Consider the following 49550-nt stretch of genomic DNA (forward strand, 5'->3'; position numbering starts at 1 on the left):
CGCCGTGCATCACCCGGATGTGGAATTCATCCGCCCCTGCAATCTCTGTCCGCATATGAAGCGCATCACGCTTGGCAATATCCGCAAGGCGCTGGAAGAGGGACGGCATGAGGTGACGATAGATCCCGCGATTGCCGCCGATGCCCGCCGCGCGGTGGAAAGGATGCTGGCGATATGAGCGAGATCATCGAAGAACTGAGCGGCCGCATCGTCATCGTCGGCAGCGGTCTTGCCGGACTGATGACGGCTCTGACGCTGGCGCCCGAGCCTGTGGTGATCGTCACCCGCTCCCTGATCGGCGAGGAAACGTCGAGCGCCTGGGCGCAGGGCGGCATCGCCGCGAGTGTGGGTGCGGACGATAGTGCGGCCTTGCATCTTGCCGATACGCTTGCCGCGGGCGACGGACTTTGCGACGCGAAGGTGGCGGCAAGGATCATTGCGGAAGCGCCCGCCGCGATTGCCGCGCTGGAGCGGGCGGGTATCGAGTTCGATCGCGATGGCGCCGGAGAATTATCCTTGGGACTTGAAGCTGCGCATTCGCTCCGGCGTATCGTCCATTCCAAGGGGGATGGTTCGGGTGCGGCTATCGTCCGTGCGCTTGCCGAGGCAGTGGCCCGCACGCCATCGATTACGGTGCTCGAGGGCTGTCAGGCGCAGCGGCTATTGCTGGATGGCGATCGCATTGCCGGTCTTCTGTGCCTGACCGACATGGGCAGTGTCGTGCTTCCGTCTTCCCGCATCGTGCTTGCCACCGGCGGTATCGGCGGCCTGTTCGATGCCACGACCAATCCGGTCGGCAATTTCGGACAGGGCATTGCCCTTGCGGCAAGGGCAGGCGCGCTTCTGGCCGATATGGAGTTCGTGCAATTCCACCCGACGGCGCTCGATAGCCGCAGACGGCCCCTGGCGCTCGTCAGCGAAGCGGTTCGCGGCGAAGGCGCGCTTCTCGTCAATGAATGCGGCGAACGCTTCATGGCTGGCGTCGAGGGTGCCGAGCTTGCGCCGCGCGATGTCGTCGCGCGGGCCATCAGCGCAGAGATTGCGCGTGGTGGCCGGGTTTTTCTCGATGCGCGAGACGCGCTCGGCAATCGCTTTGCCGCACGCTTTCCGGTGATAGATGCCCTTTGCCGCGAGGCGGACGTCGATCCGGCAAGCGATCTCATTCCCGTGCGGCCGGCCGTTCACTACCACATGGGCGGTGTGGCGACGGACGAGAACGGCCGCAGCTCGGTTCCCGGCCTCTGGGTCGCGGGCGAAGCTGCATCCACCGGCCTGCACGGCGCCAATCGCCTTGCCAGCAATTCGTTGCTGGAGGCGGCGGTCATGGGCATGCGGGCGGCGCGCGATATAGCCGGCATGGACGCGAGCTTCGCCAGGTTGCCGCATTATCTTCCACAGACGGTAGCGCCAGATCCGGCGCTAGTCCGGCCGATCGTGTCGCGGCATCTCGGCGTGCTGCGCAACGCCGGCGCCATCCATGGAGCGATTGCTGCGCTCCTACCGCTTTGTGAGCGGGAGGGACCGGCGACCGACCCTGCGCTGGTGGCATTGACGATTGCTGTCTTTGCAAGTTTGAGGACGGAGTCGCGCGGCGCCCATGCCCGCACGGATTTTCCGTTGAAGCTGCGGCATGCGCAGCGCCGCATGATGCATCTTGCCGACGCCCTGGATATTGCCAGGTCCGTCATCCCCTATTCGATGGCTAGGAGTGCCTGACATGACGCTTGCTCCCCTCCCGCGCCTGATCGTCGAACCGTTGGTGCGCAATGCGCTTATGGAAGATCTCGGCCTTGCCGGCGACATCACGTCCGCGGCCGTCATCCCTGCGGAGCACCGCTCCCGGGTTGCGATGGTGACCCGCCAGCCAGGTGTGGTCGCTGGCCTCGATGCGTCCGACCTTGCCTTCCAGCTTGTCGATCCGGCCATCGTCATGACCCGCCATGTCGCAGACGGTGCGAAGGTCGGGACAGGGCAGGTGATCGCAACAATCGAGGGGCCGTCGCGTGGTTTGTTGACGGCAGAGCGAACTGCGCTCAATTTCCTCGGCCATCTCTCCGGCATCGCCTCTGTCACCGGCGGCATCGTCGAGGCGATTGCCGGCACGAAGGCGTCAATCGTCTGCACGCGCAAGACGACGCCGGGTCTCAGAGCTCTCGAAAAATACGCTGTGCGTGCCGGCGGCGGCGTGAACCATCGTTTTGCGCTTTATGATGCGGTGCTGATCAAGGACAATCACGTCGCCATTGCCGGTGGTATCACTGAAGCCATTCGACGTTCCAAGGCCGGCGTCGGCCATATGGTCAAGATCGAAGTCGAAGTGGATACGCTGGCGCAGCTTCGCGAAGCGATGGAGGAGGGCGTTGATGCCGTTCTGCTCGACAACATGACGCCGGATCAACTGCGAGAGGCGGTCGATATCGTCGGCGGCCGTGCGATCATCGAAGCGTCGGGCCGCATCACACCGGCAACGGCTGCGGCAATCGCCGCATCCGGCATCGATCTCATCTCCGCCGGTTGGTTGACGCACAGCGCACCGACTCTCGATATCGGGCTGGACTGGACGGCGGTGGCCTGAAGCGAGGTCCTTGCGCCCTTCGATTGGCAATTCACCTCATCAATGCGGATTGCACGTCGGTCAATGCGAAGTCATCTCCGACATACAGTAGGGGGGCTGAGTGCCGTTTAGCGAGGGCATAGGCAAAGCAATCGCCGAAATTCAGACCGCCCCGCATACCGAAGCCCTTGCCGTATTGCAGGCGAGCCTTCATCGCAGCATGCGCGAGGTTTTCATCTATCGAGGCAATTCCGATTCGGAACTCGGCTAAAAACTCGTCGAGATCGGCAATCGCTTCGCGCCGGTCTCCGTTTCTGATCCTGCCCGCCAAGACCGTACCGGCTTCGACATAGTTGACCGCCGATATGAGACGTTGAGTGTCTATCTGAAGAGCCATCATGCAGTCGGAAGCTTCCGTCTCTTCGAACATGATCGCGATGATGGCGGACGCATCAACAACTATCATTGGGGAACGTCAAGCTCTGCATCTGTGTCGCCGACCGCTTCGTCCCACTCCTGTTTCGTGACAGGGCGGCGGTCGTAGCGGCCGGCACGCCCACGCACGAAAGCCTGCATGCGTGCAACATAATCCCTTTGTGCGTCCTGCTCGGCGCGCAGCCGTTCCAGCCGCTCGCGCATGGCGCGGGTGATGGCGTCGGTCATGGTCTCGCCGGTCAGGCGCGACAGCTCCCGCGCCAGCCGGTCCGCTTCCTCGGTCTTGATGCTCAATGCCATGGCTTCTTCTTTCTAGATGTGCAATCTAGATAACATGCATACATTGTTTCTTCAATGGAAAAGGGCACTGTCAAGCTTCAACCGATTAGAACCGGATGGTGTTAAGTTTCTTGCGTCAAAAAGTCTGAATCCGCTGTAGAATCAAAGAAATAGAGTATGATGTCGTCCGAAAGCCGATCACACTTTCGGCATCGCGCTCCAGCGAGCGGCTAAATTTCATCTCCCTGACGTGATGTGCGATGGAATAGCCGACTGCAGATCTAAACGACGACCGGCGCCTGCGCGCCAAGGTCCATGGAATCTCTCCGGTCATGATTTGCGAGGGCCGTCAAGCTACGTCCCGACGTCACCATCGTACAGAGCTTTCGTTGTCACAGCTTGATTACCGGGTACCGGCCCTCATGAAAGACGCTTGGCCTTCAAGACGGACACGGCGGTTTCGCTGTTATGGACATAGTCATTGGCGTCGGGCTGGCGCTGCACCAGGAGAATGAACAGAAGATCGGTCAGCATCAACTGCGCGTCACGGGCGGTAATCGCCGACGAACGGACGCGATCCTCGTCGCCGACGGTGTGAAGGCAAATATCGGCGACGCGGGAAAGCGGATTATCCTGCAAGCCGGTGACGGCGATGACGGTTGCCTGGCGCTGGCTTGCCAGTTCCGCGATCCTCAAGGTTTCGATACTGGCGCCGGAATAGGAAAGCGCAAAGAGCAGGTCGTCCGGCCCCAGCGTCGACGCATTCGCCATCTGCACATGGCTGTCGCTGTCATGGAGCACGTTGCGCCCGAGCTTCATCAGCTTGTAGGAAAAGTCGCGCGCGACCAGCGACGAGGCGCCAACCCCTGCCAGGTGGATGCGCCGGGCATCGTGAAGCGCCTCGAGCGCTTTTTCGATATCGGCTTCATTGTTGACCGAGATGGTCTGCTGCATCGCCTGCATCTTGCTGCCGAGCAGCTTTTGCAGGATCGTGAGGTAGCCATCGCCGACCTCGATCGTGCCGTGGATCATTCCGGCAGGCGCCTGCCATTCCTGCGCCTTGGCCTCGCTGACGGCAAGCTTCAATTCCTGATAGCCGGCATAGCCGAGCTTCTGGCTGAACTTGACCACGCTCGACTGGCTGCGGCCGGTTTCCACCGCAAGGGCTGCCGAGGAGAGACGCAACATCTGATCTGGATTATCGATGATGAACTGCCCGATCTGGCGATCGGCGGGTGCCATGGTTTCAAGCTGTGCGCTGATTTTCCTTAAGATCGACATTTGTCCCTTCAAGCCATCGAGGCCGCTTCACCCGTCGGCACGAGCACACCGAAAATAACATCCGGCGCACGCTCGGCAATCTCGCTTCGTGTCGTCGGACATTATCACAGCAAATTGGAATAAAAAATTCCAAATTCCGTTGACAGTATGGAATGGCCGATTAGTCTCTGTGACAAGCGGCAATGGACTCTCAGGTCCGCGCCTTTTCCTCGGCGGATTTCATCATGGACAGACTTCGCATCTCCGGCGGCAGAAGGTTGCAGGGCGCGGTGACCATCGCCGGCGCCAAGAACGCCGCGTTGCCGCAGATCGCCGCGGCACTCTTGAGCCCGCATCCTCTCGAGCTGACGAATCTGCCCGTGGTCAGCGATGTCGAGAACATGCTCGGGGTCGTTGCTCTCCACGGCGCTAGGATTGCCCGCAGGCCGCACGGCACGACGATCGACGCGAGCGACATCGTTTCGAAGGAAACGTCCTACGATACCGTGAGGCGCATGCGGGCAACCGTGCTGGTGCTGGCGCCGCTGCTTGCCCGCTTCGGCCATGCCCGTGTTTCACTTCCCGGCGGCTGCGCGATCGGTGCACGGCCCGTCGACATGCACATCAAAGCGCTCTCGGCGCTGGGTGCCGATATCGCGATCGAAAGCGGCGTGATCGTTGCGTCGGCTTCGAATGGCCTGAAAGGTGCGCGGATCGTGCTGAGTTCGCCGTCCGTCGGCGCGACGGAAACGGCGATGATGGCCGCCTGCGCGGCCAAGGGCGAGACCGAGATCCTGAATGCCGCCCGCGAGCCGGAAGTGGCAGATCTGGCGGCGTGCTTGAGCGCCATGGGAGCGCGGATCGAAGGGGCGGGGACGCATCGTATCCTCATCGATGGCGACACCGGCTGGCGCCCTGCTAGGCATCACGGTATTCCCGACCGCATCGAGGCAGGCACCTATGCCGTGGCGGCCGCAATCACCGGCGGCCAGCTCGAGCTCATCCATGCCCGGCTGGAAAATCTGGCCTCGGTCGTGCAGGCGCTCGAAGCCATGGGCGTCAGCGTCTGGCCCAGCGACCGCGGCCTGGTCGTCTCCAGGGATGGTCCGCTCAAGGGAGCCGATATCACCACGGAACCCTATCCCGGCTTTCCAACGGATCTGCAGGCGCAGTTCATGGCGCTCGCCTGCTGTGCCGAGGGTGCGTCGCTGATCCGCGAGACGGTGTTCGAAAATCGCTTCATGCATGTGCCGGAATTGATGCGCCTCGGCGCCAACATCACCCTGCAGGGCACGACGGCATTGGTGCGAGGCGGCGCGCCGCTCAAAGGCGCGCAGGTGATGGCGACGGATCTGCGCGCCTCCGTTTCGCTCGTCCTGGCCGCCCTCGCGTCGGAGGGCGAAACCATCGTCAACCGCGTCTATCATCTCGACCGTGGCTACGAGCAGCTCGATCGCAAACTGCGTCTCTGCGGCGCCGATATCGAACGGCTGACGTCATGACCGCCGTATCGAAAAGCGCTCTCTATTTCCTCGGCATCGATGGCGGCGGCACCGGTTGCCGGGCGCGTATCGAGGATATCGAAGGCACGGTGTTAGGGCAGGGATTGTCCGGGCCGGCAACGACCAGGCTCGGGATTGCCGAAGCATGGGCGTCGATTTCGCGCGCCTTCGAGGCGGCGATCGATGAGGCGGGATTGAGTGCCGCTGACGTTGGGCGCATCCATGCCGGTGTCGGGCTGGCCGGGATAGGCCGTAAGGGTGCGCTTGATGCGTTGAAGGCGATCGGGCACTCCTTTGCCAGCATCGATTTCGTCAGCGACGGCGAAGGAGCTTGCCTCGGTGCTCATTCCGGCCGCGATGGTGCCATCGTGATTGCCGGGACGGGTTCCATCGGTCTCGGTCTCGTCGAAGGACGGCTGTTGCGGGTCGGCGGCTATGGTTTTCCGATTTCTGATGAGGGCAGCGGCGCCTATCTCGGGCTAAAGGCCGTTCAGCTTGCGCTGCGCGCCCATGACGGCCGTGAACAGAAGACCGCATTGCTCGCTGAAATCATGCAACGCTTTCAGAGCGATCCGATGGAAGCTGTCGCCTGGATGGACCGGGCGTCTGCAACGGATTACGCGTCGCTTGCGCCTATGGTCCTGCGCCATGCTGATCAGGGCGATGCGGTCGCGCGGCGGATCGTCCAAAATGCCGCCGGCCATATCGATACGCTGGTTCGCACCCTGTTCGAAAAAGGTGCGCCGCGCGTCTGCCTGCTTGGCGGTCTTGCAAGCCCGCTTGAGCCTTGGCTTTCGCCGGATGTGCGCCGCCGCCTGAAGCCGACCGACGGCGATGCGGTGTCAGGTGCGATCATTCTGGCCAGGAGAGCCATTCGCAAAAGCTGAAGAGGGATCTGGGAGGCTGAATTTCGCACGATCGAAATGGAATATTTTATTCCTTCATAGGTTGACGAAAGGAATAAACGGACATAGTGTTAACCAAGGTAAACAGGGAATGGACGGGGAGCGAAGCCGAAAAGGCCATCCTGCGTCTTGGCTGACTGAAAACCGATTTTACTGCGGTGAACTCGATCTTGACGTGATCGAGCCTGCCACCCTGACCCATTGATATCGAAGCGTATTCCGCGAGCAGGCCCATGACAGAGCAGACGTTGATATCCGAACTGGAGCAGTTGGTTTCCGAAGGGCGCAATCCGAACACGATGCATATCGATCTGTTGCCGACCTTCGATATTCTGCGCGAGATCAACTATGAGGATCAGACGGTGCCTCTCGCGGTCGAGAAGGTGATCCCGGCAATCGCCGCCGCCGTCAATCAGATCGTGGCTGCTTTTCAGAAGGGTGGCCGGCTGATCTATATGGGCGCCGGCACCAGCGGTCGTCTCGGCGTTCTCGACGCGTCCGAATGCCCGCCGACCTTCAGCGTGCCACCGGACATGGTCCTCGGCCTGATCGCAGGCGGGCCGGATGCGCTGCGGCGCTCGATTGAAGGCGCGGAGGACGATCCCGAGCAGGGGCGCCAGGCTTTGAAGGAGATCAAGTTGACCAGGAACGATGTCGTCGTCGGCATCGCCGTCAGCGGCCGAACCCCTTATGTCATTGGCGGCCTGAACTACGCCAAGGATATCGGCGCCTTCACGGTGGCGCTCTCGTGCAATCCCAACTCCATCATCGCCGGCATTGCCGATCTCGCCATTTCGCCTGTCGTCGGCCCGGAAATCCTGACCGGCTCTACCCGCCTCAAATCCGGTACGGCGCAAAAACTCATTCTCAACATGCTGACGACGGCGAGCATGATCCGCATCGGCAAGAGCTATCAAAATCTGATGGTCGATGTCAGCGCCAGCAACAAGAAGCTGGTGGCGCGCGCCTCGCGCATCGTCATGCAGGCGACCGGCTGCACGCAGCAGGAAGCGCGCCGCGTGCTCGATCTGACGGCAAACGACGTCAAGCTGGCCATTCTCATGGAAATTACCGGGATGGGCATTGAAGATGCCCGCACGGCATTGCAAAACGCTGACGGATTCCTGCGCAAGGCCATCAACGCCAGGACTGCTTGAGACAACCATCGCGCTGTGCCGCGGCGGCAATCAATGGGCCAAAATTGGCTGGGGACATTAAAAAATTCGGAGGACTGAAAGTGAAAGGGAATTTTGGAAAGAAGCTGATTTCGGGAGTGTCGCTCGCCGTGGGGCTTGGTCTTGCGACGGTCGCGGTGCCAGCGGAGGCGGCGACGCTGCGCATGGCATGGTCGCAGGACGCAACCGGGCTGGATCCGCACAAGCAGACGGCCTTCTCCTCCATCCGCCTGCTGGAACTGATCTACGAGCCGCTCGTTCGCCTCGACGGCAATTTGCAGATCGTGCCCGGCGTCGCAGAGAGCTGGCAGTTCTCCCCCGATGGAAAGCAGCTGACATTCAAGCTCAACGCCAAGGCCAAGTTCCAGAATGGCGCGCCCGTCACGTCAGCTGATGTGAAAGCCTCTTTCCAGCGCATCCTAGATCAGGCGACCGGGGCAGTTGCCCGTGCCAATTTCCTGTCGATTGCAGGCATCGACACGCCCGATGCCAATACGGTGGTCTTCAATCTGTCGCAGCCCGACGCTCCGATCCTGACCTCCATGACGAGCCTCAATGCCGCGATCGTTTCGGAAAGCGAAATCACCGCCGGAGCCATTGGCACCAAGGCGATCGGCTCCGGCCCCTTCAAGCTCGACAGCTGGGTTCCGAATTCCAAGGAAGTCTTGAGCGCCAACAAGGACTGGGCTGGCGGTAAAGTCGGGGTCGACGGCATCAACATCAGCGTGCTGCCGGACGAAACGGCGATCCTTGCCTCGCTGCGCACCGGTCAGATCGATTTCGCGCTTTTGAACGATCCGCTGGTGGCGACGCTGGTGCCAAAGGAGCCGAAGCTGCAGCTCACCCGCACGCCGGTTCTCGCGTATAATGTCCTACAGCTCAATCCCTCGCGCAAGCCGATGGATCAGCTGGCCGTACGTCAGGCGATCTCCTGCGCAATCGACCGCAAGGATGTGATGGACACCGCAGCACTCGGCGAAGGCAAGGTGACCGGGCCGCTGACGATGCCGCTCTATGCGACCGACCCGAGCCAGCTTTTCTGCTATAAGCGCGATGTGGCCAAGGCGAAGAAGCTGATGGCCGATGCCGGCCTTGCCAACGGCTTTTCGGCGACGGTGATCGCCGCAACCGGCGAACCGCCGACGGCTACAGCCGAAGCGCAGGTCATCCAGTCGCAGCTCGCCGAAATCGGCATCAAGCTCGATATTAAGGTGATGGAACTCAACGTCTATGTCGACACCTGGCTGAAGGGCAATTTCGACATGGCGGTTGCTCTCAACGGCGGCAGTGCCGATCCCTATTCCATGTATAACCGCTACTGGACGAAATCGGGCAATCTGCAGAAAGTCGCCAACTACATCGACGACACGCTGGACAGCCTGATGCAGAAGGGCCGCGCCGAGACCGATCCGACCAAGCGCAAGGCGATCTTCGCCGAATTCGAAAAGCATATCGCCGAAGTCTCGCCCTGGATCTGGCTCTACACGGCTTACGGCTACACGGCCGAGCAGAAAAACGTCGAGGGCTTCGTGCCGACGCCGACCGGCTCGCTATTCGGTCTGAGCAAGGTCACGATCAAGTAGCGATGACCGGGACCTAGAGCGCTTTCCTTTTGAATCACGTTATGGAAGCGCTCTATCTCTTTGTTTTTTTGTAATTTCGGCCGCAAGTTCACATCTTGGTTTAGCTGAAATTGCCCTAGAGGAAGTGTAATGGCATACCTGACGCGCCGGCTGATGACATTCCCGCTGATCATGCTGGGCGTGTCCATCTTCGTCTTCGTCGCCATCCGGCTGGTGCCGGGCGATGCGATCACGGCGATGCTCGGCACCAATGCGGGCCTTTTGACGCCGGAGCAGCGGCAGGCCCTTGCCGCCTATTTCGGCATCGATCAGTCATGGCCCATCCAGTATTGGCACTGGCTGCTCGGCGTATTTCAGGGCAATCTCGGCATATCCGTAACCTATGGCAAGCCGGTGCTCGACATCATCCTGGAGCGCTTTCCGCTGACGCTCGAGCTTGCCTTGCTCTCCATGGTGATTGCACTTGCCATCGGCCTGCCGGCGGGCGTCTTTGCCGCCACGCGAAACGAGAAATTGTCCGATCTTGCCGTGCGCGTCGTCGCAATGATCGGGCAGTCGACGCCGAATTTCGTTCTCGGCCTTTTGCTGATCTATGCCTTATCGGCCGGCTTCGGCGTGCTGCCGACCATGGGGGCATTCACGCCCATCTGGCAGAATCCGCTTGAAAATCTCGGCCAGATGATCCTGCCGGCGCTGACCCTCGGCTTCGCTTTCGCAGCTTCGGTGACGCGTGTCGTCCGCTCCGCCATGCTCGATGTCCTGAGTGATGATTATGTGCGCACGGCCCGCAGCAGAGGCGTGCCGGCGCGCGGCGTCATCTGGCGGCATGCTCTGCCGAATGCTTTGATTCCGGTGGTGACGCTGAGCGGCGTCGAATTCGGCTATCTGCTCGGCGGCGCCGTGCTGGTCGAGCAGATTTATGCGCTGCCCGGGCTTGGGCGCTTGGTGCTGGACGCCATCCTGCAGCGCGACTATGCGCTGGTGCAGGGCAGCGTGCTCTTCATTGCCTTCAACTTCATGATCGTCAATCTGCTCGTCGATCTCGCCTATGTGACGCTCGATCCGCGCGTTCGCCTGGGAGAAGGCTGATGCGGATCGTCAAGGCTCTCTTCGGACATGTGAGCGGCCGGATCGGCGGTATCATCGTCCTCATTTATATCCTGCTCGCGATTCTCGGTACGCTCGGTGTCACACCGCACGACCCGCTGACGCAGAACCGCATCGACCGGCTGCATGCGCCGAGCCTCACCTATTGGATGGGCACGGACCTCTTCGGCCGGGACGTAGCAAGTCGCCTGATGCATGGCATCGGCGAATCCTTCACCGTTGCCTTCTTTTCCGTTGCCTTGGCCAGTCTGATCGGCACCTTGCTCGGCCTGACCGCCGCCTGGTCCGCCAAGCGTTGGGATGGCATGATCATGCGCACCATGGATGTGCTTTTAGCCTTCCCGGCAATTCTGCTGGCTCTGCTGATCATCGCGATCGTCGGGCCTGGTACGTGGACCAGCGTTGCGGCGATCGCGATCGTCTATACGCCGATCTTTACCCGCGTCGTGCGCGGCCCGGCCCTTTCCCTGAAAGGACGCGACTTCGTCGATGCGGCCCGCACCTTCGGCAGCAGCAGGTCCTATATCCTGACACGGCATCTCCTGCTCAATCTCGTGGCACCCTTGACGGTGCAGGTGACGCTGGCGCTGGCTTGGTCGCTGCTGACGGAGGCGGGCCTGAGCTTCCTTGGCTTGGGAACCCAGCCGCCTGCCTCGTCGCTCGGCCTGATGCTGAGCGACAGCCGCAATCTCATGGAAACGGCGCCCTGGCTGCTGATATTTCCCGGCGTGACCATCATGATTTCTATTCTCGGTTTCAACCTGCTCGGCGATGCCCTGCGCGACCTTCTCGATCCGAAGATGCGGAGGTCGACGGTATGACACCGCTTCTATCGGTTTCCGATCTTCGCGTCGGCTTCGGCCGCAATGCCGAAGCCAATCCCATCGTGCGAGGCGTCAGTTTCGATCTTGATGCAGGCGAGACGCTGGCAATTGTCGGCGAGAGTGGTTCCGGCAAATCGGTCACCGCCCTTTCGATCAATCGCCTCGTCGATTTCGGCGGCGGCCGGATTACTGGCGGCACGATCCGCCTGAAGCGCCCCGACAAAAGCATTCTGGATCTGACCAAGGCCAGCGAGGCGGAGCTCACGAAGATCCGTGGCGCCGAGATCGGTATGATCTTCCAGGAGCCGATGACCTCCCTCAATCCGGTTCTCACCATCGGCACACAGATCGAGGAATCATTCCGGCTGCATCGAGGCCTGACTGGCAGCCAGGCAAAGGCCGCCGCCAAGGATGCCCTGGATCGCGTGCGCATTCCTGACGCTGCGCGCCGCTTGACCTATTGCCCGAACCAGCTTTCCGGCGGCATGCTGCAGCGCGTGATGATCGCAACCGCGCTTGCCTGCAATCCGCGCCTTCTCATCGCCGACGAGCCGACGACGGCGCTCGATGTCACCGTTCAAGCGCAGATCATGGCTCTCCTTGCCGAGCTGAAGCGCGAGACCGGCATGTCGATGATCTTCATCACACATGACATCGGCCTTGTCGCCGGAATCGCCGATAAAGTGATGGTGATGCAGGCCGGCGAGGTGGTGGAGCAAGGCGAGCTCGATCGGATTCTTGATCATCCCGCGCATTCCTACACCAAGCATCTCCTGCACTCGGTGCCGCATTTCGCGGCCGGGCAGGCCGTGCGCTCGGATTTCCAACGCGACGAAGCATCGTCCAAGCCGGCGTTGAAAGTGGAGGGCCTCACGGTCCGCTTCCCGGTCAAGGGTGGTTTTCTGCGCCGTGCAGCCGGTTCCGTGCATGCCGTCGAAGGGGTCGGTTTCGACCTGATGCCGGGGGAAACGCTGGCGATCGTCGGCGAGAGCGGTTCGGGAAAATCCACCACAGCGCGCGCGATCCTCGGGTTGGTCAAATCGACCCGAGGCCGCTTTGCGACGAATGCCGGCAAGGCTGCCGGTCGCACGAGCGCGGTGCAGATGGTCTTTCAGAATCCCTACGCCTCGCTCAATCCGCGGCTTCGCGTCGACAGCATTCTCGCAGAGCCGGTAATTGCTGCAGGTGCTCGTGTTTCGGTGGAAACACGCGAACGCATGATCATGCTCCTAAAGCGCGTGGGATTGCCCGAAAACGCCCTGGAGCGCTACCCGCACGAATTTTCCGGCGGCCAGCGTCAGCGGCTATGCATCGCGCGGGCCTTGATGCTGAACCCGTCCGTGCTGGTGCTTGACGAAGCGGTATCCGCGCTCGACGTTTCCGTCCAAGCTCAGGTTCTGGAGTTGCTGATCGAGCTTCAGCGCGAATACGGGCTCGCCTATCTCTTCATCTCGCACGATATGGCGGTTGTGGAGCGCATTGCCCATCGCATCGCCGTCATCTATGCAGGGCAGATCGTCGAGATCGGCGATGCCGTCTCCGTCTTGTCCGAGCCCAGGCATTCCTATACCAGGCGACTGATTGCGGCGGTTCCGACGGTTGCGCGGCGCAAGGAGACCTTCACGCTCGATACGCGCCAGGTTCCATCATTGGTGCGTCCATGGGGCTTTGAGCCTTCGGCCCCGGAATGGCACCGCTTCGCACCGGATCACATCGCTCTGGCGGAAGCCTGAGAGTCGCGGAGAACCCAGATGGCAACAGGCGGGAGCATGCAGTTTCAGGAGCGTTTCGATCGGGCCTTTGCGCCGCTTAAACAGTCCGTCGCAACAGATCGCATACCCGGCGGCGTACTCGGCATGGTCGATCTGGAAGGCAACCGGCTGGTGCGTGCGATCGGCTCGGCGCAGAAGGTGCCGAATGCCCGGCCGATGCTGGCCGACACCTGGTTCGATCTCGCGTCGCTCACCAAGGTCATTTTCACGACGCCGCGCATTCTGGCTCTGGCCGAGGCCGGTACCATCGATCTCGACGCGCCGTTGACGACGCTTCTGCCGGATCTGCGCCAATACAGCGCCGAGGCCTGGGAGCGAAAGGTGACGTTCCGCCAGTGCCTGGGGCATCAGACGCCTTTTCCGGCGGTCGAGCCGATCTACACCTATGGCCGCGATCCTGAACTCTTGCGCGCCTTCATCCTGCAGCGCGAATGGCGCGCCGGCCCGCCCGTCTATTCCGATATCAACTTCATTCTCCTCGGCTTCGCGCTGGAGCGGCTGAGCGGGCAGACCATCCGTGCCATGGATGCAGGTCCGGGTTTTGCCTTCTCCGCGCCGCCGGAGCTGGCGGCCGCGACGGAAGATTGTACCTGGCGCAACCGTGTCCTGTCGGGCGAGGTCCATGACGATAATTGCTGTGCGTTGCAAGGCGCCGGCCATGCCGGCCTCTTCGGCACGGCGGACGCGATCCTCGATTTCGCCAGGGGGTTGCTCGATGGCAGCGGAGCGGCGGCAGGTTCGATCGGCCTGATGCGCACGCCGCTTTCGGCCACCCGCACGCATGGCTGGGAGCGGCCTCATGATGGCTGGCATGGCGGCGCTCTTTGTTCTCCGGGAACCATCGGACACACCGGCTTCACGGGTACGGCGCTGTGGATCGACTTCGACAAGGGCAGGGCCTGGACCTTGCTTACCAACCGCATTCATCCGACACGCCATTTCGACAGCGGCATTCTGGCGCTTCGTCAGACAGTGAGCGATCTCGTCAACGCAGCATAGGAGCCTGATCATGGAACCAATCTGGGCAGTCGGTCTGATGACCGGAACCGTCCTCGACGGCAATATCGATGTCGCCATGCTGAAGACGGACGGCGAGCGCGTCGAGGAATTCGGCCCCTATGTTCTGGCTCCCTATCCCGGTTGGATTCGGGAGCTGCTGGAAGAGACGCTGCGGCAGGCGCGGGCATGGAATTTCGAAGGGCCGGAACCGGCGATCTTCAAGCAAGCCGAAGAGGCCCTGACGCGAGCCCAGTCGCAGGCCGTGAAGGAGCTGGTCGAAAGCAATGGCATGACGATGGCCGATATCGGCGTCGTCGGTTTCCATGGCCAGACGGTGCTGCATCGGGCGCCGCAGAAGGATAGGTTGGGGCAGACGCGCCAGCTTGGGGACGGCGAGCTGATGCGCTCCATCCTCGGCACAAAGGTCGCCTATGATTTCCGCTCGGCCGATATGCGCGCCGGCGGGCAGGGTGCGCCGCTTGCCGCAGCCTATCATACCGCGCTCCTGCGCGGCGCGGCTGCGGCCGGCGAAGCCGCCATTCTCAATCTAGGCGGCGTTGCCAATATTACCTGGTGGGACGGGGAGGGCAATTTCGTTGCCTTCGATACAGGGCCGGCCAATGCGCCGCTCAATGATTTCATCAAATCCCGCGGTCTTGGAGATATGGACCGCGACGGCGCGCTTGGGCGGGCAGGCAGGGTCGATGAGGCGCGGCTCGAGAAGCTGTTGCAGCATCCCTACCTCACAGCACCCTATCCCAAATCGCTCGATCGTTTCGATTTCGGTGCCTCCATGGCGGATGGCCTAGGTCCGGAAGATGGAGCGGCCACACTTTCGGCCTTTACGGCAAGTGCCGTCGGCAAGGCGCTGGATCTTTTGCCGCGCAGACCCACCAAGGTCGTTGTCAGCGGCGGCGGCCGGCACAATCCGACGATCATGTCGATGCTCAGGAGCCGTGCCGGGGTCGAGCCGATCTTCGCCGAAGATCTCGGCTGGCGTGGCGACGCTGTCGAGGCCGAGTGCTTTGCCTTTCTCGCGGTGCGCGTGCTGCGCGGTTTGCCGATCAGCTTTCCCGGTACGACGGGCGTGCCCGCGCCGATGCGTGGCGGGCGGCTTGCGGAGTAGCGGCTTTCGAGCGATCGCCGTCGCCTCGGAGGTTTTCGCCGCCGCCCTTCAATGATATGTAGAGGCCGCAAATTTGCGATCGGTTGGTCTCGGACGGATATCGCTTATATGGCAGGCAGGCAGTATCGGGCAGGCTTCGTCGGCATCATTGTCGCCTTTGCGATCGCATATGCCATCGGCGTCTCGGTTTCCAGTCCGGCAATCGCGCAACCGGAATGGAGCGTTGCGCCGCCAGTCTGCGTTTCCGGCCCGATGACGACGGAAACGGGCGAGACGCTTTGCCTGCGCAAGGACAGCTACAATCGCGATCTCTGCAAGGCTATTGAGTATTTCGCCGGTGCCAACCATCTGCCGCCGGACTATCTGGCGCGGCTGGTCTGGCGCGAAAGCCTATTTCGCTCCGATGCCGTCAGTCCCAAAGGTGCTCGAGGCATCGCGCAGTTCATGCCTGGAACGGCAAAGCTGCGTGGCGTCCGCGACAGCTATGATGCGCTTGAGGCGCTCGGCAAGGCGGCGACCTATCTCGATGAATTGCGCAACCGTTTCGGCAATCTGGGTCTCGCCGCCGCTGCTTACAATGCCGGCGAGGGCGGCCTTGCCAATTTCCTGAATTCCGGCGGCCTTCCCTATGAGACGCGCAACTATGTCAGCGCGATCACTGCCCACAGCGTCGAGGAATGGCGCGACGATCCGCCGGATGTGGCCGCCCCGGTGCTGGACAAGGGCAAGTCCTTCATCGATTCCTGCGCAGCTCTTGCCCAGAGCCGGCGTCTGAAACCGACGCCTCTGGAGCAGGAGCGGCCGTGGGCACCATGGGGCGCACAACTCGCCGAACATTTCCAGCTGGATGCCGCGCGGCGTCTGTTTTCAGCGAATATCCGGAAATTACCGGCTCCATTGAATGCGGAAAAGCCGTTGATCGTGCGCCAGCGCAATGCCGATTTCGGCCGTCGCATTCGCTTTGCGGCGCGCATAGGGCGGCAAACACGGGAAGAGGCGGACGCCGTTTGCACTCAAATCCGCCAGCAGGGCGGCACCTGCCTCGTCTTCAGGAATTAGGTCCGGAGAGTGGCGCTCCGTCATATAAGTCCGTCCGGGGCTGCATCAGCAAGCGGCACTAGCCGTCCAGCCATCTCCTGCCACCTTGATGGCCGAAATGTAGATCACTATATTGATCTCGGATAGGAGGCAGATATGGCAGAACCACAATTGTCCGTCCGCAGCGCCAGGGCGCGTGATCTTGCCCATCGGCTCGCCCGGCGCGAAAACCGCACGATCGCTGATATCGTCGAACGTGCGCTGGAAGCCTATGAGATTCGAGAGACTGGTCGCGAGCCCGCCTCGTCTTTCTATGGACGAATGGCGATGAGCGAGGATGACGATATCGACCTTGAATCTGTCATTCGCGAGGGGCGTGAACTCAATCACGGCATCGATCTGTGATATTTCTGGACACGAATGTTATCTCGGAAACCTTCCGGAAACTGCCTGACGAAGCCGTGATATCGTGGCTTGGTCGGTATGATGCAGAGATAGCACTTTCGACTGTGGCTATTGCTGAAATCGCCTTTGGTATTCAAAAGATTGTTCCCGACCAGAGGGCTGCCCGGCTTGAGCAGAGATTGTCCGAGTGGCGCCATCGTTTCGCTGATCGGATGTTCGGTCTCACCGAAGAGGCCGCATTGGACTATGGCAAGCTCATGGGGTCGGCAAAGAGGCAAGGACGGCCGATGTCAACGGCGGATGGCATGATTGCAGCCATCGCCCGCGTCAATGGCGGGCGTTTGGCCACTCGCAATCTGTCGGACTTCCGTGAAACCGGGCTGGATTTGATATCTCCTTGGGAATTCTAATCCGCCTCGAATGGCAACGGCCCGTTCTGACCATATGCGCACTTTGCGAGAGACGTTAGCGCAGCCTACCTCCCTGCTTGTCGAAATAGCGTCGCCGTTCGGGCGGGCAATGCAGCTGGAGCGTGTCGCCGCGCTCGATCTCCGGCCCGTCGCGGTATTCGGCGATGATCGCTTGACCGTCTTCCGTCTGGCAGTAGAGATAGCGTGTGCCGCCCAGATATTCGGTGACGTCGACCGTGACTTGCAGGGCGTCGTCCGCGCCCGAAGCAACGACGAAATGCTCGGGGCGCATGCCGAGCAGGACCTTCTCGTTATGGGCGGGCTTGTGCTGCGCCAGGTTGACTTTGATGCTGCCATTGCCGATCTTCGCGGTCTCGTCGCCGCACCATGTGGCTTCGATCATGTTCATCCTGGGGGAACCGATGAAGCCGGCGACAAAGCTGTTGGCCGGATCTTCATAGACTTCGCGCGGGCTGCCCACCTGCTCGATCCGGCCGTCTCTCAGCACGACGATCTTGTCGGCAAGCGTCATGGCCTCTGTCTGGTCATGGGTGACATAGATCATCGTATTGCCGAGTTCGCGGTGGAGGCGCGCAATCTCGATGCGCATGGAGACGCGCAGCTCCGCATCGAGATTGGAAAGCGGCTCGTCGAAAAGAAAGACATCCGGCTCGCGAACGATGGCGCGTCCAATGGCGACGCGCTGGCGCTGGCCGCCGGAGAGCTGCCCCGGCCGTCGGTCGAGCAGATGGTCGATCTTGAGGATTGCGGCGGCGGAGCGCACGCGCCTTTCGATCTGGGATGGGTCGGTCCGGGCCATTTTCAGCCCGAAACCGAGATTGTCGCGCACGCTCATGTGCGGATAGAGCGCATAGGACTGAAAGACCATGGCGATGCCGCGCTCTGAGGGGTCGAGATCGGTGACATCCCGGCCCTTGATGGCGATTTCGCCGTCGGTGACCTCCTCCAGTCCGGCAATCATGCGCAGCAGCGTTGACTTGCCGCAGCCAGACGGACCGACGAAGACGACAAAGGCGCCTTCCGGTATGTCGAGATCGATGCCGTGAATGACCTCGAGTCCGCCGAAATTCTTGCGGACGCCGGTCAGGCGCATGCCGTTCTTCGTCATGTCAGGCTCCGCGCTGCAGCTGATCGGCGCGGATCCAGACCAGCATCTCGCCGGGATCGCGATTGTCCCAGAGATGGTAAGGCACGAAACGCGCGGTGGAGGCAGCGCTCTTCGGTGGCGTCGTCCGGTAAAGGTCGGAGCCCCAGTCTGCCTCATCGCGCGTTACCGAAACATCAAGCGCCACGGCTCCTTCAAGTGCGGCAATCTCTGCGGTCTTGGCGGACGCCGGATCGCCGGAAAGCGAAATGCCGTTGAGATCGCGCCCATTGTCGGTGGTTTCGACGCAATAGACCAGCGGTCCGCGCATCAGCGCCGCGCGTCCGGCATCCTGGCGGACTTTCGGATTGGCAAACAAAGTGCGGGGGATGAGCGGAAGGGTGAGGTCGACGCTATCGCCTGCCTGCCATTCCCGCTCTATGCGGGCATAGCCGTCGACGGTAACCGTTGCCAGATCGAGCGTCGCGCCATTGATTGCCAGCGTCGCGCCATCAGCCCATTCGGGAATGCGCAGCGACAGCACAAATCTGGCTGCTCGATCGGGATCGACCTCGAAGCGGATAGCGCCGTCCCAAGGATAGCGCGTCTTTTGGGAGAGCTGCACGGTTAGGCCACCGGCGAGTGGCACGCGTGCCTTGCTCCCGCCGTAGAGATGGACGGCGATCTCGTTGTCGGCGGCGGCATACATATAGGAGCCGACGGAGGCGAGCAGGCGCGCGATGTTCGGCGGGCAGCAGGGGCAATGATGCCAGGTCCAGCGGTGATGCTTGCCGGCGCTCTCCAGCGGATTTTCGTAGAAGAATGTCTTGCCGTCCTGTGACAGCCCGGCCATGGCGCCGTTATAGAGCGCCACTTCCATGATGTCGGCATAGCGGCGGTTCGGGCCGCGGCCGAGCATGCGGTTGGCCCAGAATACCAGGCCGACGGAGGCGCAGGTTTCGGCGTAGGCGCTTTCGTTCGGCAGGTCGTAATAGTCGGTGAAGCCCTCGTTGGAGGCAGCCGGCCCGATACCGCCGGTCACATACATCTGCTTGGTGGTCAGGTCGTCCCACAGCGTCTCGAGGGCTGCGGTGAGCGTGTCGTCATTATATTCCGTGGCGATATCGGCCATGCCGGAATAGAGGTACATGGCCCGCACCGCATGGCCCACGACCTTGGTCTGCTTGCGCACCGGCAGATGCGACTGGCTGTATTCATAGGTCTTCTGCACGAAATTCTTCGGGTCGCGGCCGTCGCGAAGCGCCTCCTCCGTGAAGAAATGCGGTTCCTGGCCGCGCTCGTCGATGAAGTATTTGGCGAGATCGAGATACTTCTTCTCGCCCGTGACGCGGCCGAGCTTGACGAGCGCGAGTTCCACCTCTTCGTGGCCGCAATAGCCGCGCAGCTGGCCTTCGCCGTGGCCGAAAACGGTGATCATATAGTCGGCAAAGCGGCACATGATGTCGAGCAGCTTGCGCTTGCCCGTTGCCTGGTAATAGGCGACGGCCGCCTCGATGAGATGGCCAGCGCAATAAAGTTCGTGATGATCGCGCAGGTTGGTCCAACGACGGCCGGGCTGGACGCGCTGGAACCAGGCGTTCAGATAGCCGTCTTCCTGCTGCAGCTTTTCATACATGTCGATGATGGCATCCGCGCGCGCCTCCAGTTCGGCATTGGGGCGGCGGTAGAGGGAATAGGCGATCGTCTCGATCGACTTGCCGAGATCGCTGTCCCAGAACATCTGCGTCGAGCCCGACCATGTCTGCAAGGGGATGACGATGCCGGGGCTCGGCTGGCTGACGTCGATCGCCTGGATCATGCCGGCTTCGACACAGCGGTCGAGAAGGGTCGCAGCGGTGGAATTGCAGATGGCATCCTGGCGGGCGCCGAACAGGCCAGCGAGTTCGACATTCGGAACGGGCAGAGGGCGGAACTGGCGGTTTTCTCTGTCAGACATGGTTTTAATCCTTTGTTTCAAGGTTTATTTCACCGCGCCGGCCATCAGCCCGCGCATGTAGTAGCGTTGCAGAAGCAGAAAGACGATGACGCAAGGGATGGTCATGACGGCGATGCCGGCCTGGACCGCGCCCCAGTTGACGGCGCCGAGGCGACCGGTCCTGACGGCGATCATCAGCACCGGCAGGGTGAATTTCTCGTTGCTTGAAAGGAGCACCAATGCCGCCAGGAACTCGTTCCAGGCGTTGAGGAAGGCGAAGATCGCAACGGTCGCTACCCCCGGAAGCACCAATGGGAAAAGGACGCGAAAGAGCAGCTTCAGATCGCGCGCGCCGTCGATGCGCGCCGCTTCCTCGATCTCCTTCGGCACGGCGTCGAAGGCATTGCGCATCATGAAGACGGAGAAGGGAAGCTGCAGCGTCACATAGACCAGCGTCAGTCCGATCAGCGAATTGTTGAGGCCGAGCCTTGCCAGGATGATGAAGAGCGGCGTCAGGATCGACTGGAAGGGGATCATCAGCGTCGCGATGATCAGAATGAACAGCGCGCCCTTGAAGGGAAAGCGATAGCGCGAGAAGCCGTAGCCGGCGAGCAGGCTGACGATGACGGTCAGAAGCACGGTTGCGACCGAGACGAAGAGCGAGTTCAGCGTATGCTGGATGACCCCGGCGCCGAAGCCATTGAGCGAACGGTAGGCGTCGAAACTGAAGCCGGTCGTCGGCCATGGCGGCAGTGGCGGAAGGCTGGCTTCGGTTCCGTGCCGGAACGACGACAGCAAGGCGATCGCGAAAGGTGCGAAGAAGAAGATGACGATGACGACGCCGATGCTGTGATAGCCGATGCTGCCCCAGAGCTTGCGCCTTGCGCGGCGCACCTTTGCCATACTCATGGCTTGTCCTCCCCGACGCGCAGCAGCCAGAGCTGCACGATGCTGATCAGCACCAGGATGACGAGGAGCGCGATCGAGAGCGCAGCGCCATAGCCCAGATTGAAGGACACGAATGACTGGTTGAAGATGTAATAGACCACCGAAATCATGCGGTTCTGCGGGCCGCCTGACGTCATGATGTAGAACTGGTCGAAGGCGAGCACCGAGCCGGTGATGGAGATGATCAGCGCGAGCGCGATCGTGCGGCGCATCAGCGGCAGGGTCAGGTGCCGGAAGCGCTGCCAGCGCTTCGCGCCGTCGATCCGGGCGGCCTCGGTGAGTTCCGAGGGGATCGCCTGCAGGCCGGTCAGCAGGATGATCATGGTGAAGCCGGCGATCTTCCAGACCACCATGACGATGATTGTTGCAAATGCCATGTCGAAATCGGCAAGCAGGTTCGGTCTCTTGTCGACGAGACCGAGCGCTAGCGCGACCGGTGCGAAGAAGCCGGCATCGACATTGGCAAGCCAGACCCAGAGCAGCGAGGCCGTTGCAAGCCCGACGACGACGGGAAGGAAGATGATCGTTCGGTAAAAGCCGACGAGTGGCTTGTGCTTTTCAACGAAGAAGGCGAGCGGGAAGGCGACGGCAAAAATCGCGATGGTTACGATGACGGTGTAGTAGGTGGTGAAGCGCAAAGCCGCCATGAAGCGCACGTCGGAGACCATGCGGATGTAATTGCCGAAGCCGATCCAGCGCGGATTGCCGAGCAATGGCCAGTTGTGAAAGCTCATCCAGACTGTGAAGACCACCGGCAGAACGAAGAAGACGATGACGAGCGCCATTGCCGGCGCGATATAGACAAACCCGTGCCAGCCGGCACTCCTTCGCCGTTTTCGAGGACGTGCGGCTGCGATAGCTCCAGGGCCAGCCATGGAATGCTCCCGATGTTGCGATGAAGGGGCCGGGGAGCTTCAAGGCTCCCCGGCGTTGATGGCTTGGCTATTGCTGGGCGTTGTCGATGATCGACTGCATTTCCGACTGGGCACTTGAGAAGGCGCCATCGACATCGCTTCCAAAGATGGCTGCGTTGGTGAAGCCTGCCCAGGGGCCGTTGGCGCTGTTGATCAGGTCGTTGAACTGCAGTGTATACGGCGTCTTGGCGACTGAGATCGCCTTCAATCCGACCTGCATGCGCGGATCGAGGCCCTGAAGCACCTGGTCGGCGATATCGCCGCGCGTCGGCAGGCTGCCGTATTTCGCCATGATCTTCTGTCCCTCGAGCGAATAGGTGTATTCGAGGAATTTCTTCACGGCATCGAGCTTCTTCGTACCCTTGGAGATGACGAAATTGTCGCCGCCGGCAAAGGAAGACGGCTTGCCGTCGACGCCGGGGATCAGCGTCACGCCGAAGTGGATATCGGGATATTGCGTGATCAGCGTGCCGATCGAAAACGCGCCGATGCTCTGCTGGCCGATTTTGCCGTTGCTGATGCTGAGGAAATTGGCGCCGGTGTCGCTTGCGGCGCCCGCGGGCACCAGATCCTTCTTCACCATGTCGCGGTAGATGCCGACGGCCTTGCGCATTTGCGGCGTGTCGAGCGTCGCCTTCTTGCCGTCTGCCGAGAGAATGTCGGCGCCTGCACCCCAGACGAGCGGTGTGAAGGTGAAGATCATGCAGCCGCCGCAGCCGCCGCCGGAGAAATAGAAGCCATAGGTATCGCCGCCGAGCGCGCGGATCTTTTCGGCATTCTGTTCGATCTCTTCCCAGGTGGCCGGCGCCTTTTCAGGGTCGAGGCCGGCCTTCTTGTAGAGATCCTTGTTCCAGGCGAAAACAGAGGTTTCGACTGAAAGCGGCAGGCCGTAGATATGGCCATCATAGGTGCCGAGCTTCACATGCGAGGGCGAGAGCGAGTTGAAATAGGGCAGGCTCTTTGCCCAGTCCGTCAGGTCTTCAAGCTGGCCCGCGGCGGCAAAAGCCGGTGTGTAGATGAGGTCCATCGACAGCGCGTCGGGTGCTTGCCCGCCGGCAATGGCGGTCGCATATTTTTGGACGAGTTCCGCGAACGGCACTTCCGTCAACATGACTTTGTCGTCATGACCGGCATTATAGGCCTCGACGACCTTCTTGAAGGAATCGCCGATGCCGCTTCGGACCCACATGGAGATGTTCTCGGCAGATGCACCGGATGCAAGCATTAGGGATATGAGGCCGGTTGCGGCCAGAAATCGCTTCATCATGTTCTCCTCCCATGGGGCTACTCCCGTCAGCCCCTTTTTCCTCTATCAACGATCGGGGCTTCCCCCGCAGGATTGCCGAACGATAAGTTCGCACGGCAAAGTTCTGATGCCCGGTTCGACGCTTCGGCCTTCCGCCAAGCTCAGAACCGTGAGCCCGGCCTCGCGGCCGAGAGCTTTAAGATTCATATCGACCGTCGTCAGCGGCGGCCGGGTCTGGGCAGCGACGACTTCCCAATTGTCGAAGCCGACCACCGAGACATCGTCAGGCACCCGCACGCCGCGCTCGCGAAGCGCATCGACGACGGCGCGGGCGATCTGGTCGTTGCCGCAGAAGATCGCATCCGGTTTTGCTCCATCCGAGCCCCATAATTGCGCCACGGCCTCGTGGCCCCAAGCCTCGGACCAGTTGCCATAGAGGACCGGCAATTGATCGCCGGCAAGGTCGCGATAGGCTCTGGCGCGCTCGCGCACCGATACGAAACTTTCAGGCCCGGTCACATGGGCGATCCGGCGCCGGCCAAGGCCCTGCAGCCAGGTCACGGCAAGCGCTGCCCCCTGATAATCGTCCGCACAGAACGTGACGCTTCCCGGCGCACCCTCGGTAAAGGCGTAGACGACCGGGACCGGCAAGTGGGAGAGATCGACGGGCAGGCGGCGGTCGATCCGCTTTCCCGAAGCGATGATGCCATCCACATGCTTGTCCAACATGGCGTCCACATGAACCTTTCCAAGTGCCGGATCGTCCTCGATCGTGCAAAGGAAGACCGAGACGCCGTGGTCGACGAGCGCTTCGGTGATGCCGGCCATGACCGGCAGCGTGAAGCGGCCATATGTGTCGTTGGTCAGAAGACCGATCGTGAACGTGCGATTGCTGAGCAACCCCTTGGCAAGCGCATTCGGACGGAAGCCGATGTCGGCGGCGGCGCGCTTGACCCTTTCGCGGGTCTCGTCACCCATGCGGCCGGTATTGTTCAAGGCCTTGGATGCCGTCGAAATGCTCACGCCCGCGGCCGCCGCAACGTCGTGAATCGTTGCGCGTCCGCTTTTTGCACGCTGATTTTCCAGATGTCTTCTCCCATTCGAGTTTCCCTGAGAAAAGCTTTTCTCAATCGAAGAGTCAACTAGAGAAAAGCTTTTCTCAGAAATTTTTGCATGGGAGGGAGAGGCTGAGGGAAGCGAGTGAGGGGGGCGTGGATGCGCAGGTCACCCGCGGGACGCACATCAAATGCGTATCGTGAAGACAAAATACGGCGGTCGGGACCTTGCCGGTCCGGCCGCCGTATAAACTTGCAGATTGCGATCGATGTTAGCCGATCGTCATCAGGCTGGCATTGCCGCCGGCCGCTGCAGTGTTGATCGACGTTGTCACCTCTTCGAGCAGCCAATTGAGGCAATAGGCATCTACATTTTCGGCGATTTCTTCGCTCGAGGCCGCCTGGGTGAGAACCAGAGGACCGGGAATTGCCGAAATAACTTTGATCGCCTGCTCGATCCGCGCGGCATCGCCCTCGATGAGGGCGCCGGCAAACGGTCCGTCGGCTGTCCAATCCTTCGTCCAGGAAATGCGATTTGCGATCTGCACCGGCAGATTGCGAAGCTCGTCCTGCAGGCCCGATGCGGCATCGATGAGGATCGAATTGCCGGTCGCAAGGCCGGCGGCGATCTGGATATTGAGGCCGAGCGCCGTTTGGGGGACGAGCAGGATCCTCCCGCGCGGATGCAGCGTATAGAGGTTCAACTCGCCGACCGGGCCTTGCAGCTCGGTATTGAAGCCGAGCGACGATTGCGTGGCGACGGCGCGGGCCTTTTGGGCTGCGTCCGCGGCACCCTTGCTTTCGAGCCAGGTGATGAACTGCTGTACGGCGGGATCGCTTTGCACCGAAGCATCGCGCAAAGGCTCGGTCGAAGAAGCGACGAGGCGGCGCAGATACATCGGGCCGCCGGCTTTCGGGCCGGTGCCGGAAAGGCCGCGACCGCCGAAAGGCTGGACGCCGACAACGGCGCCGATGATGTTGCGGTTGACATAGAGATTGCCTGCCCTCACGCGTTCGGTGACATGGGCGATCGTATCGTCAAGCCGGGTATGCAGGCCGAAGGTCAGGCCGTAGCCGGACGCGTTGATATCGGCAATCAGCTTGTCGAGCTCCTTGCGCTTGTAACGGATGATGTGCAGGACCGGGCCGAAGATCTCGCGCTTGAGATCGCTGAGCTTCTTCAGCTCGATGATGGTGGGAGCAACGAAGGTGCCCTTGTCGGCGCTGGCGGGAAGGTCGAGCTGTTCGATATGGCAGCCGAGCTGGCGCATGCGCTCGATATGCTCATCGATGCCGCGTTTGGCGTTGTCGTCGATGACGGGGCCGATATCGACCGCAAGGCGGTCGGTCTTGCCGACCGACAGCTCGCGAAGGGCGCCGCGCAGCATCGTCAGGGTACGATCCGCCACTTCTTCCTGGAGGCAAAGCACGCGCAACGCCGAGCAACGCTGTCCGGCGCTATCGAAGGCTGAGGCGATCACGTCGCCGACGACCTGCTCGGCAAGGGCGGAAGAATCGACGATCATGCCGTTCTGACCGCCGGTTTCGGCGATGAGGGGGATCGGCTTGCCGAATTTGGAGAGCCGCTCGGCAAGCTGCGCCTGGATCAGGCGGGCGACTTCCGTCGAACCGGTGAACATGACGCCGGCGGTTTCGGGCGCACCGACGAGCGCGGCCCCCATTCTGCCGCTGCCGGGTACAAATTGCAGGACATCGCGCGGAATGCCGGCCTCATGCAGGATGCGGACCCCCTGGGCGGCAATCAGTGGCGTGTTACCCGCGGGCTTTGCGACAACAGGATTGCCGGCGACCAGCGCGGCCGCAACCTGACCTGTAAAGATCGCGAGCGGGAAATTCCACGGGCTGATGCAGACGACGGGGCCGAGCGGAACGCTGTCCGACTTCAAGACTTTTCGGGCCTCGGTGGCGTAGTAGCGAAGGAAATCGATCGCTTCGCGGATTTCGCCGACGGCGTTTGCGGCCGACTTGCCGGCTTCGCGGATGGTCAGACCCACGAGAGCAGGCATCTCGCTCTGCATGAGATCGGCGGCGCGCTCCAGGATGGAAGCACGCGCGTCAGGACCGACGGCCGCCCAACGCTCGACCGTATCCGCCGCCAGCCGCATGACGTCGGCCGCGTCCTCCGGCTCCAGTTCGGTGACGTGACCGACGATGTCGGCATGGTCGGCAGGGTTGAGGACCGCACGCGCAACACCGCGTTCGGAACCGTCGGCAAGGAGCGGCTTGGCGATCCAGTCCATAGCCGCGGAGGTTCGCAGCTGTCCGGACAGCTCCGTGAGCGCGGTTTCATTCGATAGATCGATGCCGGAGGAATTCCGCCGTACGCCGCCGAACAAATCGCCCGGGAGAACGATCTTGTCATGTTGCGCGCCAATGACAGTCATTGCACGCACGCGCTCGACGGGATCGGCAATTAGCTCGGAGACAGGAACGGCCGGGTCGGCGATCTTGTTGACGAAGGAGGAATTCGCGCCATTCTCCAGCAAGCGGCGGACGAGATAGGCAAGCAGCGTCTCATGCGTGCCGACAGGTGCGTAGATGCGGCAGGGACGGCCGAGGTTTTGGGCACCGACGACTTCTTCGTAAAGCGGCTCGCCCATGCCGTGCAGGCACTGGAATTCGTATTTGCCAACGGAAAAATCGTTTCCGGCCATGTGGTAGATGGTGGCCAGACTCTGTGCGTTATGAGTGGCGAATTGCGGGAAGACCGCGTCGCTTGCCGCAAGCAGCTTCTTGGCGCAGGCCACGTAGGAAACGTCTGTATAGATCTTGCGGGTATAGACGGGGAAACCTTCGAGGCCATCCAGCTGCGCGCGCTTGATCTCGGCGTCCCAATAGGCGCCCTTGACGAGGCGGACCATGAGGCGATGCTTGGAGCGCCGGGCGAGGTCGATGATGAAATCGAGGACGAAGGGGCAGCGCTTGCCATAGGCCTGAACGACGAAGCCGATGCCGTCCCAGCCCGAAAGCTCCGGATCGAGGCACAGTTCCTCCAGCAGATCGAGCGAGAGTTCCAGCCGGTCAGCTTCTTCGGCGTCGATGTTGAGGCCGATATTGTAGCGCTTGGAGAGCAGCGCCAGAGCCTTCACCGTCGGCAGAAGCTCGCCCATGACCCGGTCGGCCTGCGAACGCGAATAGCGCGGGTGCAGCGCGGAAAGCTTGATGGAGATACCGGGGCCTTCATGGATGCCGCGGCCGGCCGAAGCCTTGCCGATTGCATGAATCGCGTTTTCGTAATCGCGGTAGTAGCGCTCGGCGTCGGCATGGGTGGTCGCGGCTTCGCCGAGCATGTCGTAGGAGTATCGGAACCCCTTCGCTTCGAGTGAACGGGCGCGCTTCAACGCTTCATGGATGGTTTCGCCGGTGACGAACTGCTCGCCCATCATGCGCATGGCCATATCGACGCCGCGGCGGATGACCGGCTCGCCGGCGCGGGCGATCAGCTTCGTCAACGCGGCGGAAAGGCCGCTCTCGCTGACGGTCGAGGTCAGCTTGCCGGTAACGACCAGCCCCCAGGTGGCGGCGTTGACGAACATCGAGCGGCCGTTGCCCAGATGCGCTTTCCAGTCGCCGCCGGCGATCTTATCACGGATCAGCGCGTCGCGTGTCGCCGTGTCCGGGATGCGCAGCAGTGCCTCGGCGAGACACATGAGCGCCACGCCCTCCTGGCTCGAAAGGGAATATTCGTGCACCAGACCTTCGACGCCATCGCCCTTATGTTTGGCACGTAGCGCTTCGATCAGCTTTCTCGCGGTATTCTTCGCCGCTTCGCGCGTAGCCTCCGGCAAGGCGGCAGCTTCAAGCAGGAAAGGGAGGCATTCGGCTTCCGGACGCCTGTAGGCGGCAGTAATTGCCTGACGCAGCGGGCTTTGCGCGCGGATCGGCGGCGCGAACTGCGAAAATGGGACAGCGTCTGGAGCTGGTTCTTCACGGGCGAGCTTGGCAGAGACAGTCATGATAACCTCAAGGTGCAAGGGTCCTGATGGCTTGGTGGGCATTGGCGATATCGCCCACGCGGCCCTCCCGTTGCTTCGATCAGAATATAGTTCATTTCAGCAAAGCATTCCGCCTTGAAACTACAGCTTTTCAGTCATATTGAACTTCAATAATGCTTATTTCAAATAGGAATGCCTACTGATATGACAAAATCCAGTGAAATTGACCAGTTCGATCAAAAGATCCTCGATGCATTGGTCGAAGACGGCCGCATGTCGATCACGGAGCTTTCGGAACGGGTCGGTCTTTCCAAGACACCGTGCCAGGCACGCCTGAAGAAACTGATCGATTCCGGCTATATCGACGGCTTCAAAGCCATACTCAATCCGATCAAGCTCGGCCTCGATCATGTGGCTTTTGCCGAGGTGAAGCTGACGGATACGCGCGAGGAAGCTTTGCTCAGCTTCAACAACGCAGTCAAGAAGATCAAGGAGATCGAAGAGTGCCACATGATCGCCGGCCGCTTCGATTATCTCCTCAAGGTCCGGACCTCGGACATTCGCCGCTACCGCATCGTTCTCGGCGAAAAGATTTCGAGCCTGCCTTTCGTGGCCAGCACGTCGACCAATGTAGTGATGCAGTCGGTCAAGGAAAACTGGTCGTAATTCCGCTTCTTACTTCGTCAGCCTTTCCATCCGCCAGGTGACGCTGCGCCGCTCAATCCATCTTGCCGGCTAAACAATGACCTAGATTTCGCCATTCGAATCGGATCATTGCGAGGCGCTAAAATAAGTAGGATGGAGTACGCATGAAGACCAGTGCAGGCGACCGCGATCTTGTCGAGGTCATGAGGCGGTACTTTGCAGTGAAGGCCGAAGTCGAGGACGTGAAGCTTCGTCTCGAGGCGGCAAGGCGGGAGAGCGGCGAAGAGATCGACGCGTTCTATAATCCGCGCACCAATCAAAATCACGCCGCCGATATCATCCGTTCGCATGCTCTCAAGCAGGAGATGGCGCGTTTGATGGATTGGGCTGAGGCCTGGGGGCGGCAAAGCCTCAGCCCGAACGCACCCTGACGGTCCGATGAGGACCGTCAGGCCATGATCGTGAAACCGGGCCTTCTCAGTTATCCGATTTCAGCTTGCCCGCTGTCGCCCAGGAATCCTTCGAAATTTCAGTAATGATGATTTCCAGCGATTCCGGCGGGCAGGCCAGTGTTTCCACAGCAACCTTGGTCGCTTCGCGAACGAAGGCGCGCTTTTGGTCCTGTGTGCGTCCGGGATGCATTTCCAAGCGCAGAATGGGCATTGCAACTCCTTGAGATAATGTCGCCTGACGTTGGGCCTGCCAACTATCTTGCAAAACCCTGGGGCGATAAATACGCTCTTGTTTGTTTCATTCCAAACCTGCGGGTATGCAATTATGGACAAGCTGGCCGGAATGGCGATGTTCGTCAAAGTGGTGGAACACGGCAGCTTTGCCGCCGCGGCCGACATCAGCCAGGTGTCGGCGACTATGGTCGCCAAGCATGTGAGGACGATCGAACAGCGGCTCGGTGCGCGGTTGCTTCATCGCACCACGCGCCGTCACCAGCTCACCGAGGTCGGCAGGCTCTATTACGAGCGCTGCAAAACGGTGTTGGCGGAAGTCGATCTCGCCGAGCAATCGGCGTCCGAGCTGCAATCGGCGCCACGCGGTCGCCTGCGGCTCGTAGCCCCCGTCAGTTTCGGGACACAGACCCTCGTCCCGGCGCTTGTCGACTATCTGCATGAGAACCTCGACGTCAGCGTCGACCTGGCCCTCGACAACAATCCGCACGATCTGATCGGCGAGGGCTATGAACTCGGCATTCACATCGGCGACCTGACGGATACCAGTCTCGTGGCGCGTCCCCTGAAGCCCTATCGGCGCATTCTCGCTGCGTCGCCTGATTATCTCGACCGCTGCGGCAGGCCGCAAAAGCCCGAGGATCTTGTCAATCACATGTGTCTTGGCCATTCCTACTGGCGCATGCAGGGACGCTGGCATCTCGTCGGTCCGGAAGGAGAAACACGCGAAGTCGCCATCAAGGGCAGGTTCACCACGAACCAGGGCGCAGCCCTGCGCGTTGCCGCCCTGCATGGCGCGGGCATTGCGCTGCAGCCTGAATTGTTGCTGGCGGCCGATCTCGATGCCGGTCGGCTTGAACCCGTGCTGCCGCAATGGTCGTACAAGCCGACGCCGATGCATCTGGTCTATGCGCCGGATCGCCGTCCAACGGCGATGTTGCGCAGTGTCATCGATTTTCTGGTTGACCGTTTCGGCTGAGATCCCGGCCTCTTTTACCGGTTGCGAATCTATGATCAAATCTGATCATCAGCTGGAGAGGGTGGGCGAAGCGTGGCCAAGGTTACGTTGAAGGATGTGGCGGCCGCCGCAGGTGTGGGAGCGGCAACGGTCGAGCGCGCGCTCAACGGTCGAGGTAATGTTTTGCCGGAAACGGCGGAAAAGATATTCATCGCCGCCAGGCGGCTCGGCTACCGCACGCCACCTGTCGGGATCAGGCATGGTCTGGTGCGGATAGAAGTCGTGCTGCTGCGGCCCGAGACCTATTTCTATTCGAGACTCAACCGTGCCTTCGAGCGCATCGCCGCCCTGCTCGATAAGGATATTTTGATCCAGCGGACCTTCGCCAAAGAGGACGATCCGGCCGATTTTTCGCGTCATATCGCAAATCCTCAGGCGCGGCGCTCCGCCTTGATCGTCGTCGCACCCGATCATCCCGATGTGGTCGGCAGCGTTCGAAAGGCAGCGAGCGGGGGCATGCCTGTCGTCCAGATCATGACACGACCGGCGCCGGAACTGCCTTACGTCGGTATCGACAACGAGGCGGCAGGCCGCACCGCCGCCTTTTATATGGCGCGCATGCAGACCGCTATTTCCGGCACCTTTGTCGCGCTCTGTCACAGCGGCGCTTATGAGAACCACAAGGCGCGCATCCGCGGTTTTTCCGATTATGTGCTCGGTCATGCGAACCCGTCGCATCGCTTCGCCGAAGTCATGTTCGACGAGGACGATGAAATGAGGACGATGGAGCTGTTGACGGAAGCCTTCGCCCGATATCCCGATATTGCTGGTCTCTACAGCGCCGGTGGCGATAATGCCGCGGTTGCGACGGTTTTGCGCCGGTATCAAAAACGACCTGTCTTCTGGGTCGGGCATGAATTGTCCGATGCGACGCGCGGCTATCTAAAGGAGGGTCTCATGACGATCGTCCTTGATCAGGCGCCCGAGGTGCAGGCCCGGCGTGCCATCGACCTGACGCTCAAGCGGCTTGGGCTGAACGATACGGAGATCGATCCCGAGCCAGTCCGCTTTCTCACCGTTACCGCCGAAAGCCTTTGAGGATGTCAGCCTGGCTGTTGACCATGAAACCTTGGCGGAGATGCTGTCAGACTTGATGCCGGCCGATGTCCACTCGAGATAATCACAGGGACCGGCATTAGGAGCCTGCCGCGCCAATCCCCTTGGGGCCATCGAGGCGGGCCACCCTTTTATCCAAGGATCGCACCTCCTCTATCATGAGGCCCAGTGCCGACATGATGAGCGCGTGGTCGTGGCCTTCTTCGGCCTTTGACAGAGCAAGAGCTCGCGACTGTAGTTGCTGGCTTACCGAATTGAGCCGATCGATCGTATCCTGGTCCATAGCCATCTCCTTTGCAAACCAATCGAACAGAGCGCCCCGTCTTCCGGAATGCTTCGCGAGAGAGATTTGTTCCGGTAACGGTCTCGCCTCAGGTGGCCTTGATCTCGTCTATCCGAAAAGGCTTTCGCCTTACCGCGGTGAACGGAAAGGGTTCGGCTTGCCATGATTGTCGGCGTCTTTCGCGCAGATGCGCCGAGCCCGATGACTTAAGGGGGCGGCGTTGAAACGGCTTCGCCATTGGCAGCGGTCAGCCAGTCGCGAAAGGTTTGTGCCTCACCGGAAAGACGGCTGGCCTCGATCAGCCAATAGGATTTTTCCGTATCCAAGGGCGTATCGAACAGGGTGACCAGGGTTCGATTGGCCAGTTCTTCGGCAATGAGCGCGGTCGGGCAAAGGCCAACGCCTTGTCCGCCGCCGACGGAGCCGATCATCAGGCTGAAATCAGCAAAGATCGGGCCTGCCGGGGGAGCTTGCCGGATGCCGGCGATTGCGAACCAGCGGCTCCAGGAGGCCGGCGTTTCATCATGCAGGAGATCGGCGTTTACAAGATCCGATGGCGTCCTGAACGGCCCGTGGCGGTGCAGGTATTCGGCCGAACAGGTCGGCCGCGTCTCTGCCGTCAAGAGAGGGATCGCATTGGCATCGGGACGCGGTCCGTGGCGGATCAGGAGATCGACGCTTGCCGCTTCCGGCGTCTTTGCATCGAGCGCATAGACGATATTGATGCGGATATCGGGGAATTTCCTTCGGAATGCCGGCAGGCGCGGTATCAGCCATCGGGTGGCGACGGAGGCGATGCATGCCACGCTGACGGGACGCTCGTGGCTCTCGCGCCTCAGCTGCTGCGCGGCGGTCTCGATCTGTGCCAGCCCTTTTGTGACTGCCGTCCCGAATTCACGGCCCGCTGCGGTTGCCGTCACGCCGCGGGCATGGCGGTTGAACAGGGCGATACCAAGCCAATTTTCCACCGTGCGAACATGCTGGCTCACACCCGCCGCCGTCAGGTTGAGCTCCGCCGCCGCCTTGGCAAAGCTTTCGTGGCGAATGGCGGCTTCCAGGGCGCGAAGGGAGGCAAGGGGAACTTGGTGCATGGCTTTAGGCTAAGTAAGGCTTAGCCAAAGAGCAAGCACAATCGCCGTTGCGCTTGCGTCGGTTCTCATTACATTGCCGCCAGATGCCTGAGGGGCAGCTGCGTGCATGAACATGCAGACTATGGAATGCCGCCCGAGATACTGAGGAAGCTGATGAACATGCATAAGCTTTTTGATACGCCCGTTCCCGCAGACGCCGACGAGCGGCGGCGAAAGCCCCCGGTCGTGGTTTATCCGAACGGAACGCTGCCGGCGGTCGATATGGACCTGCTGCGAGCGGCAAGGGCAAATATGACCAAGGTTGGCGAGGTCATCGTGCCGCCGCGGGATGGGGGCGCTTTCCGCGTGCCTAAAGGGCATTTCTTCCGCATCGTCAGCGTGGAGGGATCGCAGGTGGGCGATCTCAATCTGTGGAACGCGGATGATCTGACGGAGCGCTTCTTCAGCGGCAAGACGCGGGCTTTGCACGCCACTCATGTCGGTGTCGGCGATCGGCTTTGGAGCACGCTGCCCTATCTGCGACCGATGGCGACGATTACCCACGATACGCTGGGCTGGTATGGCTGGGACGCGGACGGCGCCGGCGTTCACGATGTCATCGGCACGCGTTGCGATCCCTACACGAACCGGCTGCTGAAGGGCGACGACTATCACCATTGCTGCCATTCCAACCTGTCGCGCGCGCTTGCCAAAGAAATGAATATCTCCGTCCAGGAGGCGGAGTTTCATGTTCACGACGTGCTGAACGTTTTCATGTGTACCGGCTTTACCCGTGATACCCATCAGTATTTCATGAAGGCAAGCCCGGTGCGGCCGGGCGATTTCATCGAGTTTTTTGCAGAGATCGATCTTCTCGGCGCGCTTTCGGCCTGCCCCGGGGGCGATTGCGGCAGCGGGCATTCAAGCGATACGGCGCCCTGCTATCCCTTGCAGGTCGAAATCTGGCGACCTGAGGCTGAAAGCCTTGCCGGGAGGACTTTCCCGGAACGCAACGCCTATCCGAGGACACACGGCCTGTGATTCATCGGCCGTCGCGGCAGGATTGAAACAGTTTGCCGGCGGTTTCGGCCGCCGGCAAATCACTCATCAAACGACGCAGCCATTCCGTGCGGATGCATCGTTTATCGCTTAGTTACAAACGCGAACGCGCTCGTAGTGCCAGCCGTAGTCGTACTCGTTCTGGACGCGGCGGTCCTCGAACCAGCATCTCGGCGGCGGGGGGGCGACTTCGTAAACCGGACCCCTGTTGGCAAGGGCGCCGCCGACAATCAGGCCACCGAGGAGACCTGCAGCAACACCGCCGGCGATCGCGCCGCCGTTACCATGGTGGTGATGACGATGCCAGTCACCGCGATAGCCGTCGTAATACTGCGCCTGCGCGCTGCTGACGGGCGCCAATACGCCGCCTACGACCGTAGCGGCCAGCAAAACCGTAAGAACCGTCTTCTTTATCATGACTACCTCCAAAGCAGTCTTTGTGCTCAGCGAATGCGCGAGCCATTTAATCAACGCTTTAAGCATGATTATGTTCACCTGAATATATTATGAATGCACCGTTCATCGGGCGGAAGTTCTGAAGGTCGGGGCCAGTGACGTGGGCGCGGCCTCGTCTTTTCAGGCCGGAGGCGATCGTCTTGTCGCTCCTATCCATTCAAGTGTCCGCGCTTCGGGATCGCGATTGCGGGTGATGTCCGTTACCACGGCTGCGCTATCGGCACCATGTGCGAAAACGCCCGCAAGGCGTTCGACCGACAGGCCGCCGATTGCGACAAGCGGAATGTCGCCGATGCGGGCCTTCCATTGGCCGATGCGCTCCAGCCCCTGCGGAGCCCACGGCATGGCCTTGAGGATGGTCGGATAGATCGGCCCAAGCGCTATGTAATCGGGTTTGGCGGCGAGCGCCGTTTGCAGTTCCGCCTCGTCATGCGTCGAAAGGCCCAGTTTCAATCCGGCTGCGCGAATCGTATCCAGATCGGCCGCGGCAAGGTCCTCTTGGCCGAGATGAATGAAATCGCAACCCTCCTCGATCGCAAGCTGCCAGTAGTCGTTGACGATCAACTGGCATCCGTGGGCGGCGCAAATTGCCTTTGATTCGCGAATTTCCGTGCGGATTTCCGACGGCGCGCGATCCTTGACGCGCAATTGCACGAGCTTAACGCCGAGCGGCGCCAGCCTCTTTATCCAGACTGCGTCGTCGACGATCAGATAGAAGGGGTCGAGCGTCACGAGAAAACCGCCTTTCCGATCACCGGTGTCGATGGCACGGCCATGTCGCGCGGCTCCAGCATGCCCGCGCCAAACGCCTGCATGCCTGCATCGATCGCCTTGGCAAAAGCTTCCGCCATTGCGGCCGGATCGCCGGCACCGGCAACGGCTGTGTTCAAGAGTACGGCATCGAAGCCGAGTTCCATGACGGTGGTCGCGTGCGAAGGCCTGCCGATGCCGGCATCCACGATTAGCGGCACCTCCGGAAAATGCGCTCTCATGGAGCGAAGCGCGGAAAGGTTGAGCGGACCTGCCGCGGATCCGATCGGTGCGCACCAGGGCATCAATACCCTGCATCCGGCTTCCAGCAGCCGCTCGGCGACCACGAGATCGTCCGTCGTATAGGGAAAGACCTCGAATCCGTCATCGGTGAGAATCCTCGCTGCCTCGACCAGCGCGAAGACATCGGGCTGCAGCGTGTCGTGGTTGCCGATGACTTCGAGCTTGATCCAGCTGGTCCGAAACACCTCGCGCGCCATTTTTGCAGTCAGTACGGCTTCGGAGACGCCATGGCAGCCGGCGGTATTGGGAAGAACGCGAACGCCAAGGTCGCGAATCATCTCGAAAAACGCACCGCCATTGCGCCCGCCGGCCGTTTCCCGGCGCAGAGAAACGGTAACGATTTCGGTTCCCGAGCGCTTGACGGCTTCAGCCAGCACGGCCGGGGAGGGATAGCGCGCCGTACCGAGAAGAAGGTGTGATTCGATCTGATTTCCGTAGAGTTCGAGCATGGATCAGCCTCCCTGCATTGGCGTGAGGATCTCGATCCTGTCATTTTCGACGAGAGCGTGATCGTCGCGTTCTTCGCGATGGATAAGTTCGCCGTTGACGGCGGTTGCCAGCCACTCGCCCTCATAGTCGAGAGCGGCCAGAAGCTGTGAAAGCGTAGTTGCGCTGACGATCTGCGCTTCGCCATTGATGATCAGGCGCATTGGCGGTTCCTGTCGTTGTCGTGTCCGGAGAAGATGAGGTCCGCGGCCTCCGCAGCCATTGCCGGCGCCAGCAGGAAGCCGTGGCGATAGAAGCCGTTGATAAGGATGGTTTTGCCCTGCCGCGTCACGCGCGGGAGGTTGTCTGGAAAGGCAGGACGGATGCCGGCGCCGGTTTCGACGATGGCCGCATCGGCAAAGGCGGGGTGCAGCGCATAGGCGGCGTTCAGGAGTTCCATCAGCGAGCGGGCGGTGATCGGCCCGTCGGAGTCCGTTTCGATCATCGTCGCACCAACCATGAAAAGGCCTTCGCCGCGCGGCACGATGTAGACTGGAAAGCGGGGATGCAGCAGGCGGACGGGGCGCGAGAGCGCGACCTCCTGCGTTTGTAGATAGAGCATTTCGCCGCGTACACCGCGCAGCTCGCGGCTTTCGCCGACGCGGGCCGCCCCCGTGCAGTCGACGATTTCCGTGAAGTCGCCGTCGTCCGCCAGCCCTTCGATGAAGTTTGCGCCCTTCGCCAACAGATCGTTTTTCAATAGCTGCAGGACCTCGCGCGGGTTGAGATGCGCTTCCTGCGGAAAGAGCAGCGCATGGCGAAAGCGGCCGGCAAGAGAGGGTTCCAGAGTGGCGATCTCGCGCTCCTCTATCCAGCGATAGCCCGTTGTGCGGCTGGCGAACCGCTTCAGCTCGTTTTGATCCCGGTTCGGCGCGACGACGAGCGTTCCATTGCGGAGGACCCGGCCCGGCAGGATGGCGTCCCATCGATCGGCAGAATCACGGCCGCGCTCCAGCACAGCCTCATCGGCGCTCTCCCGCTCGCACCATGGCGCCAGCATGCCGCCGGCAAGCCATGAAGCGGCTCGGCTGAAATTTCGGCCGGGGTCCGAGATCGTGATTTCGGCACCGCGCCGAACAAGTTCGTGAGCGACCGTGAGGCCGGCAACGCCGGCCCCCTTGACGAGAATGCGCATGTCACTCGGCCGGATTCGAAGCGGCATCGATCGGCATATAGAGATCGCCGCCTTCGCGATATTTGGCCGCCATGGCTTCCAGCCCTTCCTTCTGCGCCTCGGCGCGAATGTCGTGCGAGATCCGCATCGAACAGAATTTGGGGCCGCACATCGAGCAGAAATGCGCAACCTTGTGGGCTTCCTTCGGCAAGGTTTCGTCATGGAAGCTGCGGGCGGTATCGGGGTCGAGCGACAGGTTGAACTGATCTTCCCAGCGGAACTCGAAGCGGGCACGCGACAAAGCGTCGTCGCGCACCTGTGCAGCCGGGTGACCCTTGGCGAGATCGGCCGCATGGGCAGCAATCTTGTATGTAATCACACCCGTCTTGACATCGTTGCGGTCGGGCAGCCCCAGATGTTCCTTCGGAGTGACGTAGCAGAGCATGGCTGTGCCGAACCAGCCGATCATGGCCGCGCCGATGCCCGACGTGATGTGGTCGTAGCCCGGCGCGATATCCGTCGTCAGCGGCCCGAGCGTGTAGAAGGGCGCCTCGCCGCAGACAGCAAGCTGTTTGTCCATATTTTCCTTGATCTTGTGCATCGGCACATGGCCGGGGCCTTCGATCATCACCTGGCAATCTCTAGCCCAGGCGATCTTCGTCAATTCGCCGAGCGTCTCGAGTTCGGCAAACTGGGCGGCATCGTTCGCATCGGCGATCGAGCCCGGACGCAGACCGTCGCCGAGCGAGAAGGAGACGTCATAGGCGCGGCAGATATCGCAGATTTCCTCGAAATGCTCGTAGAGGAAGCTCTCGCGATGATGGTGGAGACACCACTTGGCCATGATCGAGCCGCCGCGCGAGACGATGCCGGTGACGCGATTGACGGTGAGCGGGATGTAGTGCAGCCGCACGCCGGCATGGATGGTGAAATAATCGACGCCCTGTTCGGCCTGCTCGATCAGCGTGTCGCGATAGATTTCCCAGGTCAGCTCCTCGGCAATGCCGCCGACCTTTTCGAGTGCCTGATAGAGCGGCACCGTGCCGATCGGCAGCGGCGAATTGCGGATGATCCATTCGCGGATGTTGTGGATGTTGCGGCCCGTCGACAGATCCATGACGGTGTCGGCGCCCCAACGTGCGGCCCAGACCATCTTTTCGACCTCCTCCGCCATGGAGGAAGTGACGGCGGAATTGCCGATATTGGCGTTGATCTTCACCAGGAAATTCCGGCCGATGATCATCGGCTCGCTTTCCGGGTGATTGATGTTGGCCGGAATGATGGCGCGACCGGCGGCGACTTCCTGGCGCACGAATTCCGGGGTGACGTGGTCCGGGATGTGGGCGCCGAAGCTTTCGCCATCGCGAATCATGGCTTCCGCTTTCGCCTTGCGGCCGAGATTTTCTCGGATGGCAATGTATTCCATTTCCGGCGTGATGATGCCGGCACGCGCGTAAGCCAGCTGCGTGACGGCTTTGCCGTCCTTGGCGCGCAGCGGCTGGCGCTTGGCGGGAAATTCGGGTGTCAGCCGCTCGCCACTGACGAAGCCGTTATCTTCGGGGCGGACATGGCGGCCTTGATAAGCCTCGACATCGCCGCGGGCGAGCACCCAGTCGCGGCGGAGCTGCGACAGGCCCCGTTCGATGCTGATATCCGCGCCTTCGATCGTGTAGGGACCGGAGGAGTCATAGACGACGACGGGTGGCTCGCCGGATGTCGGATGGACGCTGATCTCGCGCATTGGTACGCGGATGTCGGCGTGGATATCCCCGGGAACATAGATCTTCCGCGACGCCGGCAGCGGCCCTGTCGTAACGGTTGGGGTCAGGTTTTTTGCGGCAATGGTCATGGTTTGAGGCTCCAAATTGCAGTTGGAGACCCAGTCATCAGCCGGAATGATGAAAAGACGCCGGCATGGAATCCAAGCGGGAACCCGAAGCCTTTGAGCGCTTGCACCGTCCCTACGCCAGTATGAACTGGATCAGGTTCAACGGGTCACTGCGCCCACAATCGGCAAAGCCGCATTGTTCAGCAGTATCTCAGCCCCTTGCCGGGACCCCCCTGGTGAATGTGGAAAAGGCTATGCCTTACCCTCGCCCTCTGTCAACCCCGCAACGATAGTGGCACTTTTTCGTCCGATCGATCAGTGCCGCAGCCATGCAATTACAACGTTATCGTGCAAAGGCGAGCGTTCAGCGTGCGGCGGTTCAGTAACGTGGCGCGGTATTGCCGACGAAACGATGAGGGCCGGTGTGGGAAAGCTTGCTGGCTGTATCGAGCCAGATCTTGCCGCCGAGCGCCCGCCACCGATGGCAGAAGGCGAAATCCTCGCTGAGATAGATGCCCGTTCCCTCTTCAATCATGCATTCGAACAGGGCATATTGGGTGCTCGGCGTGCGCTTGGCGCTGGGATAGGCGTGGATGGTGCCGTAGCGCAGCTCCGGATAGGAGGCGATCATCATCTCGATGACGGCGCGCTTGATCAGCAGCATGCCGGTGCCCGCATAGACGGCGCTGACGAAATCGCCGTCGCGTTCGGCGCTTTGGCCGACCAGCGGCGTTCCGACATAGTGGAGTGCTGCGGCCGAAAGCGATTCGCCGTCGTTCGTATTGACGCGGGCAGCGGTATCCCAATCATAATCCTTGATCGGATACATAGCGGCGACGACATCCTTATCGGCCTCCAGCAGCCGCATGACCTGATCGGGTTCAAAGCTGATGTCGGCATCGACGAACAGCATGTGGGTGGCCGAGGTGTCGTTGAGGAAGGACGATACGAGCGTATTGCGACTGCGGGTAATCAGAGCATCATTGCCGAGAAGCGCAAGTGTCAGTTGTATCCCGGCGCGGGCGCCCGTCTGCATCAAAGAGAAGATGGATTGCATGTAATCCTTGGTAACGAGCCCGCCAAAGCAGGGAGTCGCGATGAAGATCAACCGGTTCTCGTTCATTCGCGATTTGTCCCTTTCCAATGGCGCGAGTCACCGGAATCTAGGAAAATTCAACATTTCTGTGTGTGCTGATTTGTTGAATTTTATTTCTGAGCCTTGCCGAGGTTTTCGCGAAAGACCTCACCCACCGGATTTTGACCAGGAGAGGTCGGTGACAACGTCGGCGCTGGCGGCCGTCCACCGATCGTTTGTCGATGTCGATTCCGCCCGCGCACGGTTAGCGATCGCCGCTGGCATGCATTTGCGCGAGTTGTCGTGCCTTGCGTTCGCCGGAAGGAGCGGTCCCGGCCCTGCCGTGGCGAGTTGCATTTGAGCAACAGCGCGCAAGAGTAGCGCCTGGGTCACCTTCATATAATTGACAAACATACGGGCGGTTTGTAAGCAAAATATAGGACATAAATTGTCTTGCGGTCGAGCAATCGTCCGGATCGGTAGAGGCATTTCGAAACCTTTGCCGCGGGGTCAATCAAGGAGGTTCGAGGGGACTCTAGCCAACATCAGGTGCGTATTTGCCGGGCTGCCGGTCGCGTTTTGACCGAACCGATCTCTGAGGCGGTATCCAGCTTTGTACTCGCGGTAAATTAGAAATGTATATTACAACCAGGAGTTTAAAATGAACATCAAGAGCCTTCTTCTCGGCTCCGCTGCTGCGCTGGCAGCAGTTTCCGGTGCCCATGCGGCCGACGCCATCGTTGCCGCTCAGCCGGAGCCGCTGGAATACGTCCGTATCTGCGATGCATACGGCGCTGGCTACTTCTTCATCCCCGGGACCGAAACCTGCCTCAAGATCGGCGGCAAGGTTCGTACCGAAGGTCAGTGGTATGACGCCTATAACCCGAACAGCCACAACGGCACGCTCTGGCACACCCGCGCCGAGCTGTCGCTCGATACCGCGACCGACACCGAATACGGTCCGCTGAAGACCAACACGGTCATCCGTTGGGACTGGAACGACGGCAACACGACCAGCACCAAGCTGCTGTTCGCCAACATCAGCCTCGGTGGTTTCCTCGTCGGTAAGGCCGACTCTCAGTATAACTCCTACATCGGTTACGCCGGCGACGTCATCAACGACGACGTGATCTATGACGGCCCGTACGAACTCAACCAGTTGACCTACAATTATGATGCCGGCAACGGCTTCACGGCTGTCGTCTCGGTCGAAGATTCGAACTCCAGCGGTTCTGGCGCTTCCTATGGCTCCAGCTGGTGGACGGACGACAAGGCCAACCACTACGCTCCCGACGTTGTTGCCGGTGCTGGCTTCAAGTCTGGCGCATGGGGCTTCAAGGTCGTCGGCGGTTACGATTCGATCGTCGAAGAAGGCGCCATCAAGGCTCGTGTCGATGCCGACTTCGGCGTCTTCTCGGCCTTCTTGATGGGCGGCTGGAACACCGATGGTTCCAAGCTCAACAAGTATGCCGGCACCAACCTCGACCGTTCGGCTTGCCCTGTCAACGATCCGTCGAAGTGCGGCTGGGGTGACTGGGCCGTCTGGGGCGGCGTTGCCGTTCCGATCAACGAAAAGCTGAAGTGGAACCTGCAGCTCGCCTACACCGACTCGAAGATCTTTGCCGCGACCACGAACGTCAAGTGGAACCCGGTCAAGAACCTGCTCATCGAGCCGGAAGTCTCCTACACCAACTTCGATTCTGTAAATCAGGATCAGTGGGCTGGTATCCTGCGCTTCGAGCGCAATTTCTAATGCCAAATTACCCGGCTTCGCGCCGGGTAAGAGAAGCCCGGCGTTCCAATCAGTCGGGCTTCTTTCATCGATCGGTTGACCTCCGATCAAAGCAAAGGATCTGGCTTTCCCTCCGGATCCTTTTTTGTTTTCCGGGTTTCTTGGGTCGGCTCAGCTCTTCACAGGCTCTGCAAGCTGCTCTTGTCATGCCTTTGCAGCGGCGCGCATCGTATATGACGCGCAAAAGTCGCTGCAGTGGTTTGCTTGCCTAATCGGGCTGAGAACCGCCGCGCTTTTCCTGGAATTGCTAGACTGGCGTAGCCGCCAGCTCTTCCGTATGGGGAAACGGGAACCAGGTCTTCAAGACCATCTTTATGAACATTTGTCCGCAGGGCACGAGCTGGAAATTGCCCCTATCGAGTGTCCATTCAGTGATCAGGCCGCCGATGACCGCGGTGAGTGCGGAAGCGGCGGTGTCCGGCGTCCAGGGTGCCGGCAGCTTCGTCCTCTTATTCATCGAGGTGAATATGCGTTCGAAGTGTTCCTGCATGTCGTGCCGAAAAGAACTGGCGCGGCTTGTGGCGCCGTCGCAAAACGCCATGTCGAGATGCATCATCACCTTCAGCATGCTGCGATTGCGTGGATCGCCCTGAACGTCGTCGAATATTGCTGCGATCGTATCGGCGATGAGATCGAGAGGATCGAGCGGCAGCTCCTTCGACATCCGATCCGCCAAATCCTGAAACGGTTGCTGAGCCTCATCGCGAATCGCGAACATCAGCCCCTGCTTGTTCTTGAAATGCCAGTGCACCGCGCCCCGCGTGACACCGGCGGCGGCTGCTATCTCCTCCAGACTGACATTTTCATAGCCCTTATCGAGGAACAGAGCTTTTGCAGACTGCAAAATCTCGCTCCTCGTTTCCGCCGCCTCCTCCTTAGTACGCCTCATTCACGTCTCCACAGAAACAGATTGCCACGCTGTGCCCCTCTTCTTTTACTTTTCCCTTTCCATCGATGCTGCCACTACCGGCCCTCCAATACCAGTAGTGCACAACAGAATGGCGGAATTTATGCCCCCTGAAAATCGGGAGAGAAAATCGCAACGGGATGTATTCGTCAAGCACCTATAAGCCACGCGCAAGTTTCCTTGTGCAGTTTCCTCCGCGTTGGGAAGTGAAAATCGAAAGTGTGCGGATGCGAAGGTAGCCGCGACGGCAACCTGAACAGGCGATACGATCTCAGGTCTACCTGTCCGAAGATGATGCATAGGCCAAGTTGGGGCGCAAGGTGCATTTGATCTTGGGTGGTTGCTGTTCCATCCACACATGTCGATAGCATGCCGTCACATCCTTTACCCCTTTTGCGGTGAGGCCTGACGACAATTGTGTTCAAGCCGCGTACGCGTAAGCCATCGGAGTTCCTCTCAACGCTCGTATCTGGAGGCCCCATGACGAGCATCTCTTCGATCTCATCCAGCAATTATTACCAGTATCGGACGTCTCGTTCGGCTACGGACGATTCCATTTCGTCGCTGCTGTCCGACAGTTCGTCCGGCAACTCTTCCGGCGTCAACTCCTCATCGCCCTCGTCGAACGATCAGGCTCAGATGGCTGCAGCTCAGCAGCTCATCGCACAGCTTATGAACATCATTCTCAACCTGCAGGCCAACGGCGGCAGCAATGGCTCGACCCCGAATTCGGATGGTGATTCCAACGACTCCACGTCGAGTACCCAGCAGGCATCCGCAACCGGCAGTGCGTCGGCGGCCCAGCAGACCTCTGCAAACGGAAGCCAGAACAGCACGCAGAGCGATATGATCAGCGCCATGGACGCCAATGGCGACGGCAGTATCAGCGAGGCGGAATTCGTGGCCGCCCGTCCGGCGGATGTCACCGAAGCCCAGGCGCAGAAACTGTTCGAAAGCTTCGACAGCAACAAGACCGGTTCGCTGACCGAAGCGCAGCTTGCCAAAGCCATGCAGTCAGGACGGCACGGGCATCATCATGCCCATTCCGGCGCCCAAATGAGCGACGATGAACTTGCCAGCGCGTTTTCCTCCATGGACACCAACGGCGACGGCGGCGTCACTCAAGCCGAATTCGTTGCCGCTCGCCCGTCGAATGTGAGCGAGGACCAGGCAACGGCGTTGTTCAACAGTCTCGATACGTCCGGTTCCGGCTCGCTGACGCAAAGCCAGTTCGAATCGGCCATGAAGGCTCAGCGACCGCAGCAATTGCAGATGCCGGATTTGAGCAGCTTCTATACGGCAAATGACCAGGATCAGACGACAAGCGACCTGTTGACGCTCTGATCGGACATGAAGGTTCGCATTCGATCATGCGAAGTGCCGGCAGCCTGGACGGAAGAGGTTTTGATCTCTCGATCAGGTGAGCCGGCTCTTTTCGTTCGCGTGGCGAGATCGGCCTTACAGCGCCGCGTCCACGTAGCGCGCAAAGGTTGCTGTAACCCTTTAAATCTACTGCATGATTCCTTAAATCGATGCTGAATTAAGCAATTATGCTGCAGGCCCTGAAAAGAAAATCTGAAATTCTTGAAGTTATGGCGACGGATTTCGGCGGGTGCGCCGTTCAATCAATGTAAACCTGTGTCTGACGTCGAAGGATGATACGCTGACCGAGATGCTGCGATCCGATTGGCGCCGCTTGCCGGCCAAGGGGCCGAGGCGGCCGCGTTGTGCCGGTATCGCACGAAACCGGAACGGTGGCGGTTGTCGATGAAGTGGGATCGCGCGCCCAAGAGTGGCGACCCGGATGAGGATCTGCTCGGGCGCATCGCGGCAGGCGACGTTCCGGCAATGCGCGCGATGGTATCCCGGCAGTTGCCGCGCATAATGGCCGTGGCGACCCGCCTGCTCGGCGATGCGACCGAAGCAGAGGATGTGGCGCAAGAGACGTTCATGAGGGTCTGGCGAAACGCCGGCGGTTGGCGCCAGCGCAATGCCCGCTTCAGCACCTGGGTGCACCGCGTTGCGATCAACCTCTGCTACGATCGCCTAAGGCGGCGCAAGGACGTTCTTGCCGAGCATCCGCCCGACATCGAATATGAAGGGCCGGCGCCGGACGCGGGTTTGATGAACGAGGACGATCCATCGCGGCGTGTGGAACGGGCCATGCAGATGATCGCGCCGCGGCAGCGCGAGGCGATCATTCTTGTTTACTATCAGGCGCTGTCGAACGCCGAGGCGGCTGAGATCATGGATGTCAGCGTCGATGCGCTGGAGAGCTTGCTTGCGCGTGGAAGGCGCTCGTTGCAGGTGCTTTTGCTGAAGGAGCAGGGCGATGGTTGAGAATATCGCGGGTCCGATGAATGCCGAGCGGTTTGAAGAATTGACCGCCACCTATGGCGGCGATATCGGCCGTTGGCCGCAGGCCGAACGTGCGGATGCGCGCAATTTTGCAAAGAGCCCTGCTGCCGCCGGAATGCTTGCACGTGCCGCCGATCTGGATGCGTTGCTCGATACCTACGTCGTGCAGCCTCGCCATGCGCGATTGGAAGACCGGATTCTCGCAAAGCTCGTGCGTCGTCTGACGGTCCGAAACTGGTTCCGCTTCGGTTCGGCCGGCATCGGCCTGGTGGGGGTCGGCATAGCCGGCGCGCTTGCCGGCAGCATCGCCATCGCCGTGCTCGCGCCCAATCTCACATCCGATGCCACAATCGTTTCCGACGGAACCGCAACCATGTTTGGCGATATCGGGCCGGACGCAGGCATAGTTCAGGACAGCCAATGACGGATCGCAGCTTTCGAATAGTGGTCATATCTCTGCTGGTGTTGAACACATTCCTGATCGGAGCGTTGGCCGGCGGCGGGCTGACGTGGATCCGCAAGACGCAGGCGCGCGCCGGGATGATGCCGCTTGCCGGCGAGCAATTGCCATCAGTTCAGAGGAAGGCTTTGCGCGCGGCACTCAACGAGGCACGTAAGGGCGATCGCCAGACCATTCTTGAGGCTCAGCAGGCCAAGGTCGATGCCGCCTCCCTTCTGGGGCAACCGACATTGGACAAGGAGGCTCTGTCGGCGGCTCTGGCAAGGGCACGCGATGCCGATATCGCCTTGAGAGCGAAGCTGGAGCAGCGCGCGGTGGATTTCGCGGCAACGCTTTCCTACGACGAGCGTCGGGCGCTTGCCGAAAGCCTTATCCGCCGCAGCATGCCGAAGGCTGGCGCCACAAAATGATCACACTTGCCGACCGACGGATCGGACGAGCGCTCACGTTTAAAAGATGTGTTAGATGCAGGAGTTGGCAGGACCATGGCTCAGCAGTCGAATGATGTTTATGCCGCGCTTGCCCTTTCCCGGTTTGGGCTGGGGGCAGATCGCAACGGCACCGCGTCGATCGTGTCGGACCCGCGCGGGGCTTTGATGGAAGAAATCACCGAACGCTACGTCCCGGTTCCGGTCGGACCGCTGCTCCAATCCACGGCCGATCTTCTAGTTTCTCTCCACGTATTCCAGGAGCAGCGCAAGGAAGCCAGGCAGCAGGCCGCGACCGCCGTCGCCGCCGCGGCGCAAGACAAGCCGATGCAGGGACCGCAACAGCCGCAGAAGCCGCCGGCGCAGTCCTCGGGTGCCATGATGGCGGAACAGCCGAGCAATCAAGCGATGCCAGCCCAGGCGGCCAATCAGTCTCAGTCGAACAATCAGGCCATGGCGGTGGCGGCTGGGAAAACGGCCGACAAGCCGCAAATGCAGCAAATGCCCTATCTTCCGCAGCAGATCCTGTTAGCCGAGGCGGATGCCCGCTTCAACGGCACCATCCGCCAGCCCTTGATCGGCTTCGGCGAGCGGCTTGCCATGTTCTGGGCAAACCATTTCGCGGTTGCAATCTCAAAGAACGAAGAGGTTCATATCGCTGCCGGCGCTTTCGAGCGCGAGGCCATCCGGCCGCATGTCTTCGGGCGTTTCGCGGATATGCTGCTCGCCGTCGAGACCCATCCGGCCATGCTTGGCTATCTCGACAATCAGCAATCGATCGGACCGAACTCAAAGGCGAACGCCAACAAGAAGCGCGGCCTCAACGAAAATCTCGCCCGCGAGACGCTGGAGCTGCACACCCTCGGCGTCAACGGCGGCTATACGCAGACCGATGTGACGACGCTTGCCAAGATCATCACCGGTTGGACGGTGGCAGGCGCCGAAGGCAAGCTCGGGGCACCCGGCACGTTCGTCTTCAATGCGGGTGCTCATGAGCCTGGCGACCAGACGCTGCTCGGTCTCACCTATGCCGACAACGGCGTGGGGCAGGGGCGGGAAGCCTTGCGCGATCTCGCCCGCCATCCGGCGACGGCCCAGCATATCGCCACCAAGCTCGTCCGGCATTTCGTTGCCGACACGCCACCGCCGTCGCTGGTGCAGACTGTCGCCGCCACCTTCAGCAAGACGGATGGCGATCTCTCGGCCGTCTATCGCGCCCTCGTCGGTTCCGAAGAGGCCTGGAACCCGACATTGTCGAAGGTTCGCTCGCCGCTCGAATTCATGGCGGCACTTCTGAGGGCAAGCGGCGAGACGCCGAAGCCGAATGTCATTCTCGGCGCCTTGACCGCCATGGGCCAGCCCTTTTGGGCGCCTGCCGGCCCCAACGGCTTTGCCGACACAGTCGATGCCTGGGCATCCAGCGAGAGTCTCAGCATGCGCATGGATGTTGCCAATATGATTGCGAATGCGGTGCCGCCCCAGGTCGATCCGCGCAGTTTCGTTTCCGACAGCCTGGGGCCGCTTCTTTCGAGTGAGACGCTGCAGGCCGTATCGCGCGCGGAGACCCGCAAGCAGGGCCTGACGATCGCCTATCTTTCCTCCGAATTTCAAAGGCGCTGACCATGACCTGCGAACTCATGACCCCCACCCGCCGTGCCGTGCTTGGCGCTTCCGGCGCCTTGTTCGCCTGGGCTTTCATCCCGCGCTTTGCCCATGCCGCCGGCGGACGCGACCCGCGCTTCATCACCATCATCCTGCGCGGTGCGCTTGATGGCTTGACGGCCGTTCCGCCTGTCGGCGATCCCGATTATCAGACGCTGCGGCAGTCGATCGCCATGACGACGAGCGGCCCGCAGGCGGCTCTTCCGCTCGACAGCTTCTTTGCGCTGCATCCCTCGATGCCGAACTTCAACCGGCTCTATCGTGCAGGGCAGGCGGCCGTCGTGCATGCCAGCGCCACGCCCTACCGCGACCGGTCCCATTTCGACGGTCAGGATGTGCTGGAATCTGGCTACGAAATGCCCGGCCGCGTCGATTCCGGCTGGCTGAACCGGATGCTGGAGGGCCTGCCGAAGGGCGACAAGGTTTCTCCGGGCGCATCGGCGATCCGCGGATTGTCCATTGGCGCTAACGCGCCGCTTGTCATTCGCGGCAAGGCGCCGGTGCTTGGCTGGTCTCCGTCCAACCTGCAGCCGGTCAGCGACGACCTACCGCCGCGCCTGATGGATCTCTACAATCACACCGACCCGCTTTTTGCGAAAATTCTCGCCGAGGGCATTTCGACCGGCAAGATCGCCGCCGGTCTCGACGTCAAGGCGAGAGGCGGCCCCGGCGACCCCACGGGTATGGAACAGATGGCGAGAGGCGCAGCCCGGCTGTTGGCACAGGACGATGGTCCCCGCGTCGCAGCGTTGGCCTTCGAAGGATGGGATACCCATGCCGGCGAGGTGGATCGGCTGAACAAGCTTCTCGTCGGGCTCGACAATTCCTTTGCCGCGTTCCAGCAGGAGCTTGGTCCCGCATGGAAGGATACCGCGATTTTCGTGGCGACCGAATTCGGCCGCACGGCGCAGGTCAACGGCACGCAGGGCACGGACCATGGAACCGCAACCACTGCCTTCCTCGCCGGCGGCGCGATCAAGGGCGGCCGGGTGATTGCCGATTGGCCCGGTCTCAAGCAGGCGCAATTGCGCGACGGCCGCGATCTTGCCGCCACCACGGACCTGCGTGCCGTCGTCAAGGGCATTGCGGTCGATCTGCTCGGAGCATCGTCGGCCGTATTGACGCGGGATGTCTTCCCCGGATCCGATCATGTCCTGCCGATGAAAGGGCTAATCGTCTGAGCCGCGCTCCGATCTATCCGGGGATTTCTCACACACTGGCGCAGTCGTTTCCGGCCACGTTGCAGTCCGTAACGTTGTTCTTGCTCCCTATGCGGCGCGTTCGAGCACTTCGCGAACCTGGGCTTCGGTGGCGGCAATGGCAGCATTTGCGGCATCCGGGCCGAAGACGGTGCCTTCGACACGTATGAGTTCCACGTCGGTCAGGCCGATGAAGCCGAGCAGATGGCGCAAGTATCCCGCCTGGAAATCAAACGGCGCATAATTTCCGGTGGAGAACACGCCACCCGTTGCCGTTACCAGATAAACCTTCTTATTGGACAGCAATCCTTTAGGGCCATCTTCTCCGTAACCGAAGGTCACGCCCGGCCAGATGATGTGATCGAACCAGGCCTTGAGGAGAGA

49 protein-coding genes and 1 riboswitch are annotated in these 49550 nt (G+C 61.0%); of the genes, 27 read left to right on the plus strand and 22 right to left on the minus strand.

Annotated features, from left to right (window positions below; translation table 11 throughout):
* The 3 genes from nadA to nadC all read left to right on the plus strand — a co-directional run.
* A partial coding sequence (gene nadA, locus Q4Q11_RS12475) for a quinolinate synthase NadA (RefSeq protein ID WP_498569692.1) occupies window positions 1–178 on the plus strand: 178 nt, incomplete at its 5' end.
* On the plus strand, window positions 175–1716 hold the full coding sequence (locus Q4Q11_RS12480; protein WP_498569669.1) for an L-aspartate oxidase: 1542 nt from the start codon (window positions 175–177) through the stop codon (window positions 1714–1716). The genes nadA and Q4Q11_RS12480, both read left to right, overlap by 4 nt.
* Window position 1717: 1 nt before the next feature.
* Window positions 1718–2575, plus strand: a complete 858-nt coding sequence (gene nadC / locus Q4Q11_RS12485; protein WP_498569670.1) for a carboxylating nicotinate-nucleotide diphosphorylase — start codon at window positions 1718–1720, stop codon at window positions 2573–2575.
* A gap of 31 nt (window positions 2576–2606) precedes the next feature.
* Here nadC and Q4Q11_RS12490 read toward each other — a convergent pair whose 3' ends face one another.
* The 3 genes from Q4Q11_RS12490 to Q4Q11_RS12500 form a co-directional block, all read right to left on the minus strand.
* Entirely contained in the window at window positions 2607–3020 is a 414-nt protein-coding gene (locus tag Q4Q11_RS12490; protein ID WP_498569671.1) for a type II toxin-antitoxin system VapC family toxin, read from the minus strand.
* Window positions 3017–3289, minus strand: a complete 273-nt coding sequence (locus tag Q4Q11_RS12495; RefSeq protein ID WP_112503885.1) for a type II toxin-antitoxin system VapB family antitoxin — start codon at window positions 3287–3289, stop codon at window positions 3017–3019. Before Q4Q11_RS12495 ends, Q4Q11_RS12490 begins: the two co-directional genes overlap by 4 nt.
* A gap of 399 nt (window positions 3290–3688) precedes the next feature.
* Window positions 3689–4549 (minus strand): MurR/RpiR family transcriptional regulator, encoded by an 861-nt coding sequence (locus Q4Q11_RS12500; RefSeq protein ID WP_498569672.1) that lies wholly within the window; start codon window positions 4547–4549, stop codon window positions 3689–3691.
* A gap of 224 nt (window positions 4550–4773) precedes the next feature.
* Here Q4Q11_RS12500 and murA point away from each other — a divergent pair, with 224 nt between their 5' ends.
* From murA to Q4Q11_RS12560, 12 genes are all read left to right on the plus strand, one after another.
* Window positions 4774–6030, plus strand: coding sequence for a UDP-N-acetylglucosamine 1-carboxyvinyltransferase (gene murA, locus Q4Q11_RS12505; RefSeq protein WP_498569673.1), 1257 nt, complete (start codon window positions 4774–4776; stop codon window positions 6028–6030).
* On the plus strand, window positions 6027–6917 hold the full coding sequence (locus Q4Q11_RS12510) for a glucosamine kinase nucleotide-binding domain-containing protein (protein ID WP_498569674.1): 891 nt from the start codon (window positions 6027–6029) through the stop codon (window positions 6915–6917). The genes murA and Q4Q11_RS12510 overlap by 4 nt, the downstream gene beginning before the upstream one ends.
* Before the next feature lie 251 nt (window positions 6918–7168).
* A complete protein-coding gene (gene murQ / locus Q4Q11_RS12515; RefSeq protein ID WP_112503893.1) occupies window positions 7169–8092 on the plus strand; it encodes an N-acetylmuramic acid 6-phosphate etherase in 924 nt (307 codons plus the stop codon).
* A gap of 80 nt (window positions 8093–8172) precedes the next feature.
* The gene (locus tag Q4Q11_RS12520) at window positions 8173–9693 is read left to right on the plus strand and encodes an ABC transporter substrate-binding protein (protein ID WP_498569675.1); all 1521 of its coding nucleotides are present in this window, start codon (window positions 8173–8175) and stop codon (window positions 9691–9693) included.
* 129 nt (window positions 9694–9822) lie between these two features.
* A complete protein-coding gene (locus tag Q4Q11_RS12525) occupies window positions 9823–10782 on the plus strand; it encodes an ABC transporter permease (protein ID WP_498569676.1) in 960 nt (319 codons plus the stop codon).
* Entirely contained in the window at window positions 10782–11621 is an 840-nt protein-coding gene (locus Q4Q11_RS12530) for an ABC transporter permease (protein ID WP_498569677.1), read from the plus strand. The genes Q4Q11_RS12525 and Q4Q11_RS12530 overlap by 1 nt, the downstream gene beginning before the upstream one ends.
* Window positions 11618–13357 (plus strand): ABC transporter ATP-binding protein, encoded by a 1740-nt coding sequence (locus tag Q4Q11_RS12535; RefSeq protein ID WP_498569678.1) that lies wholly within the window; start codon window positions 11618–11620, stop codon window positions 13355–13357. Before Q4Q11_RS12530 ends, Q4Q11_RS12535 begins: the two co-directional genes overlap by 4 nt.
* A gap of 18 nt (window positions 13358–13375) precedes the next feature.
* Window positions 13376–14395 carry a serine hydrolase domain-containing protein gene (locus Q4Q11_RS12540; RefSeq protein WP_498569679.1) on the plus strand — a complete coding sequence of 340 codons (1020 nt, stop codon included), beginning with the start codon at window positions 13376–13378 and terminating at the stop codon, window positions 14393–14395.
* A 10-nt stretch (window positions 14396–14405) separates the two neighbouring features.
* Window positions 14406–15521: an anhydro-N-acetylmuramic acid kinase gene (locus tag Q4Q11_RS12545; RefSeq protein WP_113215684.1), complete on the plus strand. Its 1116-nt coding sequence runs from the start codon at window positions 14406–14408 to the stop codon at window positions 15519–15521.
* 108 nt (window positions 15522–15629) lie between these two features.
* Window positions 15630–16580, plus strand: a complete 951-nt coding sequence (locus tag Q4Q11_RS12550) for a lytic transglycosylase domain-containing protein (protein ID WP_112503907.1) — start codon at window positions 15630–15632, stop codon at window positions 16578–16580.
* 135 nt (window positions 16581–16715) lie between these two features.
* Entirely contained in the window at window positions 16716–16964 is a 249-nt protein-coding gene (locus Q4Q11_RS12555) for a plasmid stabilization protein (protein ID WP_498569680.1), read from the plus strand.
* Complete coding sequence (locus Q4Q11_RS12560) at window positions 16961–17374, plus strand: type II toxin-antitoxin system VapC family toxin (protein ID WP_498569681.1); 414 nt, start codon at window positions 16961–16963, stop codon at window positions 17372–17374. Before Q4Q11_RS12555 ends, Q4Q11_RS12560 begins: the two co-directional genes overlap by 4 nt.
* Window positions 17375–17429: 55 nt before the next feature.
* Here Q4Q11_RS12560 and Q4Q11_RS12565 read toward each other — a convergent pair whose 3' ends face one another.
* From Q4Q11_RS12565 to putA, 7 genes are all read right to left on the minus strand, one after another.
* Window positions 17430–18503: an ABC transporter ATP-binding protein gene (locus tag Q4Q11_RS12565; RefSeq protein WP_498569682.1), complete on the minus strand. Its 1074-nt coding sequence runs from the start codon at window positions 18501–18503 to the stop codon at window positions 17430–17432.
* 1 nt (window position 18504) lies between these two features.
* Window positions 18505–20436: a glycoside hydrolase family 127 protein gene (locus tag Q4Q11_RS12570; RefSeq protein ID WP_113215687.1), complete on the minus strand. Its 1932-nt coding sequence runs from the start codon at window positions 20434–20436 to the stop codon at window positions 18505–18507.
* Between the two features lie 24 nt (window positions 20437–20460).
* The gene (locus tag Q4Q11_RS12575) at window positions 20461–21324 is read right to left on the minus strand and encodes a carbohydrate ABC transporter permease (RefSeq protein ID WP_113215688.1); all 864 of its coding nucleotides are present in this window, start codon (window positions 21322–21324) and stop codon (window positions 20461–20463) included.
* Window positions 21321–22238 (minus strand): carbohydrate ABC transporter permease, encoded by a 918-nt coding sequence (locus tag Q4Q11_RS12580; RefSeq protein ID WP_112503921.1) that lies wholly within the window; start codon window positions 22236–22238, stop codon window positions 21321–21323. The genes Q4Q11_RS12575 and Q4Q11_RS12580 overlap by 4 nt, the downstream gene beginning before the upstream one ends.
* 67 nt (window positions 22239–22305) lie before the next feature.
* Window positions 22306–23544: an ABC transporter substrate-binding protein gene (locus Q4Q11_RS12585; RefSeq protein WP_113215689.1), complete on the minus strand. Its 1239-nt coding sequence runs from the start codon at window positions 23542–23544 to the stop codon at window positions 22306–22308.
* Between the two features lie 45 nt (window positions 23545–23589).
* On the minus strand, window positions 23590–24609 hold the full coding sequence (locus Q4Q11_RS12590) for a LacI family DNA-binding transcriptional regulator (RefSeq protein WP_112503925.1): 1020 nt from the start codon (window positions 24607–24609) through the stop codon (window positions 23590–23592).
* A gap of 241 nt (window positions 24610–24850) precedes the next feature.
* On the minus strand, window positions 24851–28555 hold the full coding sequence (gene putA / locus Q4Q11_RS12595; RefSeq protein ID WP_498569683.1) for a trifunctional transcriptional regulator/proline dehydrogenase/L-glutamate gamma-semialdehyde dehydrogenase: 3705 nt from the start codon (window positions 28553–28555) through the stop codon (window positions 24851–24853).
* A 183-nt stretch (window positions 28556–28738) separates the two neighbouring features.
* Between putA and Q4Q11_RS12600 the strand changes: the two genes are divergently transcribed.
* Both Q4Q11_RS12600 and Q4Q11_RS12605 read left to right on the plus strand, forming a co-directional pair.
* A complete protein-coding gene (locus tag Q4Q11_RS12600; protein WP_112342267.1) occupies window positions 28739–29200 on the plus strand; it encodes an Lrp/AsnC family transcriptional regulator in 462 nt (153 codons plus the stop codon).
* 143 nt (window positions 29201–29343) lie between these two features.
* Window positions 29344–29610, plus strand: coding sequence for a hypothetical protein (locus Q4Q11_RS12605; RefSeq protein ID WP_112503929.1), 267 nt, complete (start codon window positions 29344–29346; stop codon window positions 29608–29610).
* Between the two features lie 46 nt (window positions 29611–29656).
* Here Q4Q11_RS12605 and Q4Q11_RS12610 read toward each other — a convergent pair whose 3' ends face one another.
* The gene (locus tag Q4Q11_RS12610; RefSeq protein WP_112503931.1) at window positions 29657–29842 is read right to left on the minus strand and encodes a 4-oxalocrotonate tautomerase; all 186 of its coding nucleotides are present in this window, start codon (window positions 29840–29842) and stop codon (window positions 29657–29659) included.
* A 114-nt stretch (window positions 29843–29956) separates the two neighbouring features.
* Here Q4Q11_RS12610 and Q4Q11_RS12615 point away from each other — a divergent pair, with 114 nt between their 5' ends.
* Together Q4Q11_RS12615 and Q4Q11_RS12620 are read left to right on the plus strand one after the other, a co-directional pair.
* A complete protein-coding gene (locus Q4Q11_RS12615; protein ID WP_498569684.1) occupies window positions 29957–30841 on the plus strand; it encodes a LysR family transcriptional regulator in 885 nt (294 codons plus the stop codon).
* 72 nt (window positions 30842–30913) lie between these two features.
* Window positions 30914–31918: a LacI family DNA-binding transcriptional regulator gene (locus Q4Q11_RS12620; protein WP_498569685.1), complete on the plus strand. Its 1005-nt coding sequence runs from the start codon at window positions 30914–30916 to the stop codon at window positions 31916–31918.
* A 97-nt stretch (window positions 31919–32015) separates the two neighbouring features.
* On the opposite strand, the gene Q4Q11_RS12625 is transcribed toward Q4Q11_RS12620, so the two are convergent.
* Window positions 32016–32219 (minus strand): hypothetical protein, encoded by a 204-nt coding sequence (locus tag Q4Q11_RS12625; protein ID WP_112503939.1) that lies wholly within the window; start codon window positions 32217–32219, stop codon window positions 32016–32018.
* A 206-nt stretch (window positions 32220–32425) separates the two neighbouring features.
* On the minus strand, window positions 32426–33310 hold the full coding sequence (locus Q4Q11_RS12630) for a LysR substrate-binding domain-containing protein (protein ID WP_498569686.1): 885 nt from the start codon (window positions 33308–33310) through the stop codon (window positions 32426–32428).
* Between the two features lie 159 nt (window positions 33311–33469).
* Here Q4Q11_RS12630 and Q4Q11_RS12635 point away from each other — a divergent pair, with 159 nt between their 5' ends.
* A complete protein-coding gene (locus Q4Q11_RS12635; RefSeq protein WP_112504211.1) occupies window positions 33470–34330 on the plus strand; it encodes a DUF1989 domain-containing protein in 861 nt (286 codons plus the stop codon).
* A gap of 108 nt (window positions 34331–34438) precedes the next feature.
* Here the strand turns inward: Q4Q11_RS12635 and Q4Q11_RS12640 are convergent, their stop codons facing one another.
* The 7 genes from Q4Q11_RS12640 to Q4Q11_RS12670 form a co-directional block, all read right to left on the minus strand.
* The gene (locus Q4Q11_RS12640) at window positions 34439–34765 is read right to left on the minus strand and encodes a hypothetical protein (RefSeq protein WP_112503946.1); all 327 of its coding nucleotides are present in this window, start codon (window positions 34763–34765) and stop codon (window positions 34439–34441) included.
* Between the two features lie 159 nt (window positions 34766–34924).
* A complete protein-coding gene (locus tag Q4Q11_RS12645; RefSeq protein ID WP_498569687.1) occupies window positions 34925–35536 on the minus strand; it encodes a thiamine phosphate synthase in 612 nt (203 codons plus the stop codon).
* Window positions 35533–36306: a thiazole synthase gene (locus tag Q4Q11_RS12650; protein WP_112503951.1), complete on the minus strand. Its 774-nt coding sequence runs from the start codon at window positions 36304–36306 to the stop codon at window positions 35533–35535. Before Q4Q11_RS12650 ends, Q4Q11_RS12645 begins: the two co-directional genes overlap by 4 nt.
* A 3-nt stretch (window positions 36307–36309) precedes the next feature.
* On the minus strand, window positions 36310–36507 hold the full coding sequence (gene thiS, locus Q4Q11_RS12655) for a sulfur carrier protein ThiS (protein ID WP_498569688.1): 198 nt from the start codon (window positions 36505–36507) through the stop codon (window positions 36310–36312).
* Window positions 36498–37478 carry a glycine oxidase ThiO gene (thiO, locus tag Q4Q11_RS12660; RefSeq protein WP_112503956.1) on the minus strand — a complete coding sequence of 327 codons (981 nt, stop codon included), beginning with the start codon at window positions 37476–37478 and terminating at the stop codon, window positions 36498–36500. Before thiO ends, thiS begins: the two co-directional genes overlap by 10 nt.
* 1 nt (window position 37479) lies before the next feature.
* Window positions 37480–39306 (minus strand): phosphomethylpyrimidine synthase ThiC, encoded by a 1827-nt coding sequence (gene thiC, locus Q4Q11_RS12665; protein ID WP_112503958.1) that lies wholly within the window; start codon window positions 39304–39306, stop codon window positions 37480–37482.
* 91 nt (window positions 39307–39397) lie between these two features.
* Window positions 39398–39530, minus strand: a riboswitch (TPP riboswitch).
* Window positions 39531–39664: 134 nt separating this feature from the next.
* Entirely contained in the window at window positions 39665–40408 is a 744-nt protein-coding gene (locus Q4Q11_RS12670; RefSeq protein ID WP_112503961.1) for a hypothetical protein, read from the minus strand.
* Window positions 40409–41021: 613 nt separating this feature from the next.
* Between Q4Q11_RS12670 and Q4Q11_RS12675 the strand changes: the two genes are divergently transcribed.
* On the plus strand, window positions 41022–42113 hold the full coding sequence (locus Q4Q11_RS12675; RefSeq protein ID WP_112503964.1) for a porin: 1092 nt from the start codon (window positions 41022–41024) through the stop codon (window positions 42111–42113).
* A 286-nt stretch (window positions 42114–42399) separates the two neighbouring features.
* Here Q4Q11_RS12675 and Q4Q11_RS12680 read toward each other — a convergent pair whose 3' ends face one another.
* A complete protein-coding gene (locus Q4Q11_RS12680; RefSeq protein WP_112503967.1) occupies window positions 42400–43041 on the minus strand; it encodes a TetR family transcriptional regulator in 642 nt (213 codons plus the stop codon).
* Window positions 43042–43539: 498 nt separating this feature from the next.
* Between Q4Q11_RS12680 and Q4Q11_RS12685 the strand changes: the two genes are divergently transcribed.
* The 6 genes from Q4Q11_RS12685 (at window position 43540) to Q4Q11_RS12710 (ending at window position 49148) form a co-directional block, all read left to right on the plus strand.
* Complete coding sequence (locus Q4Q11_RS12685; protein WP_113215696.1) at window positions 43540–44403, plus strand: EF-hand domain-containing protein; 864 nt, start codon at window positions 43540–43542, stop codon at window positions 44401–44403.
* A gap of 381 nt (window positions 44404–44784) precedes the next feature.
* Window positions 44785–45399: an RNA polymerase sigma factor gene (locus tag Q4Q11_RS12690; protein ID WP_498569693.1), complete on the plus strand. Its 615-nt coding sequence runs from the start codon at window positions 44785–44787 to the stop codon at window positions 45397–45399.
* Entirely contained in the window at window positions 45392–45841 is a 450-nt protein-coding gene (locus Q4Q11_RS12695; RefSeq protein WP_112503976.1) for a hypothetical protein, read from the plus strand. Before Q4Q11_RS12690 ends, Q4Q11_RS12695 begins: the two co-directional genes overlap by 8 nt.
* Window positions 45838–46287 carry a periplasmic heavy metal sensor gene (locus Q4Q11_RS12700; RefSeq protein ID WP_112503979.1) on the plus strand — a complete coding sequence of 150 codons (450 nt, stop codon included), beginning with the start codon at window positions 45838–45840 and terminating at the stop codon, window positions 46285–46287. Before Q4Q11_RS12695 ends, Q4Q11_RS12700 begins: the two co-directional genes overlap by 4 nt.
* A gap of 75 nt (window positions 46288–46362) precedes the next feature.
* Window positions 46363–47925 (plus strand): DUF1800 domain-containing protein, encoded by a 1563-nt coding sequence (locus tag Q4Q11_RS12705; RefSeq protein WP_498569689.1) that lies wholly within the window; start codon window positions 46363–46365, stop codon window positions 47923–47925.
* 2 nt (window positions 47926–47927) lie between these two features.
* The gene (locus tag Q4Q11_RS12710) at window positions 47928–49148 is read left to right on the plus strand and encodes a DUF1501 domain-containing protein (protein WP_498569690.1); all 1221 of its coding nucleotides are present in this window, start codon (window positions 47928–47930) and stop codon (window positions 49146–49148) included.
* Window positions 49149–49235: 87 nt separating this feature from the next.
* Here the strand turns inward: Q4Q11_RS12710 and Q4Q11_RS12715 are convergent.
* Window positions 49236–49550 (minus strand): FMN-dependent NADH-azoreductase (locus Q4Q11_RS12715; RefSeq protein WP_498569691.1); only part of this gene is annotated, 315 nt, incomplete at its 5' end.

It is taken from the genome of Rhizobium sp. UFLA01-1127 (genome assembly GCF_059803845.1).

Coding starts and splice junctions, on each gene's coding strand:
- Q4Q11_RS12480 (WP_498569669.1), top strand. CDS start 175: ATGAGCGAGATCATCGAAGAACTGAGCGGCCGCATCGTCATCGTCGGC.
- nadC (WP_498569670.1), top strand. CDS start 1,718: ATGACGCTTGCTCCCCTCCCGCGCCTGATCGTCGAACCGTTGGTGCGC.
- Q4Q11_RS12490 (WP_498569671.1), bottom strand. CDS start 3,020: ATGATAGTTGTTGATGCGTCCGCCATCATCGCGATCATGTTCGAAGAG.
- Q4Q11_RS12495 (WP_112503885.1), bottom strand. CDS start 3,289: ATGGCATTGAGCATCAAGACCGAGGAAGCGGACCGGCTGGCGCGGGAG.
- Q4Q11_RS12500 (WP_498569672.1), bottom strand. CDS start 4,549: ATGTCGATCTTAAGGAAAATCAGCGCACAGCTTGAAACCATGGCACCC.
- murA (WP_498569673.1), top strand. CDS start 4,774: ATGGACAGACTTCGCATCTCCGGCGGCAGAAGGTTGCAGGGCGCGGTG.
- Q4Q11_RS12510 (WP_498569674.1), top strand. CDS start 6,027: ATGACCGCCGTATCGAAAAGCGCTCTCTATTTCCTCGGCATCGATGGC.
- murQ (WP_112503893.1), top strand. CDS start 7,169: ATGACAGAGCAGACGTTGATATCCGAACTGGAGCAGTTGGTTTCCGAA.
- Q4Q11_RS12525 (WP_498569676.1), top strand. CDS start 9,823: ATGGCATACCTGACGCGCCGGCTGATGACATTCCCGCTGATCATGCTG.
- Q4Q11_RS12530 (WP_498569677.1), top strand. CDS start 10,782: ATGCGGATCGTCAAGGCTCTCTTCGGACATGTGAGCGGCCGGATCGGC.
- Q4Q11_RS12535 (WP_498569678.1), top strand. CDS start 11,618: ATGACACCGCTTCTATCGGTTTCCGATCTTCGCGTCGGCTTCGGCCGC.
- Q4Q11_RS12540 (WP_498569679.1), top strand. CDS start 13,376: ATGGCAACAGGCGGGAGCATGCAGTTTCAGGAGCGTTTCGATCGGGCC.
- Q4Q11_RS12545 (WP_113215684.1), top strand. CDS start 14,406: ATGGAACCAATCTGGGCAGTCGGTCTGATGACCGGAACCGTCCTCGAC.
- Q4Q11_RS12550 (WP_112503907.1), top strand. CDS start 15,630: ATGGCAGGCAGGCAGTATCGGGCAGGCTTCGTCGGCATCATTGTCGCC.
- Q4Q11_RS12555 (WP_498569680.1), top strand. CDS start 16,716: ATGGCAGAACCACAATTGTCCGTCCGCAGCGCCAGGGCGCGTGATCTT.
- Q4Q11_RS12565 (WP_498569682.1), bottom strand. CDS start 18,503: ATGACGAAGAACGGCATGCGCCTGACCGGCGTCCGCAAGAATTTCGGC.
- Q4Q11_RS12570 (WP_113215687.1), bottom strand. CDS start 20,436: ATGTCTGACAGAGAAAACCGCCAGTTCCGCCCTCTGCCCGTTCCGAAT.
- Q4Q11_RS12575 (WP_113215688.1), bottom strand. CDS start 21,324: ATGAGTATGGCAAAGGTGCGCCGCGCAAGGCGCAAGCTCTGGGGCAGC.
- Q4Q11_RS12580 (WP_112503921.1), bottom strand. CDS start 22,238: ATGGCTGGCCCTGGAGCTATCGCAGCCGCACGTCCTCGAAAACGGCGA.
- Q4Q11_RS12585 (WP_113215689.1), bottom strand. CDS start 23,544: ATGATGAAGCGATTTCTGGCCGCAACCGGCCTCATATCCCTAATGCTT.
- putA (WP_498569683.1), bottom strand. CDS start 28,555: ATGACTGTCTCTGCCAAGCTCGCCCGTGAAGAACCAGCTCCAGACGCT.
- Q4Q11_RS12600 (WP_112342267.1), top strand. CDS start 28,739: ATGACAAAATCCAGTGAAATTGACCAGTTCGATCAAAAGATCCTCGAT.
- Q4Q11_RS12605 (WP_112503929.1), top strand. CDS start 29,344: ATGAAGACCAGTGCAGGCGACCGCGATCTTGTCGAGGTCATGAGGCGG.
- Q4Q11_RS12610 (WP_112503931.1), bottom strand. CDS start 29,842: ATGCCCATTCTGCGCTTGGAAATGCATCCCGGACGCACACAGGACCAA.
- Q4Q11_RS12615 (WP_498569684.1), top strand. CDS start 29,957: ATGGACAAGCTGGCCGGAATGGCGATGTTCGTCAAAGTGGTGGAACAC.
- Q4Q11_RS12625 (WP_112503939.1), bottom strand. CDS start 32,219: ATGGACCAGGATACGATCGATCGGCTCAATTCGGTAAGCCAGCAACTA.
- Q4Q11_RS12630 (WP_498569686.1), bottom strand. CDS start 33,310: ATGCACCAAGTTCCCCTTGCCTCCCTTCGCGCCCTGGAAGCCGCCATT.
- Q4Q11_RS12635 (WP_112504211.1), top strand. CDS start 33,470: ATGCATAAGCTTTTTGATACGCCCGTTCCCGCAGACGCCGACGAGCGG.
- Q4Q11_RS12640 (WP_112503946.1), bottom strand. CDS start 34,765: ATGATAAAGAAGACGGTTCTTACGGTTTTGCTGGCCGCTACGGTCGTA.
- Q4Q11_RS12650 (WP_112503951.1), bottom strand. CDS start 36,306: ATGCTCGAACTCTACGGAAATCAGATCGAATCACACCTTCTTCTCGGT.
- thiS (WP_498569688.1), bottom strand. CDS start 36,507: ATGCGCCTGATCATCAATGGCGAAGCGCAGATCGTCAGCGCAACTACG.
- thiO (WP_112503956.1), bottom strand. CDS start 37,478: ATGCGCATTCTCGTCAAGGGGGCCGGCGTTGCCGGCCTCACGGTCGCT.
- thiC (WP_112503958.1), bottom strand. CDS start 39,306: ATGACCATTGCCGCAAAAAACCTGACCCCAACCGTTACGACAGGGCCG.
- Q4Q11_RS12670 (WP_112503961.1), bottom strand. CDS start 40,408: ATGAACGAGAACCGGTTGATCTTCATCGCGACTCCCTGCTTTGGCGGG.
- Q4Q11_RS12675 (WP_112503964.1), top strand. CDS start 41,022: ATGAACATCAAGAGCCTTCTTCTCGGCTCCGCTGCTGCGCTGGCAGCA.
- Q4Q11_RS12680 (WP_112503967.1), bottom strand. CDS start 43,041: ATGAGGCGTACTAAGGAGGAGGCGGCGGAAACGAGGAGCGAGATTTTG.
- Q4Q11_RS12685 (WP_113215696.1), top strand. CDS start 43,540: ATGACGAGCATCTCTTCGATCTCATCCAGCAATTATTACCAGTATCGG.
- Q4Q11_RS12695 (WP_112503976.1), top strand. CDS start 45,392: ATGGTTGAGAATATCGCGGGTCCGATGAATGCCGAGCGGTTTGAAGAA.
- Q4Q11_RS12700 (WP_112503979.1), top strand. CDS start 45,838: ATGACGGATCGCAGCTTTCGAATAGTGGTCATATCTCTGCTGGTGTTG.
- Q4Q11_RS12705 (WP_498569689.1), top strand. CDS start 46,363: ATGGCTCAGCAGTCGAATGATGTTTATGCCGCGCTTGCCCTTTCCCGG.
- Q4Q11_RS12710 (WP_498569690.1), top strand. CDS start 47,928: ATGACCTGCGAACTCATGACCCCCACCCGCCGTGCCGTGCTTGGCGCT.